Annotated in this window: 36 protein-coding genes and 4 pseudogenes (2 of these 40 cut by a window edge); 14 read left to right on the forward strand and 26 right to left on the reverse strand. The window is 46.8% G+C overall.

Annotated elements, in window-relative coordinates:
• Nucleotides 1–517, forward strand: partial view of a hypochlorite stress DNA-binding transcriptional regulator HypT gene (gene hypT / locus BGE37_RS13755; protein ID WP_000340767.1) — the 3' portion only. Its footprint begins 395 nt before the window's first position; 517 of the gene's 912 nt are visible here — the last part of the coding sequence; the start codon falls outside the window, past its left edge; it ends in the stop codon at nt 515–517.
• Here the strand turns inward: hypT and iraD are convergent.
• The 4 genes from iraD to BGE37_RS25990 form a co-directional block, all read right to left on the reverse strand.
• Nucleotides 510–902: an anti-adapter protein IraD gene (gene iraD / locus BGE37_RS13760; RefSeq protein ID WP_000986225.1), complete on the reverse strand. Its 393-nt coding sequence runs from the start codon at nt 900–902 to the stop codon at nt 510–512. The two genes, hypT and iraD, sit on opposite strands and share 8 nt — an antisense overlap.
• The gene (gene idlP / locus BGE37_RS25175) at nt 899–982 is read right to left on the reverse strand and encodes an iraD leader peptide IdlP (RefSeq protein ID WP_123009414.1); all 84 of its coding nucleotides are present in this window, start codon (nt 980–982) and stop codon (nt 899–901) included. Before idlP ends, iraD begins: the two co-directional genes overlap by 4 nt.
• A 115-nt stretch (nt 983–1,097) precedes the next feature.
• Nucleotides 1,098–1,241: a hypothetical protein gene (locus tag BGE37_RS25835; protein ID WP_269218583.1), complete on the reverse strand. Its 144-nt coding sequence runs from the start codon at nt 1,239–1,241 to the stop codon at nt 1,098–1,100.
• Nucleotides 1,220–1,336, reverse strand: a complete 117-nt coding sequence (locus BGE37_RS25990) for a hypothetical protein (RefSeq protein WP_419470899.1) — start codon at nt 1,334–1,336, stop codon at nt 1,220–1,222. The genes BGE37_RS25835 and BGE37_RS25990 overlap by 22 nt, the downstream gene beginning before the upstream one ends.
• A gap of 237 nt (nt 1,337–1,573) precedes the next feature.
• Between BGE37_RS25990 and BGE37_RS13775 the strand changes: the two genes are divergently transcribed.
• The gene (locus BGE37_RS13775; protein WP_000062493.1) at nt 1,574–2,395 is read left to right on the forward strand and encodes a DUF2686 family protein; all 822 of its coding nucleotides are present in this window, start codon (nt 1,574–1,576) and stop codon (nt 2,393–2,395) included.
• 140 nt (nt 2,396–2,535) lie between these two features.
• Here BGE37_RS13775 and uxuR read toward each other — a convergent pair whose 3' ends face one another.
• The 3 genes from uxuR to uxuA all read right to left on the reverse strand — a co-directional run bounded on the left by uxuR (nt 2,536) and on the right by uxuA (nt 6,249).
• Complete coding sequence (gene uxuR, locus BGE37_RS13780) at nt 2,536–3,309, reverse strand: Uxu operon transcriptional regulator (RefSeq protein ID WP_105288106.1); 774 nt, start codon at nt 3,307–3,309, stop codon at nt 2,536–2,538.
• Nucleotides 3,310–3,523: 214 nt separating this feature from the next.
• Entirely contained in the window at nt 3,524–4,984 is a 1,461-nt protein-coding gene (locus BGE37_RS13790; RefSeq protein WP_000208194.1) for a fructuronate reductase, read from the reverse strand.
• Between the two features lie 80 nt (nt 4,985–5,064).
• Nucleotides 5,065–6,249: a mannonate dehydratase gene (gene uxuA / locus BGE37_RS13795; protein WP_000438605.1), complete on the reverse strand. Its 1,185-nt coding sequence runs from the start codon at nt 6,247–6,249 to the stop codon at nt 5,065–5,067.
• A gap of 339 nt (nt 6,250–6,588) precedes the next feature.
• Between uxuA and gntP the strand changes: the two genes are divergently transcribed.
• Nucleotides 6,589–7,932 carry a gluconate permease GntP gene (gene gntP, locus BGE37_RS13805; RefSeq protein ID WP_105277725.1) on the forward strand — a complete coding sequence of 448 codons (1,344 nt, stop codon included), beginning with the start codon at nt 6,589–6,591 and terminating at the stop codon, nt 7,930–7,932.
• A gap of 173 nt (nt 7,933–8,105) precedes the next feature.
• Here gntP and fimH read toward each other — a convergent pair whose 3' ends face one another.
• From fimH to fimB, 9 genes are all read right to left on the reverse strand, one after another.
• Entirely contained in the window at nt 8,106–9,008 is a 903-nt protein-coding gene (fimH, locus tag BGE37_RS13810) for a type 1 fimbria D-mannose specific adhesin FimH (protein ID WP_103253485.1), read from the reverse strand.
• A gap of 19 nt (nt 9,009–9,027) precedes the next feature.
• Nucleotides 9,028–9,531, reverse strand: coding sequence for a type 1 fimbria minor subunit FimG (gene fimG / locus BGE37_RS13815; protein ID WP_105277724.1), 504 nt, complete (start codon nt 9,529–9,531; stop codon nt 9,028–9,030).
• A 12-nt stretch (nt 9,532–9,543) separates the two neighbouring features.
• Nucleotides 9,544–10,074: a type 1 fimbria minor subunit FimF gene (gene fimF / locus BGE37_RS13820; RefSeq protein ID WP_039020421.1), complete on the reverse strand. Its 531-nt coding sequence runs from the start codon at nt 10,072–10,074 to the stop codon at nt 9,544–9,546.
• Between the two features lie 9 nt (nt 10,075–10,083).
• Nucleotides 10,084–12,720, reverse strand: a complete 2,637-nt coding sequence (fimD, locus tag BGE37_RS13825) for a fimbrial usher FimD (protein WP_105288108.1) — start codon at nt 12,718–12,720, stop codon at nt 10,084–10,086.
• A 66-nt stretch (nt 12,721–12,786) separates the two neighbouring features.
• A complete protein-coding gene (gene fimC, locus BGE37_RS13830; protein WP_105288109.1) occupies nt 12,787–13,512 on the reverse strand; it encodes a type 1 fimbria chaperone FimC in 726 nt (241 codons plus the stop codon).
• Between the two features lie 36 nt (nt 13,513–13,548).
• Nucleotides 13,549–14,088: a fimbrial protein gene (locus BGE37_RS13835; RefSeq protein WP_000824095.1), complete on the reverse strand. Its 540-nt coding sequence runs from the start codon at nt 14,086–14,088 to the stop codon at nt 13,549–13,551.
• Nucleotides 14,089–14,152: 64 nt separating this feature from the next.
• Nucleotides 14,153–14,701, reverse strand: coding sequence for a type 1 fimbrial major subunit FimA (gene fimA, locus BGE37_RS13840; RefSeq protein WP_105288110.1), 549 nt, complete (start codon nt 14,699–14,701; stop codon nt 14,153–14,155).
• A gap of 479 nt (nt 14,702–15,180) precedes the next feature.
• Complete coding sequence (gene fimE / locus BGE37_RS13850; protein ID WP_000044720.1) at nt 15,181–15,777, reverse strand: type 1 fimbria switch DNA invertase FimE; 597 nt, start codon at nt 15,775–15,777, stop codon at nt 15,181–15,183.
• Between the two features lie 477 nt (nt 15,778–16,254).
• The gene (gene fimB / locus BGE37_RS13855; RefSeq protein WP_000790582.1) at nt 16,255–16,857 is read right to left on the reverse strand and encodes a type 1 fimbria switch DNA invertase FimB; all 603 of its coding nucleotides are present in this window, start codon (nt 16,855–16,857) and stop codon (nt 16,255–16,257) included.
• A 1,427-nt stretch (nt 16,858–18,284) separates the two neighbouring features.
• On the opposite strand from fimB, the gene nanC reads away from it, so the two are divergent.
• The 3 genes and pseudogenes from nanC to BGE37_RS25995 all read left to right on the forward strand — a co-directional run.
• A complete protein-coding gene (nanC, locus tag BGE37_RS13870) occupies nt 18,285–19,001 on the forward strand; it encodes an N-acetylneuraminic acid outer membrane channel NanC (RefSeq protein WP_071974623.1) in 717 nt (238 codons plus the stop codon).
• A 19-nt stretch (nt 19,002–19,020) separates the two neighbouring features.
• Nucleotides 19,021–20,127 (forward strand): N-acetylneuraminate epimerase, encoded by a 1,107-nt coding sequence (gene nanM / locus BGE37_RS13875; RefSeq protein ID WP_105288112.1) that lies wholly within the window; start codon nt 19,021–19,023, stop codon nt 20,125–20,127.
• Between the two features lie 286 nt (nt 20,128–20,413).
• A pseudogene (locus BGE37_RS25995) lies at nt 20,414–20,758 on the forward strand (sialate O-acetylesterase); the annotation flags it as partial.
• 332 nt (nt 20,759–21,090) lie between these two features.
• Here BGE37_RS25995 and BGE37_RS26000 read toward each other — a convergent pair.
• On the reverse strand, nt 21,091–21,180 hold the full coding sequence (locus BGE37_RS26000; protein ID WP_418134933.1) for a hypothetical protein: 90 nt from the start codon (nt 21,178–21,180) through the stop codon (nt 21,091–21,093).
• A gap of 114 nt (nt 21,181–21,294) precedes the next feature.
• Here BGE37_RS26000 and BGE37_RS13885 point away from each other — a divergent pair.
• Nucleotides 21,295–21,976, forward strand: a pseudogene (locus BGE37_RS13885) (hypothetical protein).
• A gap of 170 nt (nt 21,977–22,146) precedes the next feature.
• Nucleotides 22,147–22,797 carry a hypothetical protein gene (locus tag BGE37_RS13890; RefSeq protein ID WP_001026378.1) on the forward strand — a complete coding sequence of 217 codons (651 nt, stop codon included), beginning with the start codon at nt 22,147–22,149 and terminating at the stop codon, nt 22,795–22,797.
• A gap of 513 nt (nt 22,798–23,310) precedes the next feature.
• Here the strand turns inward: BGE37_RS13890 and BGE37_RS13895 are convergent.
• From BGE37_RS13895 to BGE37_RS13920, 6 genes are all read right to left on the reverse strand, one after another.
• On the reverse strand, nt 23,311–25,425 hold the full coding sequence (locus BGE37_RS13895; protein WP_103253448.1) for a UvrD-helicase domain-containing protein: 2,115 nt from the start codon (nt 25,423–25,425) through the stop codon (nt 23,311–23,313).
• The gene (locus tag BGE37_RS13900) at nt 25,422–31,763 is read right to left on the reverse strand and encodes a DEAD/DEAH box helicase (RefSeq protein ID WP_105288114.1); all 6,342 of its coding nucleotides are present in this window, start codon (nt 31,761–31,763) and stop codon (nt 25,422–25,424) included. Before BGE37_RS13900 ends, BGE37_RS13895 begins: the two co-directional genes overlap by 4 nt.
• Entirely contained in the window at nt 31,763–36,697 is a 4,935-nt protein-coding gene (locus BGE37_RS13905; RefSeq protein ID WP_105288115.1) for a class I SAM-dependent DNA methyltransferase, read from the reverse strand. Before BGE37_RS13905 ends, BGE37_RS13900 begins: the two co-directional genes overlap by 1 nt.
• A 2-nt stretch (nt 36,698–36,699) precedes the next feature.
• Nucleotides 36,700–39,558: a DEAD/DEAH box helicase gene (locus BGE37_RS13910; RefSeq protein ID WP_001041505.1), complete on the reverse strand. Its 2,859-nt coding sequence runs from the start codon at nt 39,556–39,558 to the stop codon at nt 36,700–36,702.
• A gap of 223 nt (nt 39,559–39,781) precedes the next feature.
• Entirely contained in the window at nt 39,782–46,096 is a 6,315-nt protein-coding gene (locus tag BGE37_RS13915) for a DEAD/DEAH box helicase (RefSeq protein ID WP_105288116.1), read from the reverse strand.
• Nucleotides 46,096–49,455, reverse strand: coding sequence for an STY4851/ECs_5259 family protein (locus tag BGE37_RS13920; RefSeq protein ID WP_123057332.1), 3,360 nt, complete (start codon nt 49,453–49,455; stop codon nt 46,096–46,098). Before BGE37_RS13920 ends, BGE37_RS13915 begins: the two co-directional genes overlap by 1 nt.
• Before the next feature lie 211 nt (nt 49,456–49,666).
• On the opposite strand from BGE37_RS13920, the gene zorA2 reads away from it, so the two are divergent.
• The 4 genes and pseudogenes from zorA2 to BGE37_RS25450 all read left to right on the forward strand — a co-directional run.
• Complete coding sequence (gene zorA2, locus BGE37_RS13925; RefSeq protein ID WP_105288117.1) at nt 49,667–51,319, forward strand: type II Zorya anti-phage system protein ZorA2; 1,653 nt, start codon at nt 49,667–49,669, stop codon at nt 51,317–51,319.
• Between the two features lie 6 nt (nt 51,320–51,325).
• Nucleotides 51,326–52,033, forward strand: coding sequence for a type II Zorya anti-phage system protein ZorB2 (gene zorB2, locus BGE37_RS13930; protein ID WP_105277775.1), 708 nt, complete (start codon nt 51,326–51,328; stop codon nt 52,031–52,033).
• 3 nt (nt 52,034–52,036) lie between these two features.
• The gene (gene zorE / locus BGE37_RS13935) at nt 52,037–53,140 is read left to right on the forward strand and encodes a type II Zorya anti-phage system protein ZorE (RefSeq protein WP_105288118.1); all 1,104 of its coding nucleotides are present in this window, start codon (nt 52,037–52,039) and stop codon (nt 53,138–53,140) included.
• Nucleotides 53,141–53,349: 209 nt separating this feature from the next.
• Nucleotides 53,350–53,845 (forward strand): annotated as a pseudogene (locus tag BGE37_RS25450) (kelch repeat-containing protein); the annotation flags it as partial.
• A 44-nt stretch (nt 53,846–53,889) separates the two neighbouring features.
• On the opposite strand, the gene BGE37_RS26005 reads toward BGE37_RS25450, so the two are convergent.
• Together BGE37_RS26005 and BGE37_RS13950 are read right to left on the reverse strand one after the other, a co-directional pair.
• Nucleotides 53,890–53,967 (reverse strand): hypothetical protein, encoded by a 78-nt coding sequence (locus BGE37_RS26005; protein ID WP_212734751.1) that lies wholly within the window; start codon nt 53,965–53,967, stop codon nt 53,890–53,892.
• On the reverse strand, nt 53,967–54,617 hold the full coding sequence (locus tag BGE37_RS13950; RefSeq protein WP_054496419.1) for an HNH endonuclease: 651 nt from the start codon (nt 54,615–54,617) through the stop codon (nt 53,967–53,969). Before BGE37_RS13950 ends, BGE37_RS26005 begins: the two co-directional genes overlap by 1 nt.
• Before the next feature lie 136 nt (nt 54,618–54,753).
• Between BGE37_RS13950 and BGE37_RS13955 the strand changes: the two genes are divergently transcribed.
• Together BGE37_RS13955 and BGE37_RS13960 are read left to right on the forward strand one after the other, a co-directional pair.
• Nucleotides 54,754–55,626: a phosphorothioated DNA-binding restriction endonuclease gene (locus tag BGE37_RS13955; RefSeq protein ID WP_105288120.1), complete on the forward strand. Its 873-nt coding sequence runs from the start codon at nt 54,754–54,756 to the stop codon at nt 55,624–55,626.
• A 44-nt stretch (nt 55,627–55,670) separates the two neighbouring features.
• Nucleotides 55,671–55,850, forward strand: a pseudogene (locus BGE37_RS13960) (hypothetical protein); the annotation flags it as partial.
• 398 nt (nt 55,851–56,248) lie between these two features.
• Here BGE37_RS13960 and BGE37_RS13965 read toward each other — a convergent pair.
• Nucleotides 56,249–57,671 carry the 3' portion of a hypothetical protein gene (locus tag BGE37_RS13965; RefSeq protein WP_105282219.1) on the reverse strand. It continues 614 nt past the right edge of the window, so the window shows 1,423 of its 2,037 coding nt (coding positions 615–2,037); the start codon falls outside the window, past its right edge; it ends in the stop codon at nt 56,249–56,251.

Consider the following 57,671-nt stretch of genomic DNA (forward strand, 5'->3'; position numbering starts at 1 on the left):
AGCCATTGATGTTGATGAAGCGGTCGATAAACTGCGTGAAGGGCAAAGCGACTGTATTTTTTCCTTTCATGACGAAGATTTGCTGGAAGCGCCGTTTGACCACATTCGCTTATTTGAATCTCAATTGTTCCCCGTCTGCGCCAGTGACGAACACGGAGAAGCACTTTTTAACCTCGCACAGCCACACTTTCCGTTACTGAATTACAGCCGCAACTCCTACATGGGGCGATTGATTAACCGTACCCTGACGCGCCACAGTGAGTTAAGTTTCAGCACCTTTTTTGTCTCGTCGATGAGCGAGCTTTTAAAGCAGGTTGCCCTCGACGGCTGTGGGATTGCCTGGCTGCCGGAGTACGCCATCCAACAAGAAATTCGCAGCGGGAAGCTTATCGTTCTGAATCGGGACGAACTGGTGATCCCGATTCAGGCCTATGCATACCGGATGAACACCCGTATGAATCCCGTGGCCGAACGCTTCTGGCGCGAACTGCGCGAGCTGGAGATTGTGCTTAGCTGACATTCTCCAGCGTCGCACTACACCAACCGCCACTATCCCAGACCAGATCAAACGTTAGCGGTTCATCGTCGTGGTGCAGCATTATCTCAAGGCTGATCGCCAGCGTGTGGCTGTACGCTTCTTTCAAATTGACCTGCAACGCCGCAATCCGAGGCTCATGAAATAACAGTGCAGAACGTAGTTGACGGCAATACCAGCTCTGGAGATGTTTGTCGCTCTGGTTATGCACTTGCCACTCAGGCATACCTGAAACAAGTAATGAAGGTAATGCCGAATGAGGAGAATTAAAAAGAGTGAGGAGATCGCTGCATACCGATTTACGCAGTGATAACGTTTTATTGCCTGAAATTTCAGGTGAAACAGCCTGAAGTGATTGGCGCATCATTTTGCGCACTCCTGACGTTTAGCAACATATGTGGCTTGCCCTGAATACCGGGCACCACTGTATTGATGCTCATTTTCCATAGCCATTCCCTTTTGTTCATTACATCCATGTCAGTCTGAGACAGGCCTGAATCCTGTCAGCAAAGTATAAAACCTTACTTGCCTATGAATATCTACTGACTTTTCAGGAAAAAAGTCATGATTTGATAAAAATCATCAAACTCAAAAAAAAACTGCTAGTATATTCTGAATATTCCGAATAGTTACGTAGATGAAAATACTTGTCACCGCCGCTACTTAATCCCGGCGGGACATTATTTATTTTCGTATAATCAACCATGTATTACTTGAAACAATTAGTTTGTAAATAATATAAATTGATAACATATCAAATACATCAAAAACACCATTCACAGGCATTATTAATATAGACATCAATATAACAACATCAAATTCCAATTAGTAATAAGATATGCTTTTTAATTGCATGCAAATAATTTTAAATGAGCGTTTTTTGATACTTTAGAGTGTTTCCCACCCTTTCATATGACCGTGTAGAGTTGATATCACTACAACAGAAACATGCATGTCATTTGTTTACTTCTCTTTTTACTACAGAAAAATTTATCTATTTTTCTAAGCATCAGTGAAATACTCATAAAGGTAATTAATATGTCTATGCCAATAAGCAATGCCGCTAACAACAAAATTTTTACAGATAATCATTTCGCTCATCATCCAAATGCCGATAAAGAATTAGCAGACAGTATGCCCTCGCATCTTAACTCGGAAAACATCTATGTCAGACCTCTTGTTCGTGGAAATAACCATAACTATGATGGGGGAAGTGTTGTCGAAATTAGACAGCTTGAAATTGGTAAACAAGGGTATTGGCCATTCAATTACGTAACAGCCGCATGTAAAGAATCCGATGGTATTTCAATCACAGGAAACATACGCTGTGGTACCTGGAAGGCCAGCTCAGTATTAGACGGAATATACGGTGGAGTATGTAAAAAGGCGCATGTTTCCGCAGCGTTAGAAGCTGGTCTACGGTTTAACCTAACTATGGATTCTAAAATTCCAAACACGATACATGAAATAACCCTAGGCCCTGGTTGCAATGTTCCAGGCTATGCGGGAACCACGATAGGATACCTGGCAACACTCCCCCTTGAAAAGGTTGAAAATTGGCAAGATACAACACTGCCAAGAATTGATATCTATATTGATCAGATAATGACTGTGTCAGGGGTAGCAAATTCTTCCGGATTCGCCCTTGCTGCATTACTTAATGCTAATATTGGAATGGGAAATGACCCAATAATTGGTATAGAAGCCTATCCTGGTACCGCTGAGATCCACGCTAAGATTGGATATAAAGTTATCCCCGGGGATGAAAATGCACATGTCAAACGTATGACTCTGCAACCGTCATCTCTCCCAGAACTGTTTGAATTAAAAAATGGTGAATGGAATTATATTGGTAAATAACCACGGGGAAGAATGAGTACTAACATTCAGGTTATACAGATATTTAAACAATACCCTGCAATTTACAAAGTAATACTCATTGCAACTTCTTAATTTAAGAAAGCGCAAGGAACGTTTACCCTTGCGCTTATCATAATAAGTCAGGCGTCGACTTTATCCAGCGGCCATGAATCAAACAGATAGCCGTCAAAATAAATATCGTCAACGTTCGAGAATTCCAGCAGACGTTGTTTAACGTTTTCCAGATGCTGCCACATTGCCAGCTTCGCCGCTCGGGCGTCTTTTTTGATTAACGCGGCGAGGATCTGTTTGTGATCGCCCAACCACTCTTTGCGATACAGGCTGTCATCCAGATGGCTGTGCAATTGGATCCACATTGGATTGTTTTCCCGCCACTGCCAGGACTGACGGAATAACTCCACCAGCATGCTGTTATGCGTTGCTTCGGCAATGGCGAGATGGAACTGCATATCACCGCTTTCGCTGCTACCCGGCGCGCTGGAAGCCAGTTCACGCTCTTCCAGTTGCAATGCCTGACGCATTTTGACGATATCTTCGCGGGTAGCCTGCAGGGCGGCAAATTCCGCGATGTTACTTTCCAGTAACTGACGCGCCTGTAACAGCTCAAAAGGACCCGCATCATTGCAAACGTTGGCATCCGGACCGTCTGTGTTGTGGCTGTCTGAGCTATCAAGAACATAAATACCGGCACCCCGGCGCACTTCCACCAGCCCTTTGATCTCCAGCATGATCAGCGCTTCACGTACCACCGTCCGCGTGACATCAAGCATTTCTGCAATTTCACGCTCCGGCGGCAGCCGTTCGCCAGGATTGTACGGCGTCTTTATGATCAGATCGCGGATCATCGCCCCGACTTCCTGGTAAGGTCTTTGCGCAGAAGTGGCAGATTTCATGGTGTTGTGTCCGTTAGGTGCAGTTAATCAAATTTTTGCCGGATGCGGCGTGCACGCCTTATCCGGCCTACAACGGGCGATTTTACGGCACCCGTCAATCTCAAACTATACCATTAGCACTGGAAGTTGGCACGTACAGGTGGGCAAAAAAACGAAAACTGGTCAACCAAATATTATTTTGATTGACCAGTAAGTCTGTTGGGTAATCAGTCAGTTACAGCGCAGCCACACACTCGCGCGCGCCGCGTTCACACAGTTGCTGATATGCCGCCGTCACCGCGCCAACAAAGTCGGCATTTTGCGGCAGATCATCGGCAAAAATACCGCTCAGGCCCAGCAGCGCTTTCACGCGGTCTGCGCCCTGATACTGCGCATTGATCTTCTGGAACTCCGCCAGCATCGGGTCGACCACATCAATGGCATTCCCCTGCTCATCCACCCCCTGGGTGTAACGCATCCAGCCAGCCACGCCGAGCGCCAGGTGACGCCAGCTACCGCCGTTTTGCAGGTGCAGACGCACCGGGTCCAACAGGCGCTGCGGTAACTTCTGGCTGCCGTCCATCGCAATCTGCCAGGTACGGTGACGCAGAGACGGGTTGCTGAAACGCTCGATCAGCAGCGTCGCATAGGCGTTCAGGTCCGTACCTTCCGGCATCGACAGCGTTGGCGCTTGTTCCTGCATCATCAGGGCAAAGGCCGCTTTGCGATAATCCGGGTTAGTCATGGTGTCGGCAATAGTTTCATAGCCGCCGAGGTAACCGAGGTACGCCAGGAAAGAGTGGCTGCCGTTCAGCATACGCAGTTTCATCATTTCGAACGGCACAACGTCTGCAACGAACTGTGCGCCCACTTTATCCCAGTCCGGGCGACCATTAACGAAGTTATCTTCAATGACCCACTGACGGAATGGTTCGCAGGCAATGGCGCACGGGTCGTAAACGCCCAGCTGGTCAGCAATTTCCTGCAACGTTTCTGGGGTAGCTGCCGGAACGATGCGGTCAACCATGGTGCACGGGAAGGTGACGTTCTCTTCAATCCATGCCGCCAGTTGCGGATCACGCGCCTGAGCCAGCCCCAGAACGGCAACTTTCGCTACATGGCCGTTTTCACGCACGTTGTCGCAGGACATCACCGTAAACGCTTTCAACCCTTTCTCACGACGCAGGCGCAAGGCTTCGACGATGTAACCAATCGCCGACTTCGGCGCAGTCGGGTTTTCCAGATCGTGCTTAATCAGCGGATTATTGAGATCCAGCTGACCGCTTGCCGCATCGGCGCAGTAACCTTTTTCCGTGACCGTCAGGGAGACAATCGCCGTCTGCGGACGCGCCATCGCGTTGAGAATACCTTCACAACCGTCGATTTCCGGGTGCAGCGCTTCTTTCATCGAGCCAATAATTTTCAGCTCGGTGCTTTCTGCGCCTTTTTCCGCTACGGTGTACAGCAGTTGCTGTTTTTTCAGGTTTTCGATCAGCACACGGTCGTTGCCTGGCATCAGGTTAACTTCGCAGATCCCCCAGTCGCTATCCGTGCTTTCCAGCAGGTGATGGGTGTACAGCGCCTGGTGCGCGCGGTGAAACGCCCCGCAACCGAGATGCACAATGCGTGATTCCAGACGAGAATGATCCCATGACGGGCGGGCAACCGGCAGATTGCTGTCAACAATAGTAGTCATCGTAAACTCCAGAATCCGTCTTCAGAGAGTGACGGCAAGGAAGAAGGAACCGGCACGGCGCGCAGCCATGCCGGTGGATATTAACGGCTAAAGAAAGCGCGCTGGATCGCCATTTCGACACCGCGAACTTCGGCCAGGCCTTTCAGACGACCAATCGCGGAGTAACCTGGGTTGGTTTTCTTCTTCAGGTCGTCCAGCATCTGATGACCGTGGTCCGGACGCATCGGGATCAGGTCTTCTTTGCCTTCCGCTTTACGACGGTGTTCTTCTTCAACAATCGCTTTCACCACTTCGTACATATCAACGTCACCGTTCAGGTGCGCCGCTTCGTGGAAGGTTTTCGGGTTATCTTCACGCATGGTGGAACGCAGATGGGTGAAGTAAATACGCGGACCGAACTGCTTGATCATATCAACCAGATCGTTGTCAGCACGCACGCCGTAGGAACCGGTGCACATGGTGAAACCGTTCGCCATGCTGTTTACGGTATCAACCATCCACTGCATATCTTCAATGGTGGAAACGATACGCGGCAGGCCGAGGATTGGGCGCGGCGGATCGTCCGGGTGAACAGCCATACGCACGCCAACTTCTTCCGCAACTGGAATGATCGCCTTCAGGAAGACCGCAAAGTTTTCGCGCAGTTTGGCTTTGTCGATATCTTTGTACAGCTCCAGGTGCTTACGGAACTGGTCAAGGGTGTAGCCTTCTTCCGCGCCCGGCAGACCGGCAATGATGTTACGGGTCAGACGCGCTTTGTCTTCGTCGCTCATAGTGGCGAAGCGTTCAGCGGCCTGAGCAATTTCTTCTTCGGTGTAATCCGCTTCCGCGCCTGGACGCTTGAGGATGTGCATTTCAAACGCAGCAAATTCGATCTGGTCGAAGCGCAGAGCTTTGGAGCCATCTGGCAGCACGTATTCGAGGTCAGTACGGGTCCAGTCGAGCACCGGCATGAAGTTGTAGCACACGGTGCGAATGCCGCACTGCGCCAGATTGCGCAGAGTTTGCTGATAGTTAGCGATCCACTGCTCGTAGTTGCCAGTATGAGTTTTGATATCTTCGTGAATTGGCACGCTTTCTACGACAGACCACACCAGGCCTGCGTCTTCAACGATCGCCTTGCGTTTGAGGATCTCTTCTACGGACCATACTTCCCCGTTCGGGATATGGTGCAAAGCGGTAACCACGCCAGTCGCGCCCGCCTGACGGACATCAGCTAAAGTGACCGGATCATTAGGGCCGTACCAGCGCCAGGTCTGTTCCATGATTTTTCCTCTTTCACATAGTGGGTTCCACAGCAAAGAGACGCGGAACCCTGGAGTTGTTTAGGTATCCGGATGAACAACCAGACCGCAGCCGTGGCATTGCATCGGATGAGATGGCGTATAAGTTCTACCTTTTGGTAAGACATGTCAACCCGAATTCTAAAATTGGTTAACCACATCACAAGATTTTCACGCGCACGCTCGTTGCTGCAAATTGCAGCAACGGGTAATTGATAGTTATTAATCAGAGGGTGTGACATTCATCGCAACAATGGTTGACCAATTTACATAACATGTCGCCCAAAATAACAACGGTTCAACCAGGTAAGGTAAAACGTTATGCATGTGCTTAACATTCTTTGGGTAGTATTCGGTATCGGCCTGATGCTGGTACTGAATTTGAAGTTCAAAATCAATTCAATGGTGGCTTTGCTAGTGGCGGCGCTGTCCGTCGGGATGTTGGCGGGCATGGATTTGATGTCGCTGCTGCACACCATGAAAGCGGGCTTCGGCAACACGCTGGGGGAACTGGCAATCATTGTTGTGTTCGGTGCGGTCATTGGTAAATTGATGGTCGACTCCGGCGCGGCGCACCAGATAGCGCATACGCTGCTGGCGCGTCTCGGCCTGCGCTATGTCCAGATATCGGTGATTATCATCGGCCTGATTTTTGGTCTGGCGATGTTCTATGAAGTGGCCTTTATCATGTTAGCGCCGCTGGTTATCGTCATTGCCGCCGAAGCTAAAATTCCGTTCCTGAAACTGGCTATTCCGGCAGTAGCGGCTGCTACCACCGCACATTCACTTTTCCCTCCGCAGCCGGGTCCGGTGGCGCTGGTGAATGCTTATGGTGCAGATATGGGGATGGTTTATATCTATGGCGTACTGGTGACGATCCCAAGTGTCATCTGCGCAGGTCTGATCCTGCCGAAGTTCCTCGGCAATCTTGAGCGCCCAACGCCATCATTCCTGAAAGCAGATCAACCGGTAGATATGAATAATCTGCCCTCTTTCGGCGTTTCGATTCTGGTGCCGCTGATCCCGGCAATCATTATGATCTCCACCACCATCGCCAATATCTGGCTGGCCAAAGACACCCCTGCGTGGGAAGTCGTTAACTTTATAGGTTCATCGCCGATTGCAATGTTTATTGCGATGGTGGTTGCATTCATACTCTTTGGCACCGCGCGTGGTCATGACATGCAGTGGGTGATGAACGCCTTTGAAAGCGCGGTAAAAAGCATTGCGATGGTGATTCTGATCATCGGTGCGGGTGGCGTGCTGAAGCAGACCATCATCGATACCGGCATTGGTGACACCATTGGCATGTTGATGTCACACGGCAATATCTCGCCGTACATCATGGCGTGGCTGATCACTGTGCTAATTCGTCTGGCGACGGGTCAAGGTGTGGTTTCGGCGATGACTGCCGCCGGGATTATCAGTGCTGCAATCCTTGATCCAGCAACCGGTCAACTGGTTGGCGTGAATCCGGCGCTGCTGGTGCTGGCGACAGCTGCAGGTTCCAACACCCTCACCCACATTAATGATGCCTCATTCTGGCTGTTCAAAGGTTACTTTGACCTGTCAGTAAAAGACACGTTGAAAACATGGGGTCTGCTGGAGCTGGTCAACTCCGTGGTTGGGCTGATTATTGTGTTGATTATTAGCATGGTAGCGTAAAAGAACACCAGAGCCTGCCAATGGCAGGCTCAGTTCGGATTGTCGGCAAAGTGCGCTTTGTTTATGCCAGATGCGACGCTGACGCGTCTTATCTGGCCTACAAAGGGCTAACGTGCAGGTTTTTAGCTTCAGGCAATATTGCGTACCAGCATTAGCAATGTTCTGTGATTTCTTTATTGATAAACAAAAGTCACGCCAATAATCGATTGCACATTCCCTGCAGTCACCTGCCCTCCGGTACGTGCGTAATTTGCCGTTAATCCCAGACTTACCGCCGAAGTCCCTACTGCTCCTAACGATACCGTGTTATTCGCTGGAATAATCGTACCGTTGCGCGTTAACTGTACGCCGACGCCCTGTGCTGGTGAAAACGACGCGGTATTGGTGAAAATCGAATTGCCCGCATCTGCGGTTGTGCCGGAGAGGTAATACCCCAGGTTCTGGCTTTTCGCACAATAAACGGTAAGAGGAATAGGTACCGAACCGGGATAGTCCGGCAGAGTCACGGTGACATCACGAGCAGAAACATCACAGCCACCAGTGGGCACCACCACATCATTATTGGCGTAAATATTCCACACAAACTGGAAATCATCGCTGTTATAGTTATTGGTCTGTCGCAAAATAAGCACGGCAATTAATGAGCCAGCTTTAATCGCCACCCCGCCCGCACTGCTCACAGGCGTCAAATAAAGCGCCACCGGCCACGGCTTATCCGTTCTCGAATTATAAACAACGCGCGGCGTTTCGCTGGTGGTAGGAAATGGATAGCTACTGCCACTATATTTTACGGTCCCGGAAAAATGAGATAACACGCCGCCATAAGCCGAACCTCGTTGCAGTGTGACATAGTCTGTAATGGTTTCCGGGTAATCGTTATGGCAAAAGATTTGCGTCGAAAGATCTACGACCAGGTTTTGCCCCACATTCACGGCGGGCGCAAGGTTTACATAAACATTGGCGCTGCCACCGCCAATAGGGATAGCGGTGCCATTGGCGGTTTTACAGGCGAATGACCAGGCATTTACCGACCAGCCCATCAGCAGTACAGCAAACAGGGTAATAACTCGTTTCATTACAATCATCTCTTCGGATTCAGCTGTAGGTATAGGTGATGCTAATCACTGCCTGAATGGTTCCCTGAGTGGCTCCGCCATTTACCGTCAATGCTCTGACCTGTAACGGGAAGTGCGCTGATTGTGAGGAATCATCCACCTGAACTGTTTTGGTTGCGCCAGTATTCAATGTGTTGCCACTGTCATCTTGCAGCTCTAACTGGATGTTTTGCGCGGTCCCCTGGTTTTTATAATATCCCGTACTATCGGCTGCCCCGCTGAAGCTGGCGGTGACCCTCGATGTTCCCACCGGACAATGAGTCAACTCTAACGCAACATCATGCCAGGCCGATGCCGCACCGGCAGACACGAGACTGAAAGAATAAAGATCGCCGAGATCAACCGTGGCATTAGTGGTGGAAACCGTGCACGGTTTGGCGACGACCTTACCGTTCACGGTGATCGTGACATCGGCTGCCTGTAGCGTCGCACTTACGAGCGTCAACATTGCCGCCAATAAACACCCACGTTTGCGCCATTTCATGAGCATCTCCAGTTACTGATATTCAAGAGTGAAGGTAGCCGTGGCATTGATATGCCCCGCAGTGACCGGCACCTGTGTCGCCATTAACCGGGCGTAAAAATTCAGCGTATTTGGTTTACCCGGCGTCAGGGTCGTCCACGAAATCGCGGAGGATGGCGCATTAAGGGGGATCTGATTTTGTTGCTCATTCAGAAGCTGTATTCCCAGCCCCGCAGCCGCTGACACCGTATTTTCAAGTGCAAGCAGGTTGGCATTGTGTCTATCTGCAACGCCGGTAAACCCAACCTTTACGGCAGAAACGGCATTACCACAGGGTGACAGCAAAATACGAAATGGAACGACAGGAGTCGTCGCGCCAATGTTGTTAAATTGCTTCGCCGCGTTTTCCATCAGATCAACAGTAAAATTGGTTGATTCAGCGGCCACACTACAGCCGTTATCTCTGACATAGCCGCGGATAGTAATCGTGCTATCCGCAGCCAAAGCGTGACTTACCGCCAGCCACAAAAAAGCGCACAGAAGATAAAAAGGTTTGCTTTTCATCACGCCCCCTTAACGACATTCAGCTGATAGCTGGGTTAATAACTGCTGCTGACTCTCTGGTGGCAGTTGATAATTGGCGACACAGTGAGCATTTTCCTCTTCTCCCCATTTCACCTGAACTTTTCCCGCTAAAGGCATCCCGCTGAGATAAACCTGACCATTATCCGCAACAATGCCGCTACTCTGGCTACTCTCTGATGTGACCATCGCCCCAAACGGCAGCGGCTTATTATTATGGGTTAGCGTCATGAGCAGTTTTATCCCAACACGCGCTTTAAACTCTGCTCGCACAATTGCCCCACGGGTGGGAACAACGTTAGCGACCGCGTTATCTAAATCGACGTTATCAGCCAGGGTATTGGTATCCAGCGCCACTCTATTTTCCCGATATTCTGTGGCATAAGGCAGCACGGCATAGCCGCGCCAGTCGGTACGCACCCCCGTCTGGTTTTCAACTTTTGCATCTTTTGCGCCGGGCGCTTTAACAAGCACCACCGTATCGTTTAACGGCTGCCCCAGCGTTACGCCATTGGCATGAGCCAATACCCCACCGCTGATTCCGTAATAGAGCTGCTTAATATCATCGCTATGGCTGTAACCAATGTTGGCATTGCCGTAGCCACCGCGATAATTCAGCGCGGCGTAGCCTGTACTTCCGCTATTACCATCGCCTCCCCCGGCATAGCCGGTTTGCACGCTATAGCTGAGGTTATTGTCTTCCAGCAACGTACCGTATACGCCCGCAAGGTTGGTCATCCGACCGTTGAGATCGTGTGACATGCTGTAGCTGGCACTGGCATGTCGCCACTGAGATTTACTGTCAGAACGCAGCCAGTGGCTGAAAGGAATATTGACGTTAAGAGCCAACATCTGATCCCGTCCTTTTTGCCACGCGTTTTTCGTCAGGCTATAGCTGAGCGTCCAGTTGATATCTTCGAAAGCAGTATTTAATCCAGCCTGGAATTGCTCATCGACATTACTCGTTCCCCAATAAGTTTGATGGCTACCACTCAAATACAGTGTTGATGTGCGTCCGAGTTGCTGAGTAACAGTGAGCTGTAATTTCCCGCGTTTGTTATAAGCGAGATTGTAATAGTCGGTAAATTTCGGCTTAACCTGAATAACACCATCCTGTGTTTCGATGTTGTAGCCACTCATTCGGCTGTATGTTGTATCAGCAAAATTAAAATACCCGCTGGTCGAGTAACGGTAACCCACTAACTGAAAATTCGTACCTGACTCATTGAGCGATTTGTTATAGAGAAAACGCACCGATTGCCCGTCATGCTGACTGTCATCAGGAAGTGTGGAATTAGCCTGCGTCATATCCACAGACAGAGCGCCCAGTGCCCCCATGTTTTTCCCGATACCGAAATTAAAAGCGCGATAACGATCCGCCAGTTGCGTTCCACCATATATTGTCCAGCCAGCCGGAAGGCCGTGGAGTAATGTACTCTGGAAAAAACGGGGTTTATCCTGTTGCGCATTTCCACTACGGTATTCTCCTGCCGTAATGGAATAACGTGTATGCCCTTCACGTTGCAAAAGCGGGACTGACGAATAGGGTACGGTAAAAATCTGCGTGCTGCCGTCAGCCTCTTTAATCGTTACCTGCAAGTCACCACTATTACCTGCGGCATAGATATCGTTGATGGTAAAAGGCCCCGGTGGCACCGTACTATTATAAATGTCATACCCATTTTGTTTAATAGTGACCTGTGCAGTACCACGAGCAATACCGTGGATCACCGGGGCAAATCCTCTTTGGCTATCGGGTAACATATTGTCATCTGAGGCCAATTGTGCGCCGCGGAAGTTAATACCATCAAAAATATCGCCCTGAGTATAACTATCACCCAGCGTCAGCCGGGAACGCAACGGTATTATGTCTCGCTCAAGCCAGGTATTGATATGTTGCCATTTATTTTTGCTACCTGATGAACTGTCGCTACTGTTATAACTCCAGGTGGTATTGTCGCGTAAACGCCATGCACCAATATTTAACCCACTCTGTAGGTTTAAATATGCATAATGGCTGTTACCACCAATCCGATTCTGTACACTATTTCCGCTGAAATTATAATTGAGCAATCCGGCATTAATACCGGGGTCCCATAACTCTGGAGGAATATAACCACGCGCGCGATTACTCATAAATGCCTGAGGGATCGTCAGGTTGAGTCGCTGCTGACCAACATCTAAATGCGCAGTAGCGTCATGGATCATTGTAGTTAATGGCACGCAGGCATCATCCGCCAGCAAATTCATACCGGAGACAGAAGCCGTATTCAGCCCCATACTGGCAAGTTGAGCGCGCGTCAGGCAGGGAACAATCCCTTGTTCACTGTCGCCCGTATTAAAGGTGACATCACGCGTTGCCATATAACCATTATTCAAATAGATATCGACGCGATACGTCCCAGGTGGTAATTCTTGACCATTCTCAAAACGCGATAAATCAGCCACAGCCTGGGGATCATCCGCTAAAAAACGCGGGTTAAAATAGAGTTCGGCAGATGACAAAGGTGCCTGTGTGGCAAAAACACAGGCAACAGAGAGCCGAACAAAAAAACCAGCCAGACGAGGCTTACGAATATGCAAGCATTGTGTGTTTCGCTGGTAAAGTCTTAAATTCAGATATGACATTATTCCTCCGGTTTAAAATTACCCGGCAGTCAATTCTTTTTATTCAGGCGAAAAATTCCCCCTGCGTTATTCCATTACGCCCGTCATTTTTGGGGTAAGTGCGCCATAATCATTTATTGTTCGGTAAGTAATATTGCTTCCTGCATCAGAAGGCAATTTAACCGTGCTTTCGCCCATTGGAGGCACCAAGGCATTTTCAAGAACCCGGGCTCCGGCATTCAACTCTGTTACCGTCAGGTAATAGGGTGTCGGGTTAATCAGCGTCAGAGAATTCGCGCTACGACGAAATCTTAACTTTTCTGCGGCCTGATCGGGTGGCAACGCTAATTTAGCCGGGCGATAGTACAATTTAATGCGGCTGATAATTGCGAGCTGTAGCGTATTCTCAGTCAATTTTGATTTATCCATTGACGGAATCGCTTTAACGTTCATCCAGAATAAACTTTCCCGATCCTGTGGCAATTGGTTATTTGTGGCATCAAGAATACGCAAGGTATTCTCTTTTTTTCCCTTCATCGCAAACAGAGGAGGCGTCACGATAAAACGACCATCCTTTACACCATCGGCATTTTCTACCCATGATTGAATTAAATAGGTGCTATTTTCATCATTATTTGTCACGGCAAGTTGTACTTGTTTTTGCCCTGCCGGATAAATAACGCGAGTCGCACCTAAGGCCACTCCTGCTTCCGCGCGTCCGGCAGCCATCATTGCCATGATCATCAGGATACCTGCCAGCAAGCAGAATGTTATTTCCTGCAATTTCCTTACATTGACGTTTTTATTACTCACTGTCCTGTTCCTGTTATCACATTATCTGCTGAACAATTACTGATAGGTTAAAGAGAACCAGGCCTGAGCATTGGCGATGCCGCCAGTAACCCGACGCCCGGTAGCACGATATTTGGCGATGAAATGTAACGACGTAGAGCCTGAGTAAAGTCGTTTCCAGTTTGCTGGAGGACGATTAATCGGTACAAGGTTTCCTTCATCATCAAACAACGCTACGCCAATATTGGTGGCAATCCCTGGCCCCTCTCCCACGGAAAGCACATCCGGATTTTTACCATCCGCGACACCGTGAAACGCCACACCCACACGTTCACTCACCACCGTGCTACATTCCCGTAAATGAATAACAAAAGGCACCGGTGCGCTATCTTCCCCAACCGCATGAAACCGGTTACTGCTGATTTGCCCCATATTGACCGTCATTTGTTTATCACCAGCTTCAATCCGGCAAGCTTCTGCAATAATGACGCCCTGAAATTGCATATTTCCGCCGGGCAACGTGGTGTTCCATTTATTTCCGGCCAGAGCAAACATTGGCAGCAACGACGCTAATAGAAATAATCTCTTCCTTTTCATCGTTATTTTTATCGCACAAGGGTGGGCATCCCTGCCCGTAATGACGTCCCTGAACCTGGGTAGGTTATTGATACTGAACCTTGAAGGTCGCATCCGCATTAGCAGCACCTGGGGTTGCGGCACCGGTTGCAAAGTAACGCGCCTGGAACGGAATGGTGTTAGTACCGTTATTCAGGGTTGATTCTGCACTAAATGTCGCACCGTCCAGCGCCAGCGCAGCACCGGTTCTGTCCAGAATTTGCACACCAACGTTTGTTGCGCTACCTGCAGCAGAACTCTGCAGAGCCAGTACATCAGTATGCGTAGCATCAATTGCCGTACCTAAGAAGGCAACAGCGGCTTTTGTAGCAACAGTGGTATCGCAATCATTCAGCTGAATGTTAAAACCAACGGCAGAGCTGGTTGCTCCAGTCTGCTTCAGGCTAGCGGTACGAACCTGTCCTAACTGAACGGTTTGATCAGCAGAGCCTGCATCAACTGCGCAAGCGGCGTTAACAACTTCCCCTTTGAAGTGAACGGTCCCACCATTTACCGTCGTAGTATCGGCCAGAGCCGCTGCGGAACTGAGGGACAGAGCCGACAGAACAACGATCGCCAAAGTTTTAATTTTCATGCTGCTTTCCTTTAAAAAAACTGTTTCTAAATCGACATGGGCAGTCGTTCTGTACACTTTGTTTTGAAACGAATTGGACTGCCAACACTGCACAGTTTTCCCCCAAAAGATGAAACATTTGGGGCCATTTTGACTCATAGAGGAAAGCATTACGCACGAACTTTCTTAGTTTATTATTTGGATTTATATTCTATTAATACATTATTTTATAGATTTTTATATTGAACACGGTGGTTTTTGGAGAGATGAATGAGGAAGTTGCTTCGAGACACAGAAACGTTAGCTTTACCTATAGCGGAGGTGATGTGAAATTAATTTATAAGAGAAACAATTTACATATCAAACAGTTAGTTGCTTTATGTCGTTTTTTTATATTTTTATGCTTGAGAACAAATACAAAACTTTTTTATGATATGGACAGTTTGGCCCCAATTGTCTTATATTTCCTTATCTTTTCATATTATTATCAATAAGTTACATCAGGCATCTTCTCTTTTTAATTTTTCGTTTATGAGATTATTTCTTTCCCATAATCCGGCAAAACGTGCAGCATTACTGGCGGTATAACGCACAGTATGGCGAATATTTCGATGCCCGAGATAATCCTGAATTAAACGGGTATCTGCACCACGCTCCGCCAGTTCATAACCGCAAGCATGCCTTAACATATGAGGATGAGTCTGCGTCACGGTTCCAGCTTCAATACCGGCATCGCGAATAATGCGATAGGCCTGCTGGCGAGAAAGTCGACTCCCGCGGCGAGAAATAAATATGGCGTCGGTCTGGTCAGCGCCTTTCCAGTTAATACGTTCCTGGGTCCAGCGCTCCACAGCTTCACGCTCATCAAAACGTAACGGGTGAACGGTAGAAAATCCGTTCTTCAGTCGGCGAATATTTATTCGACCTTCGTTAAGGTCAAGATCCTGATAATGCAGATCAAGCAGTTCACTAATACGCATCCCATGCCGATATGCCAACAAAATTAGGCAATAATCTCTGGCTCCCGTTGCCCCGTAACAAACCGCCTGCATCATGTCCTGAACTTCTTTACCGGTAAGATAACGACGTTTACTCACAATAGTAGTACTCCTGACTGAGATATATTTGAATGAATACCTATAGGAAACCTCGATCGGTTAAAATTAGCCCAATAGATAAAAAGATAACCGCACAGGAAGTTATGTGGCTATCAGTCAATTACATTAAATATCATACAAAAATAAAATATCACTGATGTGACAACATCTATTTTCATTGATTTGATTCAATATAACAATAGATTGCAGCGGATTAACTTCCAGTTGCTTAAAAAATAAAGAAAAAAGTGCAGAAACAGGAGAGCTTGAGTGATGTGTAAATTTATGAATGATTTTGTTTATTTATTTTGAAGAACATAAACCATTGTATTTTGTATGGATATGGTTAACTTAATGTTTATTATGATAATTAAGAATCACACTTACAATAACATCAATTAATAAATAGTTAATCATTTTTGATATATCGTAAGAATAATGTATTTTTTAACACCATCCCTGGTATCTCATCTATCTCTATAAAACAGCGTGATGCTGTCGTCCTCTGGCTCTATCCCAGATGCCGTAAAAACGCCCTGCATTGCTGGCGGTATACCAGACAGTATGACGAATATTGCGATGCCCAAGATAATCCTGGATAAGTCGTGTATCTATTCCCATATTCGCCAAAGCAAAACCACACGAATGGCGTAACATATGCGGATGAATCTCCAGTGATAACCCAGCATTACCACCAGAAGTCGAGATAATATGGTAAAACTGTTGCCGAGAAAGCGGGTTCCCCTTACGTGATAAAAATACCCACTCGCTCTCAGCATGCGGATAAGAAGTACGTATACTCAACCAGTTTTTTAAAGCCTGAACTTCTTTGTTCAATAGCGGGTGCGTTGTTGAAAAGCCTTTTTTTAATCGATGGATATAGATACACTTTGCCTTAAGATCAATATCCGAAATCCTCAATCGGCAAATTTCACTCGCCCGGAAACCATGAATAAAACAAAGCAAAGTCAGACAATAATTACGTGCTGCATGAGGCCCGGTATTTGCTGCTTTAAGGAGTGACTCGATTTCACTATGGGTCAGGAAGTTCCTTTTTTTGTTATCAGCCTTATTCTTCATCGTTTTCCCTTATAATTACAGACGCGCACTAGCTGTGCTGGGTTAGCAATAATCCAACATTTTAATCCTGATTATGTTTATAAAAGCGAACGTTTGCTTAATAACTAACGTAAGTGGACCAGTTCTTCTGAGTGAACTTAAATGGAGTAGCGATAGTTACTTATAATAACTTTGCCATACAAACGCCATGCTCTTGCATGCTATGTACCTTTATATATTTATCAATCTGATACGAATCTAATAATAACCCTCATCATTAATGCAACTAATCTTATCTATATATCATGTGATATGTTCTGTAACAAGTAAAATCAACATAAAAAATTCAGCAAAATTTAATATTCGTTCAACTAGCCGTCTCACATATGACATTATTAGTCAACTGCATTTGCCACAAAATGGCTATTTCATGGAACGCAGTAATTTCTTAGCGTCTATTATCATGCTAATTCTTAGGTCCCTAGCGATTATTCCTGCCTGGTTCGTCAGCTTACGCCATGAGATTGCTACATTCCTTTTTATCCTGGAGATATGGGGGAACGCAGGCGACGCTTTTTCATCTACATTCATTGGTAAATATGGCTTTGGTCACTACGTCTTAAACCTTCTTCAATCACAGCTATTCGCCGGGCGATACGGCAAACAAACTAAGTGAAGCATCATCCTGAAAACACCAATGCGTACTGAACATCAACAAGCCTCTCCTGATCGACTTCAGAAGTGACCAGTTACAAGCCACAAACCTAGAAACATATTTCATGATGAGAATTATGCTCAGCCTGATGGCGGGTAAACGCTTATTTTCACCACGCTCACTGAGTTAGCCAGCAAAGCGCCCCTTGTTTAGAGCGCAAATAAATAACATATAAAACAAATAGTTAATCAAATATCTTTGATTTGTGAAGGCCATCATAAGTGTTCGTCTGACTTCACATGGCATCTTCTTCATAGAAAAATATAGACATATTTTGTGACACGAATTGCAAATCTGGTTTTGTTATATGGATTGTGTGATTTTTGATCTGGTATAACAGGTATAAAGGTGTACCGCAGTAGTCAATGAGACTGAGCATCTCGCAATCTATGACAAACATCACTTCAGTCTGAAAGGAATATGAAAATGAGATCAACAGACACTCTATTTTATGACTCAGGATAAAATGGATTGAGTAAGTGATATAGCTTACGAACATTCAAATCAATTAAACATCAGAAGAGATTTTATACTCAGGTATTTAATCTGGTTCTCTGTTTATTTAAATAATGTGGAAGAGAATTTTCACAGGAGACCTTATACAAAAAATATAAAATACAGCTACCCGTTACCAAAGACACTATAAGCCTGGCAAAAATATTACACAACATAAATGCTAATTGTTTATGCGGGCTTTGTATTGCTTTCTGTATCCTACAAATGAGTGAAATTTATGAAAAAGGCTAAAATACTTTCTGGCGTATTATTACTGTGCTTTTCGTCACCATTAATTTCTCAAGCTGCGACACTGGACATACGTGGTGGATATCGTAGTGGAAGCCACGCCTATGAGACTCGACTCAAAGTCAGTGAGGGATGGCAAAATGGATGGTGGGCAAGCATGGAAAGTAATACCTGGAATACCATTCATGATAATAAAAAGGAAAATGCCGCACTCAATGATGTTCAGGTTGAAGTTAATTACGCGATTAAACTTGATGATCAATGGACGGTGCGCCCGGGAATGTTAACGCATTTTAGCAGCAACGGCACACGCTACGGACCCTACGTAAAACTGTCCTGGGACGCGACAAAAGATCTTAATTTTGGCATTCGCTATCGTTACGACTGGAAAGCTTACCGACAACAAGACTTATCCGGTGATATGTCTCGTGATAACGTTCATCGTTGGGATGGATATGTCACTTACCATATTAATAGTGATTTCACCTTCGCATGGCAAACGACGCTATACAGCAAACAAAACGATTATCGCTATGCAAACCATAAGAAATGGGCGACGGAAAATGCATTTGTTCTACAATACCATATGACGCCTGATATTACGCCATACATAGAATATGACTACCTTGACCGTCAGGGTGTTTATAACGGCAGAGATAATTTATCAGAAAACAGTTATCGCATTGGTGTGTCATTTAAACTGTAGTAGACAGGAGACAGTCACAATGAATAAAACAATAACGGCGCTTGCTATCATGATGGCTTCATTTGCCGCAAACGCGTCTGTATTACCGCAAACTCCGGTGCCTTTTAAAAGTGGTACCGGAGCAATTGATAACGACACTGTCTACATTGGTTTAGGTAGCGCAGGTACAGCATGGTACAAGCTGGATACACAGGCCAAAGATAAAAAATGGATAGCGTTAGCTGCATTCCCTGGTGGACCGAGAGATCAAGCAACCTCTGCATTTATTGATGGCAATCTGTATGTGTTTGGCGGCATTGGCAAAAACAGCGAGGGCTTGACTCAGGTATTTAATGACGTACACAAATACAACCCCAAAACCAATAGCTGGGTTAAATTGATGTCGCACGCACCGATGGGCATGGCGGGCCATGTGACTTTTGTACACAACGGCAAGGCTTATGTTACTGGCGGTGTTAACCAGAATATCTTCAATGGCTATTTTGAAGATCTCAACGAAGCTGGAAAAGATCCAACCGCTATAGAGAAAATCAACGCCCACTATTTTGACAAAAAAGCAGAAGATTATTTCTTCAATAAGTTTCTGTTGTCTTTTGATCCCTCAACACAGCAATGGAGTTACGCTGGCGAATCTCCCTGGTACGGGACGGCTGGTGCAGCGGTTGTGAATAAAGGCGATAAAACCTGGCTTATTAATGGTGAAGCCAAACCAGGACTACGAACGGATGCCGTATTTGAACTTGATTTCACCGGTAATAATTTAAAATGGAATAAACTTGCTCCCGTCTCATCACCAGATGGCGTCGCTGGCGGTTTTGCGGGGATAAGCAATGACTCACTTATATTTGCCGGGGGGGCCGGATTCAAGGGGTCGCGGGAAAATTATCAGAACGGTAAGAACTATGCGCATGAAGGCCTGAAAAAATCATATAGCGCTGATATTCATCTTTGGCATAACGGGAAATGGGATAAATCGGGCGAATTATCGCAAGGTCGGGCCTACGGAGTATCATTGCCCTGGAATAATAGTCTATTGATTATTGGCGGTGAAACTGCAGGCGGCAAAGCGGTGACGGATTCAGTTTTGATCTCTGTGAAGGATAATAAAGTCACAGTACAAAACTAATGCTTCAGGGCCCCAGTAAAGGGGCTCTGCTATCAATTTGCCATTTCAATTACGCGAAAATTATATGAACGCAATAATATCGCCCGATTATTACTATGTTCTTACCGTTGCCGGTCAGTCTAATGCCATGGCGTATGGCGAAGGACTGCCATTACCGGACAGGGAAGATGCGCCTCATCCCAGGATTAAACAATTAGCGAGATTCGCGCATACGCATCCCGGAGGCCCCTCATGTCACTTTAACGACATTATTCCACTGACTCACTGCCCACACGATGTTCAGGATATGCAGGGTTATCACCATCCTCTGGCAACGAATCATCAAACACAGTACGGCACCGTTGGCCAGGCACTGCATATTGCACGGAAATTACTGCCCTTTATTCCTGATAATGCAGGGGTTCTCATCGTTCCGTGTTGCCGTGGCGGATCGGCTTTTACCGCGGGCAGCGAAGGGACATATTCAGAACGGCACGGAGCCAGCCATGATGCTTGTCGTTGGGGAACGGATACTCCGCTATACCAGGATTTAGTCAGCAGAACGCGAGCCGCACTGGCAAAAAATCCGCAGAACAAATTCCTCGGCGTATGCTGGATGCAAGGCGAATTTGACCTAATGACCAGTGACTACGCGTCACACCCTCAACACTTTAATCATATGGTTAAAGCCTTTCGTAGGGATCTAAAACAATACCATTCTCAGCTTAATAAAATTACTGACGCGCCGTGGTTTTGCGGCGATACCACCTGGTACTGGAAAGAAAATTTCCCTCATGCGTATGAAGCTATTTATGGCAATTATCAAAATAATGTTTTAGCCAATATTATTTTCGTCGACTTCCAGCAACAAGGTGCAAGAGGACTGACGAACGCGCCTGATGAAGATCCAGACGATTTAAGCACGGGATATTTCGGTTCAGCGTACCGGTCAGCGGAGAACTGGACGACGTCACTGCGAAGCAGTCATTTCAGCTCAGCAGCCCGTCGGGGGATTATTTCTGACAGATTTGTAGAAGCAATTTTGCAGTTTTGGCGCGAAAGGTGAGCGTTCATTAATTTGATTTATTTGCATCCATCAACGCTTTTAACTGCTCCGGCGTGCGGCACTATAATGGTTTTCACAACAAGGAGCCATTTTCTTATACCACTTTCAGAGACCATCCGCTTATGCCACCGCCCTCTACGCAACTGTTTGCAGAGCACCTTCCCACCGAGTGGATACAGCACCTCCTGACGCTTTCTGCTCATGCGACTATTTGTCGTCTTAACCTGAGCGCGGATGGCGAAGCGGGGATTAGCCTGCTGGCCCGCAGCGCTGTCACCCAGGAGCGCCAGCGCGTGGGGGCCCCCTGGTGGAATGGCTCTTCCGCCAGACCGCACAGACATGGGGCGCGGAACGTTACCTGAAGGATGACTGGCACGGCCTGCAACTTTTTGCCATTGATGGCGCACAGTTCAGGACACCTATGAACCTGAGTTGCGTGAATATTATGGCTCTGCCAACACATCCACTGAGCGGCAGAGCGCCTACCCGGTCATGCGTCTGGTGGCGTTAATGAATCTGGGAATCACATTCTGCTGAATGCCATGACCGCGGCCTACCGGCGGAGCGATACAGCGTGAGGCAACTAAAGCGGCGTCAGAAATCAGCTTTAAGTTCGCATTCCAGTTTATCGTGACAGAAATGATAGTGCAGGGAAATACGGCGTCACCAGGAACCATCCCGAAACGGCTGGAGCATCTGCGGGGTGCTCTGGAAGCGGTGTTCCCACGACTATCAAGGCCGAGGGCTGTTAAGGTATCAAAAACCCGTTATCCGGTGAAACACAGTGCTGCCCCGCTTAAGTGACGGCATTGTGTTTCTGACTGGCCTTAACTTTCCCTGAATCTCTGACGATCCTCACCATTGATATTTTCTTCATTCCTCACCAGAGAAATAAAAAATCACTATACTCATCAAAATATGATGATCACCTTTATTCAGGTGATCACCTTACTATTTTATACGGAAAATAAATCATGAATATCCGTCAATCATTACATGACCGAATCTATGCAGAATACCCTCAACAGGCTAAAGATATATTACTGTATTTCCCCACTTATGAAATTATGCCATCGACCATAAAAATGGTTATGATTAATGAGGTGGTAGCTATAACACCGCAAGAAGATTTTTATACACCAGAGTCTGGTTATTTTACGACTGTCGCCCGACAGTTAGCGCTGGCTGGATTATCGGCAAGTAGTGGCGAAGTCTTACTCAACCATGGTATCTACCTGACCTCCGCACTGAAACTACCTAAAACACAGATCACAGCCACACCCGCGGAGATCATTCTCTGGTCACCTATTGTAGAATGGGAGCTCGAACTCTTTGCCAATATAAAAGTTATTTTCGTTGGCGGCGATATCGCGCGAAAATGCCTTAACATCATCGCGAAAAAGCAAACACGTAAACATGCCATCCCTTCAACTCCGACGTACAAACTGATGAATAGCGAATTAGTCTGGAAAGGAATAAGCATACTTCCTGGATATATTCTTACCGGAAAAAACCTGCTCATTGAAAAGTCAAAAATCGAAATGAATGTCGAGCAATTAAGAAAAGGAATTGCGATTTATCGCAATAGTAACAGTAACCATACGAATAATTCAGTTCATGAATAAGAGATGAATCATTAATAACAAGAAATCACTGACAAACCACCTGTAAAAGGTCAATCATTTTAGTTCAATTTCCTTTGTCATGATTATATTTTTATCGTCCTGACGATACTATTAACAATTACAATATTTATACCCTCCCCTGAACAAACAGAAAAGAACTCATACATTCGTTTATAATTCTGGTAATCCTGGCATCATACGTTTAAAATTTAAGGTGTTTGTTTTATAATCATGGTTCCAAAGACTATTGGTCACCAGAAAATGCCAGCCTTTTCGTGCCAGCTATATTTGTCCAGTGTGTTACCCCATCCAAAAATCATCCACATCCTGATGTTATGTTAGATATAGAGAAAACAGGTTGTACTGTGCAATATGCTAACCGCATAAGCGAATATAATTTCTAAGCTGATATTGTCTGGCTGTTGGGAGCTAAACAATATAAATATCGCCAGTTGCCAGAACGGTTATATAGACCAGGAGCGTTTCGGCTCCTGGTCTGTTTCGGACATATTATTAATCAGCCACTAATAGCGGACTAGGGATACCAGATGATGAAACAAACAGCCCTTTTACGGCACGGGTTGCAGCCACATGCAGTAACGCGCGCTCATTAAATAATGCATCACGCTGTTCAACGGGATCATCGGATGCTAATGCTTTTATTTCCGGCACAACGCCTTCGTTAATCCCCACCAGGAACACATACTGGAACTCAAGCCCTTTAATACGGTGCATCGTTGCAACTCGCACGCCTGGGCGTGCATCGCTGTCACCGCTATCATTGCCTAAATTAAATGTCTCAATTCCGGCGTCATTGAGTGCTGATGCGTAGCGGTCACAAGCATGTTTAGTACGCGCAGTAATGCAGATATCCTGAGAACGAACCTGATTCGCCAGCAATGCCTGAATTTGCTTGACGAGTGTTGCAGCCTCTTCTTTGAAATCTGCCGCATGCGTAATCATGGGCTTTTCCCCGTGCAGTAATGACAAATAATCATTACTGGTATCCGCTTCGCCATCGAGGTTATCAACCTTCACACCAGTTAACAGCCCAACAGCAAATTGACGCGTCTCTTCTGTGGTCCGATAGTTAATCTTCAATTTTTTACTGCGACGACCACGGACGTTAATACCACACTGACCAAGAACGACCTTATTGCGATAAATACGCTGATGCCCATCCCCGACAATAAACAGATCGTTGGGCGACTCGGGAACCAGGCTGCGAATAAGAGTAAATGCCGGGGCACCGATATCTTGAGCTTCATCGACGACAATACTGCTATAAGGTAGTTGGACCTGCTTTTCTTTAAACAGAACAATAGCCTCATGCATGGCATCGCCCATTTCGCGCAGTTTGGCACGCGCCATTTGTGCTCTGAATTCTTCGAAAACTGGCCAGATTTTCGCCCGTTGAATACGGGATAACGCTGTACCACGTCCAACCCGGCTGACTTTGAGGTATTCCTCCCGGGTGTAAACCGCATTTGGCTGGACAACGCGTTGCCACTCTTCAGCATAGAAATTGTCAGGTAGCCCCAGTTCGGCAGGTGCCTGCTGCAAGGCATAGTTCCAGCATTTACGTCGCCCTTCATCGCTGTCGTATACCACGCGGAAATCATAACCGTGGCGTTTTAGTTGGTCGCTCATCCAGGCATCAATGTTAACGACGTCAATACGCGCCATCTCTTCTCGCGTACACAACCGCTGGAGATTAGCGCGAATATCTGCCGCCAGGTTACGCGTAAAGGTCGTGAAAAGTACCTTCTTACCGGGTTTATCTACCAGACGCTGAGATAACCACCGCGCACGGTGCATTGCAACAACCGTTTTCCCTGTACCTGCACCGCCCAGTACTCGTACCGGACCATTAGCGGGCGACTCCACCAGTTTTCGCTGGCTCGGGTGCAGAAATACACGCCATTTTTCTAAAGGCGCATTAAGCATCTGCAATAGTTCCTGTTCATTTTCAACGACATGGAAGCGACGTTTACTTCGTTCAATCGCCTCCATAAAGTCGTTGGTATCAACAGGCTCATCACGATGATCGTTAAACTCTTCCAGCACTTCCTGGTAATCCAGCCCTTCTGCCAGCCAGTGCAGAGGTTCCCAGGCTTCTGCTGGCATTATGCTTTCAAGTTGATTAAGCCCGGCTTCATCGGTAAGCGCCATCACCTGATCAATAAAGACAGGCGGCACACCCAGGGCCAGAATCTGTTCCGCGCTGTAAGCTGCGAAGAGTTTCGGTTTATCAACCACCGTTTCCGCTGCCGGTTTGATATAGCTAATATCAATGACCTGAATCGCGCCAGTAACCGGGTGAATCGAACAATCATGCCGCCGCGCCCAGTCATATGCTTCGTCGTGTTTATCCACCCACATCAGCATATACAGAGCACCCTGTTCAGGTTTCAGAACAATGCCGCGATAAGTTTGATCGATTCGCACCGAATGGACATTTTTACTGCGCGCATCGTGGATCTTTTCATAGTTAAGTCCATTACTGGTCGGGTCCTGACGGAATTTGGAGATGAATTCCTGCACCTTTTTTTGCTGTGCTTTTGGGATCCGCGCGAATGCGCCCAGAAAACCATCAGAAAGTGCCACCTTGGGCGTTTGCACCGTCATTTGTCACCTCCGGACAGATGTTGCAATGTATTTTCGTCAATTGGCCCGAATGCAACGTGCCAACCCCTGGTTGTGAATAATGGAATAAATTCTTGATTATCAATAATCAATGCCCATTTTTGTGATGGCCAGGCGAGATCGGCTTCCGCAATAATTTCACCTTCATCATTTTGCAATTCGTAGCCGAGAGTCGGCGCAGAGAGAGAATGAGACTGAAGCAACGCGATCTCTTCAGCGCTTAATAAGCCAAACTCAATAATCTCAGCCCAACTTTCATCAGTCTCTGGTACTGCCTCTGGCGTTGCCGTAACTTTAACGTCAACGCTTTCCTGCGGTAAATGTACGGCTTTACGGCTGGTAAAGGTCATATCCGGCAGGAACTGTAACAGGTTTACCAGTCGCCAGAAGCCATTGAGTCCCGCTTCATAACCGTCATCCTGCGTATAGCGATCGTCAAAACAGATATGCAAACGCAGCCAGCTGCGCATTTGTGCGACACTGGTCGTCGGTTTAATGGCTTGTTGTGGCAACACCGAAGCCAGCTCAATAAATTGCTGCGATGAGTTACAGCTATCGAGTAAACCACCAAAGACAAACGGTTCGTCTGGCAAAAGCTCTGCTAGCCGCCAGTCTGGCGCGTTTTCCTGCATTTCATAGGCATACTTTTGTTTCGTTCCCGCGTCCTGTGACTTCTTCACATCCAACCACACCCAGGCATGTGCAGCAGCCATTTTCTGCCATAACTGCGTTCTTCCTCCCGGCTCGGCGAGATAATCCAGCAGCAGTGCAAAACTGTTGCGTTCCCGGAACGACGCTTCAAGGGCCGCAAAGTTGGTATCGTGAAACAGGTTATAAAACTTAGGCTGTTTCATATCCGGGTTATGCCCAAGCCCCAGGACATCCTGAACATGTTTAAGCCCAGGCTCTTTGAGATCGGCCCACGTGACTGTCCACACCCAGAAATTACCGCTATCCCGAATCGCCTGGCGTTTTTGCACATCCTCTGCGACGCTATTTTTGTGAAACGCAAAGCCATCAAGGAAAATAGCTACCGGTTTAATGGCATCAGACTGCATAAGCGGATATAGCACGTAATCCGGGCGACAAGGGATCCCCACAGCCTCTTTAGCGCCTAAATCCACCTGAGCTTTAAGATGCCAGCTCATCATCGGTTCGCTGCGGGTGTTAATAATCCACCCAGCGCCCTGATGCGCGTAACTGCGACTGACAATCAGGTTTTTATTTTCTTGCAGGCAGCTAATAAACCGTTTTTCCAGCTCACTGCCCATCATGGCTTCGAGGGAAATGTTTTTGATGGAATCAATTACCCGTATCGAATCTCTTGCCTGCAAAATTTTCGCCAGCAAGAGACGCGCCTGATCGCGGGAGACATACTTCATGCGCCCACGGTCACGGTAAGCGTAAACGCAACGATAACAACCATCTTTATGCGTATCATGGTTGCAACTGCATTCCACTATCGCCTGATAGGCCAGTTCAAGTAATTTCAGCAAATTGTCGGGAGTGCGCATCAGCTCTTTAAGAGAACCAGTCCCCCCCGGGACGGTATCGTAAATCACCAGATACTGCCGCCAGGATTCGCCTTCATTTTCCGGCTCGCGGTACACAACGCCTTTCAGGTGATCGACATTCCCCTTGAAGTAATGTTTAAGGCCGAGCTGGATCGCCGCCCCAAGAGAAGCCTCCACGACACGGTCATTACTGTAACTGCTTACCGGGAGCAGAATTCGCAACGCTTCTGACTCCAGCTGGCGATAGAGATAGAGATAATCTTCGAACTTCGCCTTTTCCGGTTCCGTGCGATATTTGCAGCTCAAATCATGACGTGGTTCATGATCGCGAGGACGCTGTACCATGCCGCACCCCAGGCAAACTTTAAACCCGGTTCGCTTCTTCGCTTCTCCGGCAATCATCAACTCATTGGCATCATCCGCCATTTTGCCGAAGTTGATATCCCGCAGGGTGACTTTGCTTAAAAATTCAAAACCAAACGGAACTTCGCCTTCCTCAATCGCGTATGCCGCCGATACATCTTCTTTTTCGAAACTAACCAATAGCTGACGCTGGAAGAAAGCAGGTTCACGGCTGTCGCTCTCGTCGCTGATCTGGCTATCACGTGCGCTGGCGCGGGCATACACCTGGCGAAGTTTCAGCAGCGTGGTTTTTTGTCCGGCGTCGGCCCACCCCGGTGTGCCACATTTCGGGCAATATTTATGCTGGTCGCCCGTCTGGTCGATATTTTCGCTGTAGTTACAGTGGCTACAGATACGCCAGTTCTCCGGCTCAGAGACCTTCAGGTCTATCTGCTCAATTTCAACTTTATGCCCACCGGCATAGAAATTATTCAGCGGAGCCAGCTCAGCCAGCGCCGTTGATGCCGGGCGTTCATATTCGAAAGTGGTGTTTTGATATTCACGCGCTTCCCCGCCTTCTTTACGCCGCCAGAGCACAGAACGTAACGTAATACCGGCTTCCGGGAAGGCGTAGTTAGGCAGCAGACCTTCATCCGTGAGGAAATTCAGCGTCTGCTTATTGTTGATTTGATTGACTAGCGCCATCAGCGCCTGCCGTTCTGAAGTTAACTCGCGCATATCGCTGTCAAAGTTTTGATCGCGCGGCGCGTTCTCCAGCTTATCGATACTGCGCTTGAGTTTATCGATGCGTGAACGCAGAGATTTGCGATCTTCCACCAGCAGTTTTAACGCCTCTTCGATACGCTGCACCAGAGAGCGTTGTCCTGGCGCGCCCTGAAGATAAGACAACAACTGTTGGCGAGTTTCTGCGGCAAGATCGGGGAAGATCGCCGTAAATTGTGCAGCAATCTCCGCATGATGCTGTTCGATATATCTCAGTAAGTTATACGGAAAACCCGATTTACGCCCGAACTCCAGCTCATCCAGCATCTGTTTGACGTTTTTACAGATAGCGGATTCTGGTACACCGGTTTTCACCCAGTTATCCATACAAAAAGCTGCCAGCTGGCGTTCGAGAATAGCCGTTGCATTGAGGAAGACGCCAGGAGCCTGCACCTGGCCCTGCATCATCTCCAGCGGTTCTTCAAAGAAAAACTGATCGTGCGGGTTCCCTTCTGCCACGGTAATGTTTAACGCGTTACCATCTTTACGACCGGCGCGACCAATACGCTGCAAGTAGTTGGCCTGAGCAGGTGGGACAGAACAGAGTAAAACGGTGGAAAGATCCCCAACGTCAATACCCATCTCCAGCGTCGGTGTTGCCGACAACAGGTTGATATTCCACGGTTGGTTGCCACGGTAGAACGATTTTTCGGTGGCTTCGCGATCTTCACGGCTAAGCAGCCCCGTGTGTTCTGCGCCCTGCACGCGCGCGATGTCCATGTTCTCCCAACGCCAGGTCGCCATATTGTCGACTTCCTGGTAACGACCTTCACAACGTAAAGAGAGACAAGGCGCATTACGCCACTGCCAGCCTTGATCGGCCGGAGCCCGGACAACCTCACGGCAACATGAGCAATTAAGCTGAACGACGTCACGGCTCACCACCAGCGCCGAAGGCACCAGTCCCCAGGCTTCACGCCCTTTGGTGTCAAAATCTTTTACTACTCCGGCTATTTTCAACGCCGTAAACAGGCGTCGTAACACTGTTTCCGCAACGCTACTGATAAACAGATTATTGCCGTTACTCAGCGTGCGATTGATCCAATGCTGATACCAACTGGGGTTAGACTTCGCGCCAATCAGGCGATGGAAACCATTAATTTTTTCAAACGACGCATAAGCCGGTTTACGCGTTTTCGGACCGATAGAAGGCATATAGCGCGATGTACGCTCTTTTTGCGTCATCATAAAGGTCGTGCCATCACGGCGATAACTTTCGAACGCCGGATGCATAACGGCCCCGGCCTGGCGTTGATACCAGATAACCCCCAGCGCCAGGTGCGCTACCTGCTCGACGCTCACACCGGACATCTCATCACCCAGCTCTTCACAAAGCTGTTGATGCAGGGCGGTAATTGCCGGATTAAAGCGTTCTTTATCCACTCCGGCAACGGCATAACCGGTGGCTTCCAGCGTACGTCCGATACGCGCGCGCAGGGTAAATTCGCTGTACACCTCCCAGTCGAGGCGCAGGGAAACCAGCTCCGGCAGATCGGAGTTCTCCGCCAGTTTGCCTTCATTTTTCAGTGTCTGATAATCATTCAGCCACTGCATATTTGGTGCGATGAAGTTCGCTGCAAAATGAGCATCGTCCGGTGAACGTTCACGCGTTTGTTGGCAAACACGCGCCGCGAACGCATCCAGCGGTAATGTCTCTTTTTCGCCAAGAACACTGGCGATTTGCCCACGAATCATCAGCGGCCAGGTTCGGGCAGTAAAAAAGCTGGCACGATGCGCGGCGTCTTGTACCGAGTCAGAAAACGTAATCAGCTTTTTATGTTCGTTGAACTGGCTGCCATAAAGCTGGTGAATCATCACCGCCGACAAACTGGCAGCCCGTGACCCCAGAATCGAAATCCCCTGTTTGCTGTTGCAGTACGGGCATTCATTAGCAAACTCCAGCTCGTCCTTACGCTCTTTGAGCATATCCGGGATCAGTACCTGCAACAGTTCCGTATGACCGCAATGTCCACACTGGACGCTGGACTGTCGGTTCAGTTTCAGACAGGTAGGGCACAGTTTCTGGTGTGCGCCACTGACCGCTTTTTCGTTGTTATCCGGGAAAGCAAGGACGATGGAGCGCCCTTTTTCAAAGAACTGGCGATAAATGCCGTCGAGGTCTGTTTCCAGCTGAACGCTTTGCCCATGACGCAGGCTGGCCCAGCCAGTTGCGTGGCAGTCACGGCAGTGGATAACCGGCAAATAGTGTTCGCGGTCTTCCACCGCCACATCATCGGCAAACACCAGTCTCGGCGTTTTCGCCACGCTGGCGACCAGACGACGCATCTCACGAAGCCACAACTGGGAGCGCAGTTGCACAAACGGCAGCACCGGGCGCGCTTTCTTCGCCTGGAGACGTTTTTGCCGATCGTGTTCCATTTCCGGTACTTCGAGACGTGCCTGTGCGATCAGCGCCAGAATGCTTTGCAGCACGCGTCGGGCATGGTCGGCGCTTTCTGCCAGCATAACCTGGAGATTTTCCAGACACTCTCGTTCAGAGAGGATCCCGCCTTGCAGATCATGGAGTAAGACATGCATCACGCTGTGGCGGCGTAACAGTGACCCCAGCGCAATACGCTTTTCACGCCCGTCGTCGCTCTCCAGATCGTCCGGGAGTTGCAAGTCGCTGTCGGGGAACCACAAAGGGATTTGCCCGTTAAGATACGCTACCGGGGTAGCGTAACTCTGCGGGTCCAGGGCCGAAGCGACCTCCTGCCCCGGATACTGACTGTACGCAATGGCGTAATCCTGCAAGTACTCCGCTGCCGTGTAGCGATCTTCGCGAATAACGGCGTCATCGGTAAACGGCTGGTCAAAGATTGTTTTTGCGTAATCGAGCAGTTGCCCCAGTTCGTCGCCGACGGTCGCTGATGTCCCGACACAGGCGAATCGTTGGTTATCCACACCTATGTGATGCTTCAGACGTCGCACCAGACAGGCCAGATCCGACCCTTGCGCGCCATCAAACGTATGCAATTCATCCACGACCAGGTAGCGCAATGAACCGGGCTGGTTGTAACGCCAGAGCGGCTGATCGCCAGGGCGCATCAGCAGGTAGTCGAGCATTTTGTAGTTGGTCAACAGGATGTCCGGCGGGCTTTCGCGCAGCGTGTGCTTGCAGGTAATGACCTTTTCTGCCGACATTTTTTTGCTGGGTTCGATTTCGCTGTCGCCGACAAACAGGCCGACGGTCACCTTGCCATGCAGTTGTGGATCGCTGGCGATGGTTTTGGCGAAACGGCTGGCCTGATCGGTTGCCAGGGCGTTCATCGGGTAGATGATAATCGCTTTAACCCCGGCTTGTGACGCGCCCGCGCAGTGGTTGAGCAGCGGGAACATAAAACATTCTGTTTTACCGGAGCCGGTACCGGTAGCGACCAGTGTCGGCTGTGGCGCGTCGCTTCCCAGACGCTGAAATGCCCGGGCCTGATGCGCGTGCGGCGGGAACGGCAGCGTCAGATTAGGGAAAAAATTCAGCGGTAAGTCACTTTTACGAAACGGCAACTGGGCGGAAAGGTATGGTCCTTTCAGCAGCGTTTCCGGCTGGGCCAGAAATTGCTCCAGCATTGAGACATTATCGTTATTCTCACCGTTAAACAGCGGGCTGTTTAGCGGGAACGCCGCCCGTAAAAAGGCGGCAACGCTGTCGGCGACCTGCCGACTGACAACGGACGGCAACATCAGGCGCTCTCCTTATCTTGTGCAAAGAACGCCCAGGCCACTTTGTAGTCGTCTTCGCGATCCGGCTTGATAAACGGTGCCTGCCAGGTGACGGTACGGCGCTCGCCTTCGTCGCTGCGGGTATAGTCATCAAAGGTGACGCTGACGGTACCGGTTTGCAAATGTTTGACATCATCCCAACCGATGGCTTGATCGGTGCAGTCACCGCCGGTCCACTCCGGGCTGTCGACGTTAAAGACAAAGCCGTTTTTCAGGTCAGCTTTACGCGCGGTGCGAGGCAAGCCAACGCCCACCAACCCTTTGCTTGGGGTAAAGATGATGCGGCCGTTTTGGTCGTACCAGGTGTCCGCTTCGTACTGACGCATCACCGGGAACTGTACACGGTAAATGGTAAGCAGCTCTTCGAGGGTTAACCCCAGCGCCTGTGCCACCAGAACGTCGATTTCCACCAGCGCCTGACGACGACTGTAGTCGGAGCGTAAGGCACAGTTACGCTGCCACTCTGGGGTCAGATTGGCGAAGAAATCTTGTGGGAGCTGCGGGAGATCGCGGCTCCAGCGTTGGGTATTGAAGTCTGGGGTGTAGCAGGATTGCCAAAGGCCAGCATATACATCATTTACAGAATTTAATGATAATACTAAGCAGTATAATAATGCCTTTTGTCTCGGATTGAATAATACGTATGAGAAACCATCAAGCATCTGATGTAAGTTTGCCTTGCCAGTAGATTTACAAATAAAATCAAAAGGTAAAGAAAAACACATACCTGAATGTTCGAGTAACTGATTCTGTGAGCTATAGCAGTAAGAACGTACTGCGTTCATGTGACTTATTTCTGGCGGATAAATAGCACTAATTAGTGTACGTTCCCCCGATTGAGCCAACATGGCTCTGATAGCTAAGCGATAATAATCTGTTACCTTCTTCGGTTCATCTTCAGCCAGTTCAGTCCATGTAACGCATGGAGTACGTTTGGCATACTCCTGTGCATCACAGGCTGGAATATAGTTAGTGCGCGGCAAATAGTCGTCGGGCAGAGTTAGCAAGTCTAGGTTATCGTATGCTTTATTCGTGTCACAAACCGCTCTAGGCGTATTGTAGAAAGGATTGCCAACAAAAAAATGAGGGCCAGACAAAACCCATTGTGATGCTTCTTCCGGGAACTGTGTATGTCGCTCAATTGTACCATCGCTTTGCTGATTAGTTTCATGCCACATTTCTAGAGAATAATATTGCCCCTGCAAATCACCTAATCGCCTAGGTTGTTTCGCAAACTTTTCAAGTACTGTAACTAATTGTGTAGCATGCAACGCAGGAAGACGGGCTTCCTGGGCAGGAGTTCCGACAACATCATAAAGACGCGCAAAAAGACCCAACTGTTTTAAATTTATAGGCACGACTCGATCGAAATGTCCCTGGAAATTCCATTTAACTTTTACTTTGCCATCGATTTCAGTTTCTTCTTTTATCCCCGGGACAATGCCTTCCCCTTTATGTTCAAAACACGCGTCAATAGTTTGAGGAATAAATAAATTTGCTATATTTGAGAATGCCACTATCTGAGAATAGGGGCCATATACATTGATGCTAAATCTAGTGTGATTATCTACTTCAGCAAATATTTTAACTTCATTGGCAAATTGAAAATGCGCCCTCAACCTCGGGTACACTGCCGCACGCAACTGCCCACCTTTCGGGTCATCATAAATCCCTTCCGGGTGCAGGAAGCCTGCCACGCCTTTCTCTGCCCCTAAGCGCCATGCCTGCGGCAGGAAGCATTTATACAAGTTGGTCTGCACCCCGCGCAGTACCGGGTAGTTTTGCTGCGCATTGAGGAAGTTTTGCATCCCTTCACAGCCTTCATACTCGCTGCGCCAGGCCGCTTCCAGCGCTGGGATCTGGTTAAAGGTATCAACACGCAACGTTGCCAGCTTCGATGCACTCAGCTTACGCAGCACAAATTCCGGCTCGTAATCACCCAGCACGCCCGCTTCCTGCCATTCCACTTTTAGCCACGGCGGGTTTCCGAGCATCAGGTCAAAACCGCCGCGCTCGGCAAACAAGTCGCAGAACTCCAGATCCCAGTGGAAGAAACGGTGCTGCTTTCTCAGGGCATCGACAATCGCCAGACGCGGCAAATGGCGGAACAGCACATCGGTTTTCAGACGACCAGCAACGGAAAACAGCGAAGACTCTTCTCGCAGCAGGCCTTCTTCGGCAAACAGATCGCCAGTGGTGTGATCCGCAACTTCAGTGACTTTTTCCGTGATTACAATCCCGTCGAGCAGGGTTTCAATCTCAAACAACCAGGTACCGCGATCCGGTAGCTCATCAGCTTTGTCGATCGGCCAGAACCACAGCGCGCACCAGTAGTCCATCACCCAACGCAGCTTCTGGTAGGCGCTGTTATCTTCAAGACGACCGCTAAAGGTTTCATCTTTACTGCTCAGCGAAGAACGTGTCTGCTCGCTGTTTTCTGCCGGCCACACCGGGTAGCTGTCGGCGGTTTTCAGACGTTCTGCTTTAAGTTGCTGGCGATAGGTGTTCCACAGTGCTTCCACCTTTTCGCTGATACGCTGCACATCAGCAATCTCATGCCCGGCAAAGCTTTTAATAAACTCTTTGCGCCAGCTGTCCAGCGCTTTGAAGTCATCCGGATAACGCTGCTTAACAGTTTTATCGCTGTAATTAGCCATACCGCCGTCGGGCAGCAGGAAGTGGAAAATCTGCGTCTCTTCACGCGGCGTGTTCATCGCCAGTTCGACCGGCTCGCTGTTAAGCCAGCTCGGATCTTTGACTTTTTTGTAGGTCAGTTCGCTCTTGTTGAACACCTGACGGCGCGCGCCCACCAGCGAGTTACCGCAGTGCAGCTGGTAACCAAACCACGGTACAAAGGCATCGCCACTGATGGCGTTCAGCCACAGTGACACTTCCGCCAGCTCCACCGCCACCGGGTTTAAGTCCACGCCGAAAACGTTGTTGTCGGCAATGTACATTTTCACCCGCTGTAACTCCTGGGTGTAACGATCCTGCGGAATACGTCGACCTTCCGCCTGCTGTTTGTGGAACAGATACGCTTCCGCCAGCTGGTTGATGGCTTCGTTAAGGAACGCCGCGCTGCCCATCGCCGGTTCGCACACGGTGAGGTTTAAGATGGCATCAGCTTTGGCGTGCGGATCGCTAATGGGATCAATCTGCTCCTTAAACAACTCTTTCAGGGCATATTTAACCAGTGAGCGGGTCAGCACTTCCGGGGTGTAATAAGAGGCAGATTTCTCACGGTCGCGTCCGGCCATACGGTAGATAAAACTGCCTTTGCGGTGAATGCGCAGGCTGCCGTCTTTCTCGTAGACCTTCTCGTCTTCGTGGTATTTGCCAATCTCATCCTTACTGACGAAGTAACCCGTCTCCAGCTCGTTAAACTCTTCTCCGGCTTTCTTCACCTCGTAGAGATCTTCGCTGGCGAAGAATCCGCGATAGGAGAGCAGTGCCTCATACACCGCACCCAACTGGTTGATACCCAACTGGCGATAAGAAATACGTCCGCGGCGGTTAAAGCGCTCTTTGCCCGGGCGGCTTAACGACATCGCCTGGATAATCTGTTGCAGGGTTTCGTTACGGAATACCACGCGGTTAAGAATGCGCGTGTTGTTGGCATCAAACAGATGACTTTCCAGACGCGGGACGCTGAACTGATGACTATGGATGGTGATCCGGTCGCCGCTCTCCAGGTCACTCTGCATTTTCACGCCGCCGTTGTAGCCTTCGCGCACCAGTTTAAACAGCATATTCAGGCTGTCGTGGAAGTAGCGCCCGTTGCGATCTTCTTCGCTGGTCAGCGGGATCATCTCCAGATCGCGCAACGTTTCCAGGCTGTAACCTTGCAGATAGGTTTTGGCGGTCATCGGCGCATAACCCAGCTCCGGGCGCGCTTCAATGTAGAACAGGAACAGCAGGCGGTACATGTAACGCAGACATTCGCGGCTCAGTTCATCCGGGTCCACCGCACGGTTACCGGTATAGTTTGCCAGGCCACGGTCGATCAGGTAATGCATCGCTTCGTTGCCCAGCAGCTCAATGCTTTCGCGCAGGGCATATTTCAGATCTTCCGACACGCCAAACGCATGTTTGTGCGAATTGTCATCCAGCGAGTCAAGATAAGGTGCCCCACTGCCCGGCAGCAGAGAATCTTTATGTAGCAACACCGCCGTCGCTTTCAGCGTATCCGTTTCACGACGACTTAAAATCTCTTCAAAATCAAAACGCAGCAGACGGTTTTGCGCCCACTTAGTACGGTCCAGCAGCAATAGCTGACGGTTACCGAGCAATAGCACAAAACGCGGAGGTTCATTTTGGGTGAAGACCGCCGTAGAGAGCAGATCTTGCCAGCTGCGATATTCACCGTTGGCTTTTTTGCGCAGGCTGTCGCGCTTATGTTTGTCGGTATCCGCCGGGAATTGCGCGGTCAGTAAAGAGAGCGCCAGCGGATCCAGCGTTCCCTCTTCCTGATCGTGTGCTTCGACAATCCACAGCCACGGGCTACCGTCAGTGCTGTTGTAACGCGCCAGTACCGGCAGCGGTGTATCGTCATCCAGCATTTGGATCTGCGGCGTAATTTCGTAACCCAGCGCCTTTAACAATGGCTGCCAGCGATTACGTTGATCGGCCAGACGTTGCGGGATCTGACGCTGTTTTTCGTGCTCGGCAAGTTTGCGGAAAAACTCAGTCGCCAGACTGTTAAACTGGTTCCACGGAGCGCGGTATCCCGGCTCTACGTCTTTGCCCTGTTCACGAGCGGCACGCTCCGCTTCACGCGCTGCATTTTCCTGGGCTATCCAGGGTTCCAGCACATCGCGGATATCACTGGTGAAAACCTCACCCAAATAGTGGTTAGAGTAAAATTCGTTTTCGTTATTAATACCGACCAGCGCCATGATTAACCCTCCGCTCCGGTGATAACAGCAATTACCTGAATGTAGGGTTCTTTTTCAGTCGTCATGGTGTCCTCAATCCATTCAATATAGCTGTCAAAATTGTGTTCGATTTCGCGTTGTCTCTGCTCTTTACGGCTCTGCTTAACTGACAATTGCTGTTTGTTATCGGCAAAATCCAGCTCAAGTTGGCTCAACTGCCGCCCACGCAAAACGTCCAGCTTTTGCAGATGCTCATTCAGTTGCTGGTTAATGTGCGTTTCAAACGCATTCCGATCATGGATGAATACCTCCCGGGCATGAGCAATAGCCGCTTCCAGTAAATCCTGCTGGCGCTGGTGATTACGATCTTTACCGCCGCTGTTAGTCAGCTTGTTACTCAACTGCGGATGACGTTGTAAAAACTCAGCAAATGGCTGACTGCCGATTAGCGATTCACGGTTAAAGCTCACCACTATCCACGGGTTCACCATCGGATGTGATTTACGGTTCGGGAATAACCCGGAAAGAATGAAGTGATCTTCATCGGGTTCAAGCAGGTATGGCAGACGGATAACCGGTGCCTGATGACGACCAAAAGCCGAAGAGATTTTATCGTCCAGCCACTGCACTACCGGGTTGATTTGCCAGAGATACTGCACATCGGGCCAGGCATGTTGCTCACCGCGAGCGCGTGCAATCGCGTCGGTGATGACGGTTTTATCCTGACTTAAATAGAGCTGCCAGTTCTCCGGGGCGATTTCAGGCGGTAGCTGGTTGAAGCGGCGGCGTAACTCCTCCGGTGCCACCAGCGACAAGGTATTATCAGGCAAGGTTTCATACTGGATAGTTTGACCACTGGCTTTCAGGTAACCCAATGCTCTTTCGCAGTACGCCTGTTCGCTGGCAAACAAGCTGGTGTCTGTTTCGGTAACCATTGAGGCATCGCTGGAAACCGCACTGCATATTTCGCCAAACAGATCATGTTCGGCGCTTTCCGAGACGTTGCTGTTCAGCAGTTGATCAAACAGGCTGGCACCATCATCCTGCATCATGAACTCTGCAACCTGCTCTTCTTCCTCTTCCTGGGTAAATTTGCCGGTAAACTCCGAACTGTCCCCAATGTTCTTCTGCGCCTGTTCGTCTTTGTTGATCAACACTTCCAGTACGCGCATATCGCCATTGATCTGCGGTTCGCTGGCCTCGGTAAGCAGATAGCGGATTTGAGGCTGATGTTTTTGCCCATAGCGGTCAATACGCCCGTTACGTTGCTGGAATACCATCAACGACCACGGAATATCAAAGTGAATCATTTTGTGGCTAAGGTGATGCAGGTTGATCCCTTCAGATGCCACATCCGAACAAACCAGAAGACGCAACGGCGACTGCGTTTTACCAAAGGCTTCTACGGTTTCCATCAACACCGTATCGCCCTGATCGCCGCGCAGCGTGGCGATCTGATCATCTTTCAATTTCAGATCCGCTCGCAGTTGCTGTTCGAGGAACTCCAGCGTTTTAATGCTTTCGGTGAAGATCACCAGGCGATCTTCCGTGTTATTGGCTTTCCAGGCGAGGTCTTTTCGGATGGTGTCGAGCAGCAACTGGTATTTGCTAAACTGGCTGGCATCAATGTTATTCAGCGCCAACAGCAATGACTCCAGTTCGTTGATCTGGCTCTGGCTATTATGATCTTTACGGCTCTCAAGACGCTTCAGACGATTAGCCACTACGCTGGCACACGCCATCGGGCTGGAAAATAGCGCTTTTTCGAGGGTTATCTTGAACAGACGACCTTTGTTAGACTGGGCCTGTTCATCGTCATCATCACGGAACTGACTCTCAACCAGGCGACGGTATGCTTCTTCTTCGGCACCGGATGCCAGGCGAGTCAGTTTGACAATATTGCGCTCGGGGAACTCGCCAGACATCTGATCTTTCACGTCTTTTTTGAAGCGACGGACAACCAGATTTTTATCGGCAAAGTCGGCGTATTCATACTCTTTCGGGTTGGCGATCGCCGTCGGGTCAAGCATGTTCATCAGGCTGGCAAAACTTTCAGCTTTACCATCATGCGGCGTTGCTGAAAGCATAATCAGCGTATCGCTGCGCCCGGCGAGCAGTTTTGCCAGTTTACTGCGTAACGAACTGGTTCCACGTTCTGCGACGTTATGGGCCTCATCAATGACAATAATATCCCACCAGGCATTTTCCAGATGGTGACGATATTCAATATCTTGTTTCAGCGTATCGATGGAGATAATGGTCTTGTCAAAATAGTGGAACGGGTTGTGGTTGGTAGGGATGCGGTTACGCACTTTTTGTAAACCAGCAGAATCCAGGCGGGTCAATGGGATCGCAAAACGGCTCCAGAACTCCTTCTGGAATTGTGTCAGCATCGATTTAACCGCCAGAACCAGAATACGTTTTCCGCGCCCACGACGGATCAGTTCCGAAACCAGAATACCCGCTTCCAGCGTTTTACCCAGACCGACAGCGTCGGCAATGAGTATCCGCTGACGCGGTTGTGCCAGCGCCATCCGCGTAGGATCGAGCTGAAACGGCATGGAATCCATCGCCGCCAGATGTCCAAAATGGACTTTACTGTCTGTCGGTACGCGTTGGCGTAACTGACTTTCAATATACAACTGTGCCGCCTGATAATTGGCGGATTCATCTTCCACCAAATGCGTTTTTGCGGGATCAAGGATCTCTACTTTTTGTTCCAGTTTGGTCAGAAATAACCCTTCTTTACCGCGCACCAGCTCTGAAATACCATCGCAGGTCAGCAAATACCCACCATCACCACTGTCATCCGCCCGGCGAATACGCCATTCGGCATCACGAATAACCACCCGCATACCAGGTGCATAATTTTGCTTATTCATCGGTTTTTCTGTCTATTTGGGGCAGTGGCGGTAACGTCATCCTGAAAAATGTGGCGCGGCACACTGCGATAAAAAAGAGGGCCTTAAAGATATCATGAAGGCCCCCGGCAAAGTGACAAAATGGGAGGGAATGCGCATAAATTGCGCATGATTTTCAAACAAAAATTATTAAAAAGTGAGCTGGGTCAACTCCCCTGGAAGATATCCCCAGGGGAGCAATTATTTATCCAGCGATAACATAACTCCTAAGGTCATTACCCGGGGCAACAGCTCGCGCTCGCGTGTTTGCCAGCCGTTCAACTTGCTGCGGTACTCGCAGAGCAAAATCAAAGAAGGTGTCTTCAATACAGCGCCAGTAGCTAAGCCCCATGTCGAGCAGGACATAATGCTGACTGCCATCGCTGAAGGTGACTGTCAGTTCTCGTCCATGCTCCGTACTCTGGTTATCCCCCGTTAACCAGCTAATTGCTCCCGGCCACGCAGGCCCCAGATATCCTTCTTCAAGTAAAGTGGTCACAACCTGCTGACGATCTTCCTCATTAAGCCACGCGTTATAGAGAGCGTCGTGTTGGCGAGAGTTGTAATCCAATTTTTTGACGCAAACAGTGAGGCTGGCACGTTCCGCCATTCCCTGTTCAACCAGCTCAGTTAAGATTTCACCTAACAAACGCGCCGTGAATGGGCTATTAAGATAACGATCGCTGTACTCAACATGCGTTATCTCTTTGTGGCGGGTAAATGCCTGCTTCCAGCCAGCGTGCTGTTGCGTGACTAACGACCAGAAACGCGAACCAAACCCTTCCAGCGGCCCGTCCAGTTGCTCGCAGAGGTTGATGCGCACCGCCCCGGTGGGTAAGGCGGGCAGTAAATCTTCTGCACTTAAGGTCTGACCCGAGAAGGTTTTTCCGGACGTTCCTTTAAGTGTCACTACTGGTGAGGACGCACTTTGTCCCCATAATTCACCAGGTGCAACGGTAGCGCTGTCGTCTGCGGCCCACTGTTGGCTTTGCCCTTCGCGAGTCACCTGCGCAAGCCAGCGCCCCTTTCCTTGCATGAGTTGCGCAGTGGCAATGGATTTCACTTGTAAGCGCCCTCCCGGCATCGCCGCCAACGCGGAAAGCTGATGTCTGGAGCTATCAGTTAAGTTTGCCAACGGCGTGGCCACCAGCAACTCAACATGCCCACCGGAGGAGGCAAACTGGAGCAACTCTTTAAATAATGGCCATTGGGCAAAATCCCACTGTTCCTGCGGCCCCGCAAGAACCAGCGAGCAGGAGTCATAAATCTCGCTGTTCAGGCATTGCGCAATACGTAAACTCAGCGGGTTAGTTTCAACCCGGCTACCATCGCCGAAGTACTGATATTCTGGCGCGAGGTTAAGTCGCTGCAACCGTACATTGGTAAGCAGGGTTAATGCATGGTGACGATCTAATCTGTTGACATAATGCTGACTGTCGTAGCTGAGCAAGCAGTGGTGACAGAATTTATCGCAACTGCAATCGAGCAATTTTCTGGCGTAATTAAAGACATCAGCCCAATGGTCGATCAATTGCACTGCATAACCTGCACCACCCGCATTATTGTCGTAAATGAAGATGGAATATCCGGTATAGCCATTGATATCGCGCGCTTGCTGCGTCGTCACGCCCAGCTCAGTATTTTCGATACCCAATTTATGCGCTAACCCTTCACGCAAAGCGACCGCAAGGGATCGCGCGGCAACCTCATCACGGATCAACAGGCCATTATCATCATTGAGTTGCAGCTCAACCATATCTGTACGACTGCTATACCCCAACCACAGATCTTTATGCACATGACCGTGGCACAATTTATTGCTCCCCTGACGATCGTTACTGCCCCCTCGCAACAGGTAATGCGTATTTTCCCGCTCTGGGTTCTTTAGATTTTCAGGGGTACGCTGGGGTTGAGTTTGAGATTCTGCCCGACCACATGAGAGGCAAATTGCGTAGCCGTGCCCAAATTCCCCTTCACTGAAGTGGAACAATTCCCCACTATGGCTAAAACGGTAACGTCCTAGCCCAGCATCGGGTAAAGAAACCCACACCGAAGACGGTACAAGAACACGTGGATCTTTCCAGGGAAGTTGTGCAGGCATGGATACATCATTATGTGCCTGATAACGAATATCTGTCGCAAAACCAACAGGCTGTAAATAACGCTTCACATCAAGTTGCTGTATATCCGCTTTGCAGTGACTACATTCGACAGGATGGGTAGCACTGGTTGCCCCCGCACCACATTTACGGCAATGCCAGAACCACGGAATATGATGATCGCCTGACAGCTCCTGCCCGCTGGCAAGTACCTTGCCAAGCATAATGCCCGAGGAACGATATACTTTTCCGCCCAATACCACATCTGCACCAGGCGCATACTCGCGTAATGCTGTAGGTAGATCACGGCTGGGCAATTTTTCAATACGACGAGAAAAGCTTTCTCCCCCTTCATTAGGGTCAGCCTGAGTAGCTTTTATTGCGCGACGTTTTTCCAGCTCATCTGCCGTCAGATAATTGAAATTGACGACACCAACCGGGAAACCATGCCCCGGCAGGAACGCTTCACTAATGAGTTTAGAAAACAGATATGCACCGCGATAATCACGAAGCTGATAAGCGATGGCTTTACCTGCTGGCGTTTCTTCCCACGCGCTGTTATCCGCTTTCAACGCTTCGATATTTTCCAACAGTATCGCAAGTTGGCTTCTCCAGCGGATATCAACCTGCTGCATCATTGCTTGTGTGCGGGTCAAGAGCTGGGTTGCCGTCAATGACATCAGGACGGTTCCCTGAGTAAGGCGTTTAAGTTTATCCGCTAGCTGATCGGCCTGGTTATTTAACCAATGGAGAAAACGAAGACACTGGCTCTCATCACCTTCAAAGAACCATTTGCAACTCAGTTTTGTCGCATCAGGAACTTCAGCTCGTAAAAACAGACCTAAAACCAGGGCATTAACATGTCGTTGAACAATACTGCTGCTCCCAAAACGAACCCGTGGCGCACTGGCAGTAGTGTTGAACGCCCAGAGGGGGTCTTTGAATACCTCCATTCCATGCGCCGTGTTTTTACATAACGTAATGGCAGCAGATGCACTCTCTCCACGTCGACCCGCGCGGCCTGCACGCTGCAAATAATTTGCCGGAGCTGGAGGAACGTTGTTCATTGCCACCAAACTCATACCACCAATGTCCACCCCCATCTCCATGGTCGTGGAGCAGTTCAGCACATTAACTTTGCCTGACTTAAATTGTTTTTCATTAAACTGGTTCTGCTCAGGCGTTCTCTGCGCAGAGTGTTCCTCCAGACGATACCAGCTATCTTTCAGGGCCAGTCGGTCGCTGCGAGTAGACCATAATCCTTCCTCGCGGGCATGTTGAATCAGCGCATTACTTTCCAGCCACTCCAGACGTTCTTCTCGGGCGATTTCTCCACCACCAGACAAACGCCAGTGACGTACAGGAAGCTCAGGCATTTCAATCAACACTGCTTTTTCAGGTGCAATTTCTTTGCTACCCGGCAAATACGGAGAGTATCCCAGTAACGTGACGTCTAACGCACGTCGAGTATAGGGGCAACGCCACACTTGCTTTGGACTGTAAAATTCAGCTTGTTGTTTAATATCCAGCTGATAACCCGACTCAAACTGACGTAAGCAGGGTCGAATTGCATCCCAGACCTCAATCATTAAGTGGTTAACTAACGATTTCCAGTGAGCCTGCTCAGGTTGTATTGCCGGAAAGACTGCAATTAATAGCTTAATGACCCGGTTATAATGGCGATCGCGTATTTGTGGCCAAAGTTGATCACGTTTCTGCCCTTTGTTTTTTTTATCTGGACCCTGCAGCATTTTTACCGGGAAACGAGCCCCCATCCAGCGAGGGTATTGCTCGTTTTCGTAAAAAACGGCACTGTTTTCACGTATAAAGAAATCAAGAGTAATCTTCAATAAATTACGCCATTCCGCTAATTGCTTATCGGGATCGGGTAATAATGTCTTCCAGTCCTGCGGGCAGGTTGTAACTTTATCAATAAATGGATAGTGAATGGCTACCAGACCCAGACTTTCGAGGGTCCAGGCATTTTTAGGGCGGCGACCAAACTCACTGTATAAACAAAAATCTGCAAACTGTTGTTTAGTAAGATCAAGCCCAGACAATTCTTTAAAACTGCCTCTCATTCTATCGGCAAGGTCCACACTGCCAACCAGCTGTTCAGACAGTGTTTGCCATGACATGGTTTTCTTCTGCTGATTGCCAGAGTTAGCCTGGAGTATTTGCATCGCTTCAGCATGATCCGGGCTTAAGGAACTCACCATCGGCTCGATAATTTTAAGTGCCTGAATGTCCGCCGGGCTAAGCTCTTCATTAGCAACCATCGCTTTTTTCAGCGCGTCAATAGAGTTTTTTAAAGGAAGGATAGAAAACTGGGCAATAAAACTCTCTAACAATGCGCAGTGTGCCGGGCTGAGCTTTGCTGATGGCTCATTAATATTGGCCAGCTCCTGGTAGCAAAGAGCTCGCAACGTCGCTTTATCGGCATCCTGCTGTAAGCGGGCAGAAATGCGGGCAGTGCCCTGACGTGAATCCGTAAAGGTGAGCAGACGTCGACCATTAAACGGTCCTAACTGCTCTTCTCTTGTCTGCGGTAATGGTGAAAACTCCAGCAGAGTAGGAATAATTTCATTTAAAAAAAAGGGCGCGCCAAGTCGAAGCGGACGGAATAAAGGATTATTTTTTCGTTGGGTGTCACCACAGCAAACACAAGCAAAGGAATTATTACGTCCCTCACCTCGAGATTCCGGTCTTAACAGGTTTATTTCATAGTGCTTTTGCGCTTCACTATCAATTTTCCCCGCCGTCGTTTCTTCCAGTGAAATGATATATTTTTCACCATCGCTCGCAATCAGACGATCAAATTGAGAGTTATTGTCTAATTCGTCGTTGTCTTCATCTTCAGAATAAACATCTACATCAAGAGCAAACTCATCCACTTCGGCAGCGGCGGGTTGCGCTACCAACCAGTTCGTTCCATCACCGCGCATCTCCTCTTTGGCAGACAAATAAGCTGAACCACACCCGGAGCAACGTAAAACTTCAAATACCGGCGCACCACAGTCACAATATTGGCGCTGCTCAAACCATACCTGACCAAATGGCCAGTCACTCTGATTTAATTCATGTGCTTTATGTGAGCATTGTTTGTTTGAACATGCCCATAGACCCGCCAGTGTTCTGATAAATCCATGCATACGTAATGGCGTAAAAGCCAGTTCACCTTCTCGCGATCTTGCCATTAGATCGAGGAGTTGCAGTAGCTCACGGTGATTAATATCTGGCCAGGTTCTTCTGGCAACATTGAGCAACTCACTCAAACGTACTGCCTGCCGTCCGGGATGAGTTAACGCCTGACGCAATTGCTGGGCCACACGGTAATGACAAAGCTGTTGGTAAAGATCCTGAGGGCTCAGAGATTTAAGAGAAGTTAAAGATGTGGGGTATTCATGACGAATCAGCGACTCCGATACCCGCGGTATTTGTCGATAACCGCGAACCACTTTGACATCACGTTCTGTAACGCCCGCGAGATCAGCGACAAATTTAGCAAGCTCCTTATTACCTTCAGGAGAGTCTTCACCAATAGTGGCAGAGGTCGCGATAATCTGCACAGGTTTATCTGTGCCGGGTCCAACATTGAAAGCCTGCATAACACGACGTAAAAGCAGCGCTAACTCAGCAGCCTGAGAACCAATATAACTATGGGCTTCATCCAGGACGATATACTTTAACATCCCCTGAGACTTTTCGATGATTGGGGCATCTTTACGACGAATCAGCATATATTCCAGCATGGTGGTATTCGTCACCATGATGGAAGGTGGTGCTTCGTAAATGGCTTCCCGACTCAAAGCTTGTTCAGGTACTTTCAACTGATCTTCCTGAATTTCGTATTTGGTATGCCGGGTTTCGCCATTATATAGCGCGAAGCGTATTTTCCCCTTAAATCCGCGCGTCCATTCGCGAAGCCGCTCCTGTTGACTGTTAATTAATGCATTTAACGGATACAAGAAAATAGCTTGTGTCCCTGTTAGTGACTGGCGGGTCGATTTTTGCTGACGAATAAGATCTTCCAGAACCGGTACCATAAAGCATTCTGTTTTCCCGGATCCCGTACCGCTGCTCACTAACAAGGATTTTTTGTCTTCCAGAATTGTTCGCCACGCAGTGAGTTGATGACGAAATGGCACTGGCGCTTTGCTCAATGCATCAACCAGCGGGCTGGAGATCAGCTTGTCCCGCAAATCCTCCATTGTTTCATCCGCAGGCATCCAGCCGAATGTACTTTCGAATACCGGGTCTGCAAGCAGTGACCCCTCCTGACCGGGAGGCTGAAAATATTGTGATTCCAGATAATGAGTCAACGACTTGCTCCGCAATGCCAACTGACTTACCACCGACCTCACCGCACGCTGATGAAGCTGATTTAGAAGTGGCGCATAATGCAGTTGCTGAACGTCCATCAATGACATACTCCTGCTTGTTCAAAATAATATTGATAGATTACCCCTAATTGCTGTGGGGCTTGCTGATAGTGAAATTCAAAAAGCGCAGACAGTTGATGTATCAGGTTATTATCTTTTTGGGTTAACAGCGCTGCGACTAACATCAAATTAAAACGTTTTTCAAGCCGTGAGTGATATTTATCTTCAATCCAAAGCTTATTAAAAACAGATTTTAACTCTGGAGTAATAGCACTAGACCAAAGTTCTTTAGGGAAGATACTGATACGCCCAAAGCTGTCGGGGTTCCTTAATAGCATCTGTTTAGCTTCATTAAACTGCTCACGACTAACAGTTGGCAATACATCACAACCGGTTGGTAGGCTCTCACTATATGTAAGTAACATATTCGCAATGGGAGCCAGCCGACGATCGATATGTGCACGATGGTTCATAAAAGCAATAAAGGGTTGCAATATATGTAATGCTAATGTTTTATCGTTAATCTGTTTTTCCAGATAAGTCCAACATTTTTGGAAAACATCTTTCCAGATTGAAACGGGAATCCATCCCCATGAAAAGGGTAATTCTTCCTGTATATCATAAATCGTATCGCTATCACCAGAAAGACATGATGATATTAACAATTGAACAACCACGCGGTAATTACTCGAAATACCTCTGAACAAGTCCAGATCCAGCAAGGATAAGCCATTATTCATTTTGTACTTCTTAATATACTCTGTTAATAAACAGCAATAATTTTGCAATGGGTTGTTATCTATTTCAAAAATTAGCTCATTAAAATTTTTTTTGCGCTGTTCTGGGTCTGCTTCGCATAGAGCATTTAGTAATAAATCATTTGTCTGCAATACAGGTAGCATCCATTTAATTACTGGTGCAATGCGAGCTGTACCATCAAGTTTTCCCACAATTAACCATGGACTATCCTGAACATTCAGAGCTGAAAGATCATAAGCAAATTCATCTTTTTTTAGCAATGATTTGTGTAAGCCAGGATCCTTAAGAGAAATAGCATCAACAACCAGTTCGTCTATTCTATTTGCAGGAAAAACAACAGAATTTTTTATATCAACCAGCAACCCTTGATCGTGTTCAATAAAACTACCATCGTAGCGTTTAATATTGAGTGTTGCTTTATCCTTTCCAAATCTGTCAGAGTAAAAATCAACACATAATGTACTATTGCTGTTCCATGCACATGCCAGCATAGCATTTAGCAAATTATAGTTCTCATAAAGTGAAATTTGTTGTAATTTGTCATTGCGTCCTGATAAAAGAGGAAGGTCGGCATGTAAATAACGGAATTTTTCAGCTACTGGATTTTCATCCAATAACTCGATATTAAGATATCCTCTTCCAGCACATGATATGGTTAATAACTCAGCATCTATTCCATGCAAATGTGCTATAGATGCCACACCATCAAAATGAACAGAACCATCATTAGTTACAAATCGGCCACCGCTAACCGGCTTAGGTAATAATAGTTTAAGATTAGAACCATCTTTCCAGGAGACCCGTAAATCAACGGTATTTTCCAGCATCTGCGATGAATTATAATAAATAGCACACTCGTTTTGTGAATAATCGGACTTAAGTGTTACTTTTTCATTGTTTGAATATTTATCAACTCTAGTATCCGTTATACCAGAAAGCATAATAATGCCTTGCTGAGCACTCTCAGGTATAATATTAATATCGAAGTCTGCTGGTAAAACTACAACTTTACCGCTAAATAAAACCTCATCATTAACTATTCGCCGGACTTCTATCTGTCCTTTTGGCATTTCTGATGCGACAGAATACCAGGCATTGTTACCTGAACGAATGGAACGCCAAAAAAGTTCTTTCTCCGGTACAATGCCATATTGCAGATCCTTTTTCCAACCGATCTTCGGCCAGGCTCGATGGACAGGATAATCCGATTTAACCAGTTCAACTTCTGTCGATTTAATATAATATTCAATCGCAGAATCATAAAGTTGCTGGGTGCGAATTGTACAAACTGCACCATCATGTAAAACAACGCTAAATACTCCACTTATTTTAGTTAAGCTGCGTTCACTGTTTTTCAGCAACCTTGGGATATCAAACTCACCTTCTCCACTAATATCTAAATGGCTATTTTTCGGTAGCGAAATAAACAGAGCATTTAGCCTGGAACTCACAGACCCCATACCGACAAGTTTTAGCTGCGATTCACTCTCATTCATCGCTTCAAAAACCCAGGGGAGTTCTTCAGTAAGTTCATAACCGCCTTTTGGAATTGTGTGGCCTAACAGAATTGGACCTTCATGAAGCGACAACGAGATTTCGGCCATTGCATCTGCACCAGAGAGCTTTTGCATCGCAATAGGTAATAACTCGACCCGCCAATCTTGCTGCTCATAACGGCTTAGCATTGCCAACCTTGCCCCGCCATTTCTCCATTTTCCTGAAATGATGAGTCGGGTCTGCTCCGGCTGAATATGGCATTCAAACAAAGAGGTTAACTGTTCTGTACGCATTGTGGCCGGGAATCGGAACCGGGCATCACAATACCAACTGTCATCAACATCGACCCAGATTCTTTCAACCTGAAGACTACTTGCACTGCGTATTTCAGAAGATTGAGAAAGTAATCGCCTTACAATCTCTGCAGCATTCGCTTCGGGGAGAACGAGTGGAAGTTGAAGATGCCAGTCTGGAGAGAGCTTACGTAATGCAGAAACGGGATCACTGCTTTGAGGTGGATGCTCACTAAGTAATCGGCAGAGAGTCTCGCAGAATTCACCGGCTATTTCATAGACCAGTTCGTTTTGCATTGTGACAGGAATCGTATCGCCTAATTCTTGTGCAATTTTAGCGGCAGGATATTGAGATGCTTGCCCACGAAGCGCCTGATATATCCTTCTGAAATAGGTAATCAAATAACCGCTCTCATTTTCAATCATGCGGATAGGTAAACCACCTTCACAAGCCAGTGTATGCAGATAACCCGAAGCTTGCCCCAGGTTTCTTATCTTTCTTTTCCAGTAGCGAATGCCATCATTAACCAGCTTCTGTCGATGAACATACGGAACTTTCCAGTCAATAGAATCTAAAATTGTGTCCCATTTAGGGTGTCCGACCGTATGAGTCCGGCGGATAAACTCTGCGGCATATATGCTAAATAGAACATCGCTATAGGAAATGAATATCGTTCTTGGATAACTACGAGGGGCATATGTACGCAGTAGTTCTGCCAAACTTTCGTACTCTGTATCAGTACAACGGTAAGCATATAACGCCCGTCCATCAGCTCCGGATAATGAACGGCGACTAAAAAACATGTTAAGCCATTGCAAAAGTGGGTTAACTGGAGTTTTCACAAGCAACCTGCCTTCCTTTGATACAATTCGTAACAGGTTACTATCATCATAAAAAAGCTCAACCCGATGAACTCGCTAAAAATGAGACAAATCATTTATATCTCGAAAAAACTTGTTACAATCATGAGCGCTACACCGAACTTAACCATATAAATTATGTGCGTTTTGTTTATTTTTTAAACAATTACAACTATCCATTATTTACACAGGTATCAAAATGTTAGCGCAGCTTTTTGAGCAGTTGTTTCAATCGATAGACTCTACACTGATCACCAATATTTTCATCTGGGCTGTTATATTCGTATTTTTATCAGCGTGGTGGTGTGACAAAAAAAATATACATAGTAAGTTTAGAGAATATGCTCCAACCTTAATGGGGGCATTAGGTATTCTGGGTACTTTCATTGGTATTATTATTGGGTTACTCAATTTTAATACTGAAAGTATTGATACCAGCATCCCCGTATTATTAGGCGGCCTAAAAACAGCATTCATTACAAGCATTGTAGGTATGTTTTTTGCCATTTTATTTAATGGAATGGATGCTTTCTTTTTTGCCAATAAACGAAGTGCGTTAGCAGAAAATAACCCTGAATCTGTTACACCTGAACATATCTATCATGAATTAAAAGAGCAGAACCAGACTCTGACTAAATTAGTCTTGGGTATTAACGGTGATAGTGAAGGTTCTCTTATTGCTCAAATAAAATTACTACGTACTGAGATTAGCGATTCCTCGCAGGCACAATTAGCTAATCACACTCATTTCAGTAATAAGCTTTGGGAACAACTTGAACAATTTGCAGATCTAATGGCAAAAGGTGCTACAGAACAAATTATTGATGCTTTACGACAAGTCATTATTGATTTTAATGAAAATTTAACTGAACAGTTTGGTGAAAACTTTAAAGCACTTGATGCCTCTGTAAAAAAACTTGTTGAGTGGCAGGAAAATTATAAAACGCAAGTTGAGCTGATGTCAGAACAATATCAACAAAGTGTCGAGTCTCTGGTTGAAACAAAAACTGCGGTTGCCGGGATTTGGGAAGAATGTAAAGAAATTCCTCTGGCTATGTCTGAACTGCGTGAAGTGCTTCAGGTGAACCAACATCAAATCAGCGAACTCTCCCGCCATTTAGAAACCTTTGTCGCTATCCGCGATAAAGCTACAACCGTATTACCTGAAATACAGAACAAAATGGCTGAAGTGGGTGAACTGCTGAAATCCGGAGCTGCAAATGTTAGTGCATCTCTTGAGCAAACCAGCCAGCAAATACTTCTTAATGCAGATTCAATGCGCGTGGCCCTGGATGAAGGTACCGAAGGATTCAGACAATCGGTTACCCAAACACAACAAGCATTTGCCTCGATGGCACATGATGTCAGCAATTCCTCCGAAACTCTAACCAGCACGTTAGGTGAAACAATTACTGAAATGAAACAAAGTGGTGAAGAATTCCTGAAGTCACTAGAGTCGCACTCGAAAGAATTGCATAGAAATATGGAACAAAATACGACTAATGTAATTGATATGTTCAGTAAGACTGGTGAAAAGATTAACCATCAACTATCCAGTAATGCCGATAATATGTTTGATTCAATCCAGACATCATTTGATAAGGCAAGTGCAGGGCTGACTTCTCAAGTCAGAGAATCAATTGAAAAATTTGCTCTATCCATCAACGAGCAGTTACATGCTTTTGAGCAAGCAACTGAACGTGAGATGAACCGTGAAATGCAATCATTAGGTAATGCTCTGCTTTCAATCAGCAAAGGTTTTGTCGGTAACTATGAAAAACTTATTAAAGATTACCAAATAATTATGGGACAGTTACAAGCATTAATTTCTGCTAATAAACATCGAGGGTAATCGATCATGGATAAGATTATAGGGAAACAATTACCTAAAAAAGATCAAGATAATGAACACTGGGTATCCATGTCAGACCTAATGGCAGGGCTGATGATGGTTTTTATGTTCATATCTATTGCTTATATGCACTACGTACGTATTGAAAAAGAAAAAATTAAAGAAGTTGCCGTAGCCTACGAGAATGCTCAGTTACAGCTTTATAATGCTCTGGATATTGAGTTTGCAAAGGATTTACAAGACTGGGATGCAGAGATCGATAAACAGACTCTGGAGGTTCGATTTAAATCACCGGATGTTTTATTTGGCTTAGGAAGCACAGAGCTAAAACCAAAGTTTAAACTCATTCTTGACGACTTCTTTCCTCGCTACCTAAAAGTTCTAGATAATTATCAGGACCATATTACTGAAGTCCGCATTGAAGGTCACACAAGTACTGACTGGACAGGAACAACGAATCCTGATATTGCTTATTTTAATAATATGGCACTATCACAAGGTCGTACACGTGCAGTATTACAATACGTTTATGACATAAAAAATATCGCGACACACCAACAATGGGTTAAAAGTAAATTTGCCGCAGTAGGTTATTCATCTGCACATCCCATTCTTGATAAAACCGGCAAGGAGGATCCTAATCGCTCTCGTCGTGTCACCTTCAAAGTTGTAACAAATGCCGAATTGCAGATTAGAAAGATTATTCAGGAGTAAGAGATGAAATTATCTATCGACATTTCAGAACTTATTCAATTAGGGAAGAAAATGTTACCAGAAGGAGTCGATTTTTTTCTGGATGAATCCCCTATTGACTTTGATCCTATAGATATTGAGTTATCCACGGGTAAAGAAGTTAGTATCGAAGATCTTGACCCTGGTAGCGGGCTTATCTCTTATCATGGCCGCCAGGTTCTTTTATATATTCGGGACCATTCAGGGCGTTATGATGCGGCTATCGTAGATGGCGAAAAAGGAAAACGTTTTCATATTGCCTGGTGCAGAACTCTTGATGAAATGCGCCATAAAAATCGATTTGAAAGGTATCATGCAACTAACCGCATAGATGGTTTATTCGAAATTGATGATGGTTCAGGTCGGAGCCAGGATGTTGATTTACGGGTATGTATGAATTGCCTCGAACGACTTAATTATAAAGGAAGTATTGATAAACAACGAAAAAGAGAGATTTTTAAATCATTCTCATTAAATGAGTTTTTTTCAGATTATAGTACCTGTTTTCGTCATATGCCTAAGGGTATCTATGACAAAACAAATAGTGGGTATGTCGAAAACTGGAAAGATATATCTAAATCAATACGAGAAAAGGCAAATTATGTTTGTAATGATTGTGGCGTGAATTTATCAACCGCCAAAAACTTGTGCCATGTCCATCATAAAAATGGCATCAAATATGATAATCACCATGAAAACCTTCTTGTTCTGTGCAAGGATTGCCATCGAAAACAGCCCCTCCACGAAGGTATATTCGTTACCCAAGCTGAGATGGCTATCATTCAACGTTTACGTTCCCAACAAGGGTTATTAAAAGCAGAATCCTGGAATGAAATATATGACCTGACTGATCCATCAGTGCATGGTGATATTAATATGATGCAACATAAAGGCTTTCAACCTCCTGTTCCTGGGTTAGATCTTCAAAACTCAGAACATGAAATTATTGCAACCGTAGAAGCTGCATGGCCAGGCCTTAAAATTGCAGTTAACCTTACTCCCGCCGAAGTCGAAGGATGGAGAATATATACCGTGGGTGAGCTGGTTAAAGAAATACAAACAGGAGCCTTTACGTCAGCAACGTTGTAAATTCCGAAACTCCGTGAAAGTTAAGACTTTCACGGAAGATAAATAAAATTCTCCTGATTTGTGACTCAAATTATAAAAGTCGTTTATGGCATAACTTGTCTGTTTTTTTGGTGTAATAGGTATAAAGGCATATGCTATGGTTAGCCTTATATTTAAAACTTTCCTCATACGGGTGAAGGTTAAAGCTTGGTAGATAGGTTACAGTCACAATGAATAAAGCAATAACGGTGCTTGCTATAATGATGGCTTCATTTTCCGTAAATGCGTATGTATTACCGGAAACGCCTGTGCCATTTAAAAGTGGTACCGGAGCAATTGATAACAACACTGTCTACATTGGTTTAGGTAGCGCAGGTACGGCATGGTACAAGCTGGAGAAACAGACCAAAGATAAAAAAATGGACAGCGTTAGCTGCATTTCCTGGTGGACCGAGAGATCAAGCAACTTCTGCATTTATTGATGGCAATCTGTATGTGTTTGACGGCATTGGCAAAAACAGTGAGGGCTTGACTCAGGTATTTAATGACGTTCACAAATACAACCTCAAAACCAATAGCTGGGTTAAATTGATGTCGCACGCGCCGATGGGCATGGCGGGTCATGTGACATTTGTACACAACGGCAAGGCTTATGTTACTGGCGGTGTTAACCAGAATATCTTCAATGGCTATTTTGAAGATCTTAACGAAGCTGGAAAAGATTCAGCGTACCGGTCACCGGAGAACTGGATGACGGTACTGCGAAGCAGTCATTTCAGTCGGGGGATGATTGTAGACAAATTTGTTGACGCTATTTTGCGGTTTTGGCGTGAAGGGTGAGCGTTCATTAATTTGATTTATTTGCATCCATCAACGCTTTTAACTGCTCCGGCGAAAACGGTGGTTTGCGTCGGTGCAACATCGCATGGCAATTAGGGCACACAGGAAGCAAATCATTAACTGGATCCAGCTGGTAATTCTCTTTAATGGCTGAAAGCGGCACCAGGTGATGCACATGGATAAAGCCTTCAGCGATATCACCATAGATCTTCACCAGATCAACGCCGCATACGTTGCACTGGCATCCATGATGTTCGACCGCTTTATCTCGGGCCTTTTTATCGCGTTCATAGCGGTTTACTGTCACCTTTATCGCCGCACCTTCAACGTATGTCTCCTGCGACGGCAACTCATCCGGGAACAGAACGTCGGCTATGGGAGCCGCAGCGGCTTTATCCTGATGAATATGAAATCCCTGCTCTATGAGTAGTTTGACGCATTTAGATTTTATTCCGCCGGTGAAATCCGCAGGGGTAAATTGCGTCCCCGTCATCAATGTCGCTGCGATGCCAGCAATCGCCTTCGAGGGGTAACGTCGGCCATGATATTCAATCTCATACAACCGCGCAGGCTGGAACTGATGAGTTTCTCCCGCATCCCATAAATGGATAGCTTCGATGATATACCGCCGCGGAAGATGATCAGGGAGTTTATTCATGGAGAATGTCCTTATACGTTCTCAGAACAGGCAGCAAAAAAACAAATGAGATCAAGGTAATATATCTTCACTTGCAGGCTTGAACAGCAGAAAATTTGCGAGCATGATCGCAATTATTTCACTGCCAGGGATATCAATGGCTTCCAGTAAATCGCTACAGCAGGCAATTGCCAATATAAAAATCTGGCACAAGGGTGAACAGCGCGCGCCGCATAAGCCATTGTTATTGCTATACGTATTAGCGGGATACCTGAATGGACATCCGCGCCTTTTCGATTATGGCTCGGAAATCTACGAACCTCTGCACAGTTTACTGGAACGTTTTGGGCCACAGCGTTCACAGTACCGACCTGATATGCCGTTCTGGCGATTACAAGGCGACGGATTCTGGCAATTACACAATGCCGAACTTTGCTCAACAGCAGGGAGTAGCCGACAACCGCCAGTGAAGGAACTGACCGAACACCGCGTTGCAGGCGGTTTCGATGAACAGCACTATGCCCTGGTAATCGGCAATAAAAAACTCATCAATACCCTGGCGCAACAGATACTCGAAGCGCACTTCACCGAGAGCATTCAGGAAGAAATTGCTGACGAGCTGGGTTTTGATCTCCAGCAAATCCGTAAACAGCGCGACCCGTTATTTCGCAAACTTGTATTGCGCGCATATAACTACCAGTGCGCGATATGTGGCTTTAATATGCGCCACGATGACACCACCGTCGCACTGGAAGCAGCGCATATAAAATGGAAACAGCACGGCGGTCCTTGTGAAATTCCTAATGGCCTGGCGCTTTGTGCAATACACCATAAAGCCTTTGATAAAGGATCGATTGGCCTGGATGAAAATATGCGGGTACTGGTCTCGGATGCGGTAAACGGCGGAGGGATCGTTGAGAAACTATTCTGGGATTTTGACGGGAAAACTATTGCGTTACCACAGGTGCGTAAAAATTACCCTTTTGAGGGGTTTGTGGAGTGGCATCGAAAAGAGGTTTTTAGGGGGTGAGGTTGATAACTATCGCAGTATGTTCAATATTGCTGACATAATCAGTGCAGGATCTTGCCGCTAGTTTACAACTCGCCTTCGATAGCGGCGCAAAACGAGTTCTGTTGCCGATATCCTCGGCTATGGATATTCCAACAGTTCCGGCAGAGTTGTTTACCAAGTTTCAGGTAAGTTTTTACTCAGAACCGGTTGATGCGGTTTATAAGGCGCTGGATGTGAATTAACACATTCCTCAGCTTATTTACAAAAGGATTATTCCCATTTGATATAATATCAGTGCCAATTTACTTTTTTCAATGGAATATATCTCGGCTAAATAACAATAAAACTTATCGCTAATGGATTAAATAAACAATTTTCTAATTTATTTCACCACCTTTGATATAGAAATTGATGGTGTTGTCGCTGCCATTGCTTATGGTGATGATAAAATCCACGTTTCTGGATCGGTGCGTAGAAAATCATCACTTCCTTGATATTTTGATGCGATATGATCATACCGTTCCGTAGTACCAATTTCAACTTCAGGCTAAACCCCAACATTAAAAAAATTAGAGTTATTCACTGATTATATTATCAATAATATAATCAGTGAATAACATGGACTATATAATAAATTGCTCTAATCATTTCCCTTACGAATATATGGGCCAAAAGCCCAAGAATCATAATAAGGGTGATGGACTAATTTTTCATTAAATCGAACACTATAAGTTAATTTTTTTATATTTTTACGTACAGCATTAATACTGGGCAAAGAGGAAAGATAATCTATAAACTTATCGATAGTGATTTTCCCTTCGCAACACTCAAACCCATCAATGATATTTTTCGCCATTTTTCCATTTTCATTTGTTTGATATATCACTCCAGGTATTCGTTGAAAAAAACTAGATAATGCATATTTGTCCGCTACATATGTATCATCCACATGATATTTCCCACCGAGCATAGTTGTAGTAACAATAAGCTTATACACACCTTTGGGTTGCCATGTTGATGGTAGTTCGAATTCTTTAATGATCACATCAAGATGATTAAGATAATGTTCAGAAATTCGATTTATTTGTTGAAAATAAGAACGCATAAATTTATTATTATGATCATGTATTAATGAGCTATCTCCAACGATGTTACACACTTGCTGATAGTACTTACCATAATATATTGGTTGACCATTTGATTTTAGTTCTGTAAAAATCAAACAATCATCCAGGAGAATCACGCAATCGCACTGATAATTAGCATGAGCATCAATTGGAGAAGCTTTAATCCCCGCATCACGAACTTGTTTTATAAATTGTTGCTCATGAAATCGCCCTTTACTTGCTTGAGAAATTTTTTTGGAACCAAATAATGACATTAGAGAGCGAGTCACTGAGCTATTTGCTATTAATGCAGGCATTAAGCATAAACCGTCCATACAGGGAATAAATGGGCAATCATTAAGATCATGTGATTTTGAATTGAAGGTAAAATAATCTATCAGTTTTTTTGCTGCATCTGCTGCAATCCCCTTACGTTGAAAGAATGATAACCAACTCTCACGGCTTTTTATGACCAGCCAGCGATCCAACTGTAGGGGTATAGGTTTTGTCGATGAAAATCTTTTGCTCATTTCTTCTTTAGATAACTCGACTAAACATTGATAAGCGTGCACCCAATTAAATAATGATATATTCCCATATTCTTCATGAAGGTCATCAGGAGACATATTTTCCAACTCGCTTAAATGAAATGAGCTAAAAACGCCATCAGAATTTAAGTAAGATGGCATATGATCCTTTACCCAACTATTTAGATGAAAATGTTTGTTACTAAATTCATGAACTTCGCTATATAGATGTGACGCTCTCATCATTAGTCTATTTCTTGCAATCTCATAATCTCGGTATAAACAAAAACTATCAACCTCAAGAGAGTAAATGTTATTATCCAATTTTGTAAATACTGCACTACTTAGTCTGAAAAAGTCTCTTACTCTGCTTAATGAGTCAAAAACATTCCACTCATTAAGGTACCCTCCCATTGAAAGCAAGGTTTGT

It is taken from the genome of Escherichia sp. MOD1-EC6300, assembly GCF_002965045.1.
Lineage (GTDB): Bacteria > Pseudomonadota > Gammaproteobacteria > Enterobacterales > Enterobacteriaceae > Escherichia > Escherichia coli_F.

Coding starts and splice junctions, on each gene's coding strand:
- BGE37_RS25990 (WP_419470899.1), bottom strand. CDS start 1,336: ATGTCTATATTAATAATGCCTGTGAATGGTGTTTTTGATGTATTTGAT.
- BGE37_RS13955 (WP_105288120.1), top strand. CDS start 54,754: ATGGCTTCCAGTAAATCGCTACAGCAGGCAATTGCCAATATAAAAATC.
- fimB (WP_000790582.1), bottom strand. CDS start 16,857: ATGAAGAATAAGGCTGATAACAAAAAAAGGAACTTCCTGACCCATAGT.
- BGE37_RS13835 (WP_000824095.1), bottom strand. CDS start 14,088: ATGAAAAGGAAGAGATTATTTCTATTAGCGTCGTTGCTGCCAATGTTT.
- idlP (WP_123009414.1), bottom strand. CDS start 982: ATGGAAAATGAGCATCAATACAGTGGTGCCCGGTATTCAGGGCAAGCC.
- BGE37_RS13775 (WP_000062493.1), top strand. CDS start 1,574: ATGTCTATGCCAATAAGCAATGCCGCTAACAACAAAATTTTTACAGAT.
- fimA (WP_105288110.1), bottom strand. CDS start 14,701: ATGAAAATTAAAACTTTGGCGATCGTTGTTCTGTCGGCTCTGTCCCTC.
- uxuR (WP_105288106.1), bottom strand. CDS start 3,309: ATGAAATCTGCCACTTCTGCGCAAAGACCTTACCAGGAAGTCGGGGCG.
- fimG (WP_105277724.1), bottom strand. CDS start 9,531: ATGAAATGGCGCAAACGTGGGTGTTTATTGGCGGCAATGTTGACGCTC.
- BGE37_RS13915 (WP_105288116.1), bottom strand. CDS start 46,096: ATGGACGTTCAGCAACTGCATTATGCGCCACTTCTAAATCAGCTTCAT.
- BGE37_RS25835 (WP_269218583.1), bottom strand. CDS start 1,241: ATGGTTGATTATACGAAAATAAATAATGTCCCGCCGGGATTAAGTAGC.
- fimD (WP_105288108.1), bottom strand. CDS start 12,720: ATGTCATATCTGAATTTAAGACTTTACCAGCGAAACACACAATGCTTG.
- BGE37_RS26005 (WP_212734751.1), bottom strand. CDS start 53,967: ATGAACGCTCACCCTTCACGCCAAAACCGCAAAATAGCGTCAACAAAT.
- fimF (WP_039020421.1), bottom strand. CDS start 10,074: ATGAAAAGCAAACCTTTTTATCTTCTGTGCGCTTTTTTGTGGCTGGCG.
- BGE37_RS13905 (WP_105288115.1), bottom strand. CDS start 36,697: ATGGCGCTGGTCGGTATTAATAACGAAAACGAATTTTACTCTAACCAC.
- gntP (WP_105277725.1), top strand. CDS start 6,589: ATGCATGTGCTTAACATTCTTTGGGTAGTATTCGGTATCGGCCTGATG.
- iraD (WP_000986225.1), bottom strand. CDS start 902: ATGATGCGCCAATCACTTCAGGCTGTTTCACCTGAAATTTCAGGCAAT.
- BGE37_RS26000 (WP_418134933.1), bottom strand. CDS start 21,180: ATGAACGCTCACCTTTCGCGCCAAAACTGCAAAATTGCTTCTACAAAT.
- fimH (WP_103253485.1), bottom strand. CDS start 9,008: ATGAAACGAGTTATTACCCTGTTTGCTGTACTGCTGATGGGCTGGTCG.
- BGE37_RS13895 (WP_103253448.1), bottom strand. CDS start 25,425: ATGACGGTGCAAACGCCCAAGGTGGCACTTTCTGATGGTTTTCTGGGC.
- uxuA (WP_000438605.1), bottom strand. CDS start 6,249: ATGGAACAGACCTGGCGCTGGTACGGCCCTAATGATCCGGTCACTTTA.
- BGE37_RS13910 (WP_001041505.1), bottom strand. CDS start 39,558: ATGAATAAGCAAAATTATGCACCTGGTATGCGGGTGGTTATTCGTGAT.
- BGE37_RS13950 (WP_054496419.1), bottom strand. CDS start 54,617: ATGAATAAACTCCCTGATCATCTTCCGCGGCGGTATATCATCGAAGCT.
- BGE37_RS13790 (WP_000208194.1), bottom strand. CDS start 4,984: ATGACTACTATTGTTGACAGCAATCTGCCGGTTGCCCGCCCGTCATGG.
- BGE37_RS13900 (WP_105288114.1), bottom strand. CDS start 31,763: ATGTTGCCGTCCGTTGTCAGTCGGCAGGTCGCCGACAGCGTTGCCGCC.
- nanC (WP_071974623.1), top strand. CDS start 18,285: ATGAAAAAGGCTAAAATACTTTCTGGCGTATTATTACTGTGCTTTTCG.
- nanM (WP_105288112.1), top strand. CDS start 19,021: ATGAATAAAACAATAACGGCGCTTGCTATCATGATGGCTTCATTTGCC.
- BGE37_RS13890 (WP_001026378.1), top strand. CDS start 22,147: ATGAATATCCGTCAATCATTACATGACCGAATCTATGCAGAATACCCT.
- zorE (WP_105288118.1), top strand. CDS start 52,037: ATGAAATTATCTATCGACATTTCAGAACTTATTCAATTAGGGAAGAAA.
- zorB2 (WP_105277775.1), top strand. CDS start 51,326: ATGGATAAGATTATAGGGAAACAATTACCTAAAAAAGATCAAGATAAT.
- zorA2 (WP_105288117.1), top strand. CDS start 49,667: ATGTTAGCGCAGCTTTTTGAGCAGTTGTTTCAATCGATAGACTCTACA.